Here is a 57671-nt window from a genome sequence, read left to right as displayed (position 1 = left end):
GACTCGTAGATCACCGTGTCGACGACGTCCATCTTCTTGAGATCGGCCAGGATCTCCTTCTTCTGCGGCTCGGTGACCGCACCCTTGGCGCACTGGACCACCGTCTCCGCGTCGCCCTTGCCGCAGAGGTAGATGGAGACGTTGACCTTGTCGTACCAGTAGTCCTTCATCGTGCTGACCTGCTCGCGCATGAGCAGCGCGCCACCGAACAGGGCGAGCGAGAGGGCGACGGAGACGACGACGGCGAAGGTCATCGTGAGGTTGCGACGGAGGCCGACGCCGATCTCCGACAGGACGAACTGGGCGCGCATGGCGTCCTTTCAGTGCTGGGTGCTCAGTGCTGGTAGCCGTAGACGCCGCGCGCCTGGTCGCGTACGAGACGGCCCTGCTCGAGCTCGATGACGCGTTTGCGCATCTGGTCGACGATGTTCTGGTCGTGGGTCGCCATGATCACGGTGGTCCCGGTCCGGTTGATCCGGTCCAGCAGCTTCATGATCCCGACCGAGGTCTGCGGGTCGAGGTTGCCGGTCGGCTCGTCCGCGATCAGCAGCATGGGCCGGTTGACGAAGGCCCGCGCGATCGCCACGCGCTGCTGCTCACCACCGGAGAGCTCGCCGGGCATCCGGTCCTCCTTGCCGCCGAGACCGACGAGGTCGAGGACCTGCGGGACCGCCTTGCGGATCTCGCCGCGAGGCTTGCCGATCACTTCCTGGGCGAACGCCACGTTCTCCGCGACGGTCTTGTTGGGAAGGAGGCGGAAGTCCTGGAACACCGTGCCCAGCTGGCGGCGCATGTGCGGCACCTTCCAGTTGGACATGCGCGCGAGGTCCTTGCCGAGGACGTGGACCATGCCCTGGCTGGCGCGCTCCTCGCGGAGGATGAGACGCATGAAGGTGGACTTGCCGGAGCCGGAGGAGCCCACCAGGAAGACGAACTCGCCCTTCTCGATATCGAGAGACACATCCCGTAGAGCGGGACGGCTCTGCTTCGGGTAGGTCTTGGAGACGTTGTCGAATCGGATCACGGATGCACCACGGTCGGCCGGGAGTAGGTGAGCGTGACCATACGCGAACCGGGCTCACGCGTGCAGGCGCGCGTGCCGGGATGGGTGTTTTACGGTGAAACGGCAGCGGCCCGGACGCTTGCGGAACGGTCACGGACCGGGACGTTTCCGGCGGGCCGAGCCGAAATCGGCGCGAGCTGGCACAGTGGTAGGGGGAACGGTTGCGTTTCCCTGAGCGTTGTGCGGAGAGACAGCTTGTGCGGCTCCGCCGCGCGGGAGGAGGAAAGCGCATGACCTATGACCGACTGGTGTGCGCGAACTGCGCGGCGCCCGTGAACGAGGGGCGATGCCCCGTCTGCCGGGCCAGCCGCGCGCGACTGGAACAGCAGGAACAGGAGCAGGGGCCCTTCGCGGGGCTCAGCCCGGCGATGCTGGTGGCCCTGATGGTGGTGCTGCTGGCCGCGCTGGCCCTGCTGGCGCACCAGACGGTGTAGCCGGCCCTCCTCGTACGCCGTACGCGCGCCTGCGCGCTCAGGGGCCCCGGATGCCGATCGGCGTCCGGGGCCCCTGTGTGCGTACGTGTACGTACCGCTGCTGCCCGTCAGGCGGCGGTGCGGCCGTTCACCAGGCGCGGGAGGATCCGGAAGCCGATGCCTCCGGCGATCATCGTCGCGGCGCCGACCAGCAGGAACGTGGTCTCGGCGGCACCGGTCTCGGCGAGCTCGTCCTTGCCCTTGCCCTGCTCGACCGGCTGGTTGCCGACCGAGTCGGTGTCGGTGTTGTCGGAGTCGACGCACTCGGCACCGTCGAGGGAGACGGTGCAGGTGCCGGTGTCGCCGTCGGTGGAACCGGCGGTCGAGCTACCCGCGGTGGAACCGGCGGTCGAGCTACCCGCGGTGGTGCCGGCATTGGCACCGGCGTTCGCGCCCGCGTCGGTTCCGGCGTCGGCACCAGCGTCGGTTCCGGCGTCGGCACCAGCGTCAGCGCCCGCGTCAGCCCCGGCGTCCGCACCAGCGTCAGCTCCGGCGTCGGCACCAGCGTCAGCTCCGGCGTCGGCGCCCGCGTCGGCGCCCGCGTCAGCTCCGGCGTCCGCACCAGCGTCAGCGCCCGCGTCAGCGCCCGCGTCAGCTCCGGCATCCGCACCAGCGTCGGCCCCGGCGTCCGCCCCGGCATCCGCGCCCGCGTCCGCACCCGCGTCAGCTCCGGCATCCGCACCAGCGTCGGCACCCGCGTCCGCACCAGCGTCGGCCCCGGCATCCGCGCCCGCGTCGGCTCCGGCATCCGCACCCGCGTCGGCTCCGGCATCCGCACCCGCGTCGGCTCCGGCGTCCGCGCCCGCGTCGACGCCGCCGGCCGGTCCGGCGTTGTCGCCTTCACCGGCCTGCACGCCGATCTGGACGCCGCTGCCGCCGGCCTCCACTCCGACACCGATCCCGATGGCCTGCGCCGCACCCGCGGCCGTGAGCGAGGCGCCGGCGGCAATGACCGCGCCCGCGGCTATCCGCGCGACGCGGACTCGCGTCTTCTTCGTCATATGCTGCTACCCCCAGTAGCTGTTCTCGTCAATGGAGCAGCCATATGCGGGGCATGGCTCAGCGGGGTTTGCTCCGAGCGTCGGCCCACGTTGTGCCGTGGCCATGCCGCCCGCCCCCGATCACACCCGTCCCAGACATACGCATGCTGCCCTAGCAGCCTGTCCAGAGTTAAGGACTACGTCAAGGTCGTTCTGCACAATGTGCCCCTGTTTGGACAGAGTTGAGCTTCATTCAGCACCACGACTGTGACGCACTCAGCACGCCGTCCACGCAACTCGCCACGCCAACTCCCCATCCACCGAGGCAAGTTTCGGGGCAGCTGTTCCCCCGGGTACGAGGAAGGGCGTGGGAGCCGCGGCTCCCACGCCCTTCCTGGTCTGCGTCCCGTACGGCGGGACTACTTCTCGCTCTGCTTGCGCCAGCGGATACCGGCCTCGATGAAGCCGTCGATCTCGCCGTTGAAGACCGCTTCGGGGTTGCCCATCTCGAAGTCCGTACGCAGGTCCTTGACCATCTGGTACGGGTGCAGGACGTACGAGCGCATCTGGTTGCCCCAGGAGTTGCCGCCGTCGCCCTTGAGCGCGTTCATCTTCGCCTGCTCCTCCTGGCGGCGGCGCTCGAGGAGCTTCGCCTGGAGGACGTTCATCGCGGACGCCTTGTTCTGGATCTGCGAACGCTCGTTCTGGCAGGACACGACGATGCCGGTCGCCAGGTGGGTCAGGCGCACCGCGGAGTCCGTGGTGTTGACGCCCTGGCCGCCGGGGCCCGAGGAGCGGTACACGTCGACGCGCAGCTCGGACTCGTCGATCTCGATGTGGTCGGTCTGCTCGACCACCGGCAGCACCTCGACGCCCGCGAAGGACGTCTGGCGGCGGCCCTGGTTGTCGAACGGCGAGATCCGGACGAGCCGGTGCGTGCCCTGCTCGACGGAGAGCGTGCCGTAGGCGTACGGCACCTCGACGGCGAAGGTGGTCGACTTGATGCCGGCCTCTTCGGCGTACGCCGTCTCGTAGACCTCGGTCTTGTAGTTGTGCCGCTCGGCCCAGCGGAGGTACATGCGCTGGAGCTTCTCGGCGAAGTCCGCGGCGTCGACGCCACCGGCCTCGGCCCGGATGGTGACGAGGGCCTCGCGCGCGTCGTACTCACCGGAGAGGAGCGTGCGGACCTCCATCTCGTCCAGCGCCTTGCGGACGGACACCAGCTCGGCCTCGGCCTCGGCGAGCGCGTCGGCGTCGGCCTCGTCCTCGGCGAGCTCGAACATGACCCCGAGGTCGTCGATCCGGCCGCGGAGGGCCTCGGTCTTGCGGACCTCGGCCTGGAGGTGCGAAAGCTTGCTGGTGATCTTCTGCGCCGCCTCCGGGTCGTCCCAGAGGGACGGCGCGGCCGCCTGCTCCTCGAGCACGGCGATGTCCCCCCTCAGCGCATCCAGGTCCAGGACGGCCTCGATCGACCCCATGGTCGAGGAGAGGGACTTCAGCTCTTCGGAAATATCGACGACTGCCACGGGTCCAGCGTAACGGCTGTCGGCGCGGGCGTTCCTCGGACGGCTTGATCACGATCGCGCCCGGGCCGGCCGCACCCCTCCCGGACCCCGTCGGACGGAGGCGGATCCGGAGCACTTGTGGCGTCCGACACAGGAAGTGCCGCCTTCCGGCGCTACGGCGACCCCGGTGCCGAGTTCTTCGTGTCCTGGGGGGACGCGGGCCCCGCGTCCCCGTCGCTCAGGGCGAACCAGCCGCCGACGCCGAGGGCCGCGACCAGGACCAGGGCAGCGGCGCCCAGGGTGAGGCGGCGTTTGCGGATGGCGGCGGACTTGTTGCGGGCCGAGCCGGGGCGGGGCCTGCCCGGGGCGCGGGGTGCGCGGGCGGTGCCGCGGGGGCCGCCGGAGAGTTCGTCGGGGGCCGGGACGCGCATGCTCGTGTGGGTGTCCCGGTTGGAGTCGGGCGACGAGCCGGGGACCAGCGGGACCGCGCCGCGGCGGCGGGGCTCCTCGGTGGCCGGGGTGTACTGCTGCTCGTCGTAGGCCTGCCCGTGGGGATCGGACTCGGACTCGTCGTCCGGTTCGTCCACGTCCAGCGGCGGTATGCCGGCCAGGTGCGGGAGCTGCTCGCGCAGCCGGGTCGCCAGCTCGGAGGCGCGCAGCCGGGAGGCCGGGGCCTTGGCCAGGCACTGGACCAGCAGCTGCCAGAGCTCCTCGGGGATGCCGGGCAGCGGGACGACGGTCTCGGTGACATGCCGGCGCAGCACGGCGCCGGGGTGGCCGCCGCCGAAGGGGGTGAAGCCCGCGAGGAGCTCGTACAGCACGGTCGCCAGCGCGTAGATGTCGACGGCGGCGCGCGGCGGGAGGCCCTCGACGATCTCGGGGGCCAGATAGTCCGGGGTACCGATGATCTTGGTGGCCTTGGTGCGGCGCGGGGTGTCGATCAGCTTGGCCACACCGAAGTCGGTGAGCAGCGCCGGGTGGGAGTTGCCGGGGCCGAGCGGGCCCTCCATGTCGAGCAGGATGTTCTCCGGCTTGACGTCGCGGTGGACCACCCCGGCGGCGTGCGCCGCGGCGAGGCCGTCGGCGACGTCCGTGACGATCGCGACGGCGGCCTCGGGGGCCAGCCGGCGCTCGCGGTCGAGCCGGGTGCGCAGATCCGTACCCCGGACCAGGTTCATCACCAGGGCCAGGTCGTTGCCGTCCACCACGAGGTCGCGGACGGCGACGACGTGCGGATGGTCGAGCCCGAGCAGAGCGGTGCGCTCCTGGACGAAGCGGCCCACCAGTTCCTGGTCGGACGCGAGGTCCTCGCGCAGCAGCTTGATGGCGACGGGCCCCTCGGGACCGTCACCGAGCCACACCGTGCCGGCGCTGCCGCGCCCCAGAATCTGGTGGGCGGTGTACCGGCTGCCGATATTCCGTGCCAAGACTGCTCCCTCAGCGGCTGGCGATGGACCGTCGCACAACAACCCCCGGTCGACAAAGCTACGCGGCGATCGGGGGGTCGCGTGCGCTGGATGGCGCCAACCTTCGCTTCTGCGGGCGAATTGCCGCGGAATTGGTCAGCAGAAGTCGATATAGCTACAGAGTCCGGTCGGTGTCCGCTACAGAGTCCGGTCGGTGTCCGGGTGTCGCATCAGCTTCCGCTGCCGCCGCTGTCGCCGCCGATCTTCGAGATCCAGCCGGTGACGGTGTCGAAGGCGTCGGTGATCGCGTGCCAGTAGCTCTGCCCCTGGCCGATCCAGTCCTTCAGCGGGGTCAGCTCCCAGATCAGCCAGCTCGCGACGAAGAGGAGCACCAGCGTGAACAGGCAGCCCTTCAGGCAGCCGAGGCCGGGGATCTTCATCGGGTTGGAGCTGCGCTGCCTCGGCTCCCTGGGCGGGCGCTGGGCCGGCTGCTGGGGCTGCTGGGGCTGTTGCGGCGGCGCGTACTGCTGGCGCTGCGGCTGAGGCTGGTACTGCTGCTGCTGAGGCTGGGGTTGGTACTGCTGGGGCTGCTGGCGGTACTGCGGCTGCTGTTGCTGCTGCTGATACTGCTGTTGGCGGCGCGGCTGCTGTTGCTGCGGCTGCTGGCGCTGGGGCCGGCGGCGCAGCGGGTCCTGGCTCGGGTCGAGGTACTGGACCTGCGTCTGCTCGTTGCGGTCGCGGGCGGCCTGGAGCTGGGACTGCCACGGGTGCGGTCCGTCGGGCTGCGGTTCCCCCTCGGGGCGCGGCGGGACGGGCGGCATGACCGCGGTCGGGTCGGCGTGAGGTCCGCCCGGCCCGGCGTTGTGCTGCAGCACGCTGGTGGCCGCGTTGGGGTCGTAGCCGTTCGGGTCGTACGAGCCGGCGTTGCTCGGGAGCACCTGCGTCGGGTCGGCCGCTCCCGGTGTCTCCGGTACGGCGGTGGGCGCCGGGTCGGGCGCGAGCAGGGCGCCCACTCCGTCGGCGGCCGCGATCTGCGCGGAGTTCGCGTGCACACCGATGCCGGCGGCGACCGTACGCAGCGCGCGGGCGAGGTTCTCGGCGCTGGGCCGGCGGTCCGGGTCCTTGCTCAGGCAGCGCTCTATCACTGTCCACAGCGGGGCGGGGACGGTGCTGGGGCGGCGGGGCTCCTCGCTGAGGTGCCGGTGCAGGACCTCCAGCGCGGTGCCGCCGGCGAACGGCGGACGGCCGGTGACCAGCTCGTACAGCAGGATTCCGGCGCCGTAGATGTCGACTGCGGAGGTCTGCGGGCGGCCCTCGGCCGACTCGGGCGCCACATAGGCCGGCGTCCCGACGAACTCGTGGGTGCGGGTCAGCCCCGGGGAGTCGGCGAGCCGGGCGATGCCGAAGTCGGTGAGCATGGGGTGCATCTGGCCGTTGCGCTCGTCGAGCAGCACGTTGGCGGGCTTCAGGTCGCGGTGGACGACGCCGTCGGCGTGGCTGGCGGCGAGCGCGTCCGCGATCTGCGCGGTGAGCAGCGAGGCGGCGACCGGGGTGAGCGGGCCGTTGTCGCGGAGGTAGCGGTGCAGGTCCGGGCCGTCGACCAGGTCCATGACGAGGGCGAGGAGATCGCCCTCCACGACCAGGTCACGGGTGCGCACGATGTTCTCGTGCCGCAGCCGCAGCAGGACGGAGCGCTCGCGCAGGAACCGCATCACGACGTCCGCGTCGTTGGCGAGCTCCTCCTTGAGGACCTTGATCGCCACGGTCTCGCCGGGCTGGCCGGCGACGGCCGCCTCGGCACCCGCGGTCTCACGCTGGCGGGCGCGCCAGACGGTGCCCGTGGCGCCGCGTCCCAGCGGCTCCTCGAGCAGGTACTTGCTGCCTACCGGCCGCACGTCATGCGCTCCCTGCTGGTCGTGGTGCTTGCTGTCCCCCGGGTCCGTCCGGAGTTTCCGGCCCACTCTAGTAGGGCGGAGGACATGGACGGCCGGGTCGGGCAGGTTACCTTTTTGTGCGCATTCCCCGTAATTTCCCGGAGGGGTACGGTCTGCCCGCCACGACTCCAGGGACTGTACGGTCCGCCCGCCGCGCGGCCGGGAGTACCGGTTGCGGAGGAAGACGCTCCGCCGGGCCGGATGGTTGCCGCGCGGGCCTCAGGCAGCCCGGTTCCGGAGCACGGCCGGCGCGGAACGGACCTCTCGCGGGCGCCCGGGAAACGGCCAAGCAGGCACTTTTGGGCGCACAGCAGACCTTTCAAGATCACTTACTGGTGACCCCCGGGCGTGTTGTCAGTGGCAGGTGCGAGGATGCCTCCAGCACGGAACTGTGGGGGCGGGAGCTCTGCGGTACGTGACGAACCTGTACCGGACGACGCGTCCGTGCCGGGTGGGGGGAATCACAGGGCGTTCCCCTGCCGGGCACCGCGCGCAGAAGGGACCGCTGACGGCGATGCAGATCCGGCTGACCGTCCTCGCGCCGCCCAGCGGCCAGACCCCGGCGCGCGCCTGCGACGTGCTGGTGACCGCCCCCGCGGGGACGGCGCTGGCCGCCGTGGCGTCCCATCTGGCCGCCTCCGTCTCGGGGCCCGACGGTTCCCTGGGCAGCGGTGCGGTGGTGCTGTTCGCCGGACGGGAACGGCTCGACGCGCAGCGGTGCGCGCTCGGTGAGCCGCCCCTGATCGACGGGGCGGTGCTCTCGCTCCAGGTGCCGGGCGAGGACGAGGCGCCGGACGACGCCGTCCCGGCCCAGCTGCACGTGATCGCGGGTCCGGACGCGGGCGGGGTCCACCTGCTGCACGGCGGGCAGATCCGGATCGGCCGCTCCGCCGACGCCGACGTCCCGCTCGACGACCCGGACGTGTCCCGACTGCACTGCGCGGTGACGGTCTCTCCGGAGGGCCGCGTCTCCGTCACCGACCTCGGCTCCACCAACGGCACATCGCTGGACGGCGCGGACGTCCGCGACCGCCCGGTCCGGCTGAACCCCGGCGCGCTCCTCCGGCTCGGCGAGTCCACCCTCCGGCTCACCTCCGGCGCCCGGACTCCGACGCTGGAGTCGGCGCCGGACGGCGAGGGCCATCTGCGGGTGGCCAGGGCACCGGCCACCGACCCGGTGACCCCGGACCACGGCTACGGACCCGCGTACGGCGAACCGGAGCAGTACGCCGGGCCGGACCCCGCCCATGAACACGAGCGCTCGACGGATCCCGACGGGCGGCACCCGGCACGGCCGCACTCCGGCTCCGGCTCCGGCTCCGGCTCCGGCTCCGGCTCCGGCTCCGGCTCCGGGCGTACCGGCCGGGCGGTGGACGACGGCTCGCCCCGGCGCGGCGGCATAGGCGCCTGGGCCCGGCGGCTCGCGGGCGGCAAGGGCGATCCGGTGCACGAGAGCGCGCCCGTCGAGGCCGGCCCCCCGGTCCCCGCCCCGACGTTCACCGCGCTGCCCACCGCCCCCGAGGGCACCTGGCCGGACCCGGCCTCCGTCCTGCTGACCGCGCTCGGTCCCGGCCCCCGGCTGTGGGAGCGCGACACCGCGCACCCGGAGGCGCTGGTGGTCCGGCTGGGTACGACCGAGCGGGCCGACCTGCCCGCCGTGCCGGTGACGGTGGGGCTGCGGGAAGCCGGTTCGCTCGGCCTCGCCGGCCCGCGGGAGCGACTGGTGGGACTCGCCCGCTCCGCCGTGGCCCAGCTGGCCGCGCTGCACTCCCCCGCCGATCTGGAGATCGTGCTGATCAGCACGGACCGGGCGCGCGGGACGGACGAGCGGCGCCGCGCGTGGTCCTGGCTCGGCTGGCTGCCGCATCTGCGGCCGATGCACGGCCAGGACTGCCGGCTCCTCCTGGCGTACGACCGCGAGCAGGCGGTCGCCCGGACCACGGAGCTGGTGCGCCGCCTGGACGAGGGCCCGCTCGGCCCCGGCTGGGCGAGCCTCGATCCCGGTACGGTCGCCGAGGCCGCCCGTCAGTACGAGGGTCCGTTCACCGTGGTGGTCGTCGACGGCGACCCCGGTTCCGCGGTCCTGCGCGAGAACACCGCCCGGCTGGCCGCGGCCGGTGCGGCGGCGGGCATCCATCTGATCTGTCTGGCGGAGACCCCGGCCGCCACGCCCACCTCGCCGGTCGCCGCGACGTACGAGGCGGCCTGCCATGCCTCGATCGCGTTCCGTGAGTGCGGGGCCGTGGCCATGCTCAGCGGTGATGTGGCGACGGCCCTGCGGCTGCTGCGGACCGCGGGCGGCCGGGCGGCCGGGCACGGAACGGTGGCCACGGTGGACGCGGTGTCGGCGCACTGGGCGGAGCGGTTCGCCCGGGCCCTGGCCCCGCTGCGCGCCGAGGGGTCGGCCGCGCTGCCGGGCCACCGCGCGGTGGTGGCGCTCCCGCCGTCCGCCCGCCTCCTGGACGAGCTGGGCCTGGCCCGGGCCACTCCGGCCTCACTGATGGCCCGCTGGGCCTCGGCCGCGGACGCCCAGCCGGGGGCGACGGTCCGTGGCTCGGGCAGCTGGGCGGCCGGTTCGGGAGCGACGGCCGACGATGCCCGCGGTTCGGCCCGCACCGCCCACCCCGGCCCCCGCGTCGGCGCCCAGCGCACCCCCGCCGACCCGCCGCCCCACACCGGCGGAACCCTGGGCACGGACGACGACCGCACCCAGACCTCCGGCCGCACGCCGTACCCCGACACCACCGGGTCCGGCCGCACGCCGTACCCCCGCAGCAGCAGCAACGACACCCACGCGGGTGTGCCGCACCGGGCCTCCGGCCGCACCCCGTACCCCGACACCACCGCGACCGGATCCGGCCGCACCCCCTACCCCCGCGCAGGAACGCAGCGTCACGACGGAGCGCCCGGGGACACACCCAGTTCCCGCACCCTCCCGGGTTCCGACACCCGTTCCTGGGACGGGGCAGGGGCAGGGGCAGGGGCCGGAGACGTCCAGGGCGCCGACAGCCTGCGTAGCGCCGGATCGGGGCGCTCATCGAACCGGGTCAGCGGTCCGCGCCAGAGTGACGCCCCCCAGGTCGCCGCGCGCGGTGCCGAGTCGACGGCAAGCGCGCCGGCGGCAACGGCCACGCCCGCCGGCGCCGCCGGGCGGCCCGTCATCGTGCTCGGGGCCGGGCCCCGGGGCCCCGTGAGCGTGGATCTCGCCGAGGAGGGGCCGCACCTGCTCATCGAGGGCCCCGCCGGCAGTGGCCGTACGGAACTGCTGCGGGCGGTCGCCGCGTCGCTGGCCGCCGCCGACCGGCCGGACCGGCTCGGCATCCTGCTGGTCGACGGGGCGGGCGGCGAGCGCGGCGAGAGTCTGCGCCCCTGCACCGAACTCCCGCACACGTTCACGCACCTGGTGGCATCCGACCCGGTCCGGATGCGGGAGTTCGCGCAGGCGCTGGGCGGTGAGGTGAAGCGGCGGGCCGAGCTCCTCGGCGGGCTGGACTTCGCCGACTGGCACAGCCGGTACGCGGTGGCGCAGCGGATGGTCGGGCAGCGTTCCCCCGGCCCGTCCGAGCAGCGCGGTGACATCGACTCCACGATGAGCGGCACCCTGCGGCTGCGGCCCGCCGCCGCGCGGGCGGCGGACCCCGGCCCCTCGCCGCTGCCCCGGCTCGTCGTGCTCGTGGACGATTTCGACGCCCTGATCGCCCCGGCGCTGGGCAGTCCGGGCCGGCCGGCCGCCGGTTCGGTCGTACGGGCACTGGAGGCCGTGGCCCGGGACGGCGGGCGGCTCGGCATCCACCTCGTCGCGGCATCCGCCCGCCCGGACCGCACGGAGGACACCGAACTGGCCCGCGGGGCGCGGCTGCGCGTCGTGCTGGACCCGCCCGTCGTGCCGCCCTCGCCGGACGAGCCGGCGCCGGGCCGTGGGCGGCTGGGCCATCCCGACGGGCGGGTGACGCCGTTCCAGGGCGGCCGGGTGACCGGCCGCATCCCGCGTACGGCGACGCTGCGGCCCACGGTCGTCCCGCTGGAGTGGGAGCGGATGGGCGATCCGCCCACCCGTCGGCCGGTCCGCGAGCTGGGCAACGGGCCGACGGACCTCGCGCTGCTGGCCAGCGCGCTGGAGCGGGCGGCCCGTTCGGTCAACGCCGAACGGCTGCCTCCGCTGGCGCCCGCGCACCACTGAGGGACGGTGGGCCCCTCACACGGCCCACCGCCTCTCCTCCCCTCATACCCACCATGACCTCACGTCACGAGCCCATCACGATCAATGAGTTGGGCCCGATGTTGGTATTGCGGCACCCGGACGCCGGGCGTAGGACTGTGCGCACAGGACGACGTGACAAGGGAGCGGCACCGTCGGAACTCCGGCCGGTGCCGGTCCGTGCACGCGCACAGGAGAACGGGGCAGGGATGCGCACAACTCTTCCGATTCGCAGGGCCGCCTTGGTGTTCACCGCCATCGGCGCGCTGGCCCTCACGGGCTGCGGCAACGACGGTGACGGCGGAAAGGAGTCGAAGGACGGGGGCGGCCCGTCCAAGGGGACGGACACCGCGCCGAGCGTCGTATTACCGAAACTGGACGGCGAGAAGATCTCGGTCGCCGCGGTGTGGACCGGGCCCGAGCAGGCCAACTTCGTCAAGGTCCTCAAGGAGTTCGAGAAGCGCACGGGCGCGACGGTGACGTTCGTGCCGGCACAGGACCCGATCGTCAACTTCCTCGGTACGAAGATCGCGGGCGGCCAGCCGCCGGACGTCGCGATGATCCCGCAGGTCGGCGCGATCAAGCAGGCCGTCGAGAAGAAGTGGGCCAAGCCGGTCGGAGCCGAGGCGAAGGCCCAGCTCGCCAAAAACTACTCCCAGGTCTGGCAGGACCTCGGAGCAGTGGACGGCGCGCAGTACGGCGTGTACTTCAAGGCCGCCAACAAGTCCCTGATCTGGTACAACGCCGAGGCGTTCGAGAACGCCGGCGCGAGTGAGCCGAAGACCTGGAAGGACTTCCTGGCGACGGCGGAGACCGTGTCCGCGTCCGGCGTCACCCCGGTCTCGGTCGGCGGCGCGGACGGCTGGACGCTCACCGACTGGTTCGAGAACGTCTACCTCTCGCAGGCGGGCCCGGAGAAGTACGACCAGCTGGCCCAGCACAAGATCAAGTGGACGGACCCGTCCGTCAAGGACGCCCTGACCACGCTGGCGCAGCTGTTCGGCAAGCCGTCCCTGATCGCCGGCGGCGCCGACGGCGCGCTGCAGACGGAGTTCCCCGCCTCGGTCACCCAGACCTTCACCGGCGGTGCCCAGCCCAAGGGCGCCATGGTCTTCGAGGGCGACTTCGTCGGCGTCAACATCGCGCAGACGAAGGCCAAGATCGGTACGGACGCCAAGGTGTTCCCGTTCCCCGCGGTCGGCGCGGAGTCGCCGGTGGTGACCGGCGGAGACGCGGCGGTGGCGCTGAAGGACGGCAAGGGAGCCCAGGCCCTGCTGACCTGGCTGGCCTCCACGGACGCCGCGAAGATCTGGGCGGAGCAGGGCGGGTTCATCTCGCCGAACAAGGCCCTGGACGCTGCCGCGTACCCCAACGAGGTCCAGCGCACCATGGCGAAGGCGCTGGTCGCGGCCGGTGACGCCGTGCGGTTCGACATGTCCGACCAGGCTCCGCAGTCGTTCGGCGGGACGCCCGGAAAGGGCGAGTGGAAGACCCTCCAGGACTTCCTGAAGAACCCGAAGGACATCGCGGGGACCCAGGCGAAACTGGAGTCCGACGCGGCCAAGGCGTACAAGAGCTGACGCGATGACGACAGCCGCAGCGGGGGGCGCCGACGAGGCGCTCCCCGCCGACACGCAACGGTCCGGCGGGCCCTCGGTGCCCGCCCCCAGGAGGCCGGTCTCCGGGCAGCCTCCCAGCGACAAGGGACGCAGGAGCGTGACCGGCACCCGCAGGGTCATCGCGGCGCTGTTCCTGCTGCCCGCGCTGGTCCTGCTCGGCGCGCTCGTGGTGTATCCGATCGTGTACTCCGTATACCGGTCGTTCTTCGACCAGGCGGGCACCGGATTCGCCGGCTTCGACAACTACAAGGCGCTGTTCACGGACGACACGATCCGTACGGCGGTCAAGAACAACGCGGTCTGGGTGGTCTTCGCGCCGACCATCTCGACCGCGCTCGGGCTGATCTTCGCGGTGCTGACGGAACGGATCCGCTGGGGCACGGCGTTCAAGCTGATCGTCTTCATGCCCATGGCGATCTCGATGCTCGCCGCCGGCATCATCTTCCGGCTGGTGTACGACGCGGCCCCCGAGCGCGGGGTCGCCAACGCCGTGTGGGTGGGCGTGCACGACACGTTCGCCGAGTCGGCGGGCTTCCCCAGGGCGCATCCGCTGCCCGTCCATCCGCTCGAGGCGGCGGGCGGTGGTTCCTTCGTGACGAAGGCGCCGGTACGGGCCGGGGAGCCGGTCCAGCTGCCGCTGGTCGGGGTACTGCCCGCGAAGATGCCCGCCGACGCGAAGCCGGCCCGCTCTGCCGCACCGGCCGGCGACGGGAAGATCACCGGCACCGCGTGGCTGGACTTCACCAAGGGCGGCGGGGGAAAGCCCAACGTCATCGACGCCAAGGAGCTCGGGCTCAAGGGCATCAAGGTGGAGGCCGTCAAGGACGGAAAGGTGGTGGCATCCGCCACGGCGGGCGCCGACGGGGTGTTCACCCTTCCCGCCTCGGCGGACGGCGCCCAACTCCGGCTTCCGGCGTCGAACTTCAAGGAGCCGTACAACGGGGTGGACTGGCTCGGTCCGTCGTTCGTGACACCCGGCATCATCGGGAGTTACGTCTGGATGTGGGCGGGCTTCGCCATGGTGCTGATCGCGGCCGGCCTGGCGGGCCTGCCGCGCGAACTCCTGGAGGCGGCCCGGGTGGACGGGGCGAACGAGTGGCAGGTGTTCCGCCGGATCACCGTGCCGCTGCTCGCCCCGGTCCTCGCGGTGGTGCTGGTGACGCTGATGATCAACGTACTGAAGATCTTCGACCTGGTGTTCATCATCGCGCCGGGCTCCTCGCAGGACGACGCGAACGTGCTGGCGCTCCAGCTCTACCGGTCCTCGTTCGGCACGGACGCGGATCTGGGGATCGGCAGCGCCATCGCCGTACTCCTCCTGCTGCTGGTGATCCCGGTGATGCTCTTCAACATCAGGCGGATACGGAAGGAGGGGCGCCGATGACGACGCCCTCGGCCACGGCCGCCCCCGCCGGACGGGGCGACGCCCCGGGCACCGGTGCGGTGAAGGCGCGGCGTTCGCTCGGCGCACGGCTCGCGGCCGCGGCCGGCGGCGGCGCGATGCGGGTCTTCCTCGTCCTGGTGGCCCTGTTCTGGCTGATGCCGACCATCGGGCTGATGCTGTCCTCGCTGCGCAGCGCGGACCGGATCGCGGCCACCGGCTGGTGGAAGGTCTTCACCGTGCCCTCGGAGCTGACCTTCGACAACTACTCCCGGCTGCTGGACAATTCGACGATCACCGATTCGCTGTTCAGCACGGTCATGATCACCGTTCCCTCGACGGTCCTGGTCGTGGTGATCGGCTCGCTCGCCGGATACGCCTTCGCCTGGATGGAGTTCCCGGGCCGCGACTGGTGGTTCCTGCTGGTCGTGGGGCTGCTGGTGGTCCCGGTGCAGGTCGCCCTGATCCCGGTCTCCAAGCTCTTCGGCGCGGTCGGGATCTTCGAGACGACGTTCGGCGTGATCATCTTCCACACGGCGTTCGGGCTCCCGTTCGCGATCTTCCTGCTGCGCAACTTCTTCGCGGAGATCCCGCGGGAGCTGCTGGAAGCGGCGCGGCTCGACGGGGCGGGCGAGATCCGGCTCTTCACCCGGGTCGTGATGCCGCTGGGCGGACCGGCGATCGCCTCGCTCGGAATCTTCCAGTTCCTCTGGGTGTGGAACGACATGCTGGTCGCGCTGATCTTCGCGGACTCCGGGTCGCCGCCGATCACCGTGGCGCTCCAGCAGCAGGTACGGCAGTTCGGCAACAACATCGACGTACTGGCGCCCGGCGCCTTCGTGTCGATGGTGATCCCGCTCGCGGTGTTCTTCGCCTTCCAGCGCCAGTTCGTCTCCGGCGTGATGGCGGGCGCGGTCAAGTAGCGGGCGGCCGGCGCGGTCGAGTAACCACCTGTATCGCGCGCTGGCGATCGCACACCCGCCCGTCAAGCAGGGGCAGTTCTGTTCACTCGAACAGGACTGCCCCTGCCCGGCGTTTCGCTTGGTCGAGGCGGTCAGGCGTAACTCTGTCACTCCATCGGACGTTTACGCAGGTACCCGCCCTCACCCCGGCGCGTGCGTCCCGTCGCGCGGTGCCCGGTACTGCCGTTCCGCCCGCCTGTGTCCGAGAAAGAGTCCGTATGCCCCGCCTGAGTGTCATCATCCCCGTCCGCCGCGCCCGGGGAAGTCTGCGCGCATGCCTGGAATCGGTGCTCTCCCAGTCGTTCGCCGACATCGAGGTGATCGGCGTCGACGACGGGGCGCCGGACGGTTCGGGGCTGCTGCTCGACGAGTTCGCCGCCCGGGACGACCGGATGCAGGCCATCCACCTCCCGGAGGGCGCGGGTCCGGACGGGTGCCGCAACGCCGGGGCCGAGCGGGCCGTCGGGGACTATCTGCTGTTCCTGGAGGCGCACTTCGTCCTCCTGCCGGACGCCCTGGAAGCCGTGACGGACCGGCTCGGGGCCGCAGGCGACCCCGAACTGCTGCTGTTCGGCCACCACAAGCGGCCGTTCCGCGGGCGCACCCGGCCCAGCAGGTCGCTGGAGCGGCTGGGCGAGCTCTCCGACGGCCCGCTGGCGGCTCCGGGACAGTCCGCGCTTCTCGACATCGCCCCGGTGTCCTGGAACCGTGCCGTACGCCGCACCCTGCACGAGGGCGAGAAGCTGGCCTTCGGACCGGGGCGGCACGGGGAGCGGATCTACGCCCTCCAGACCGTCGCCGCCGCCGAGTCCGTGGCCGTCCTGCCCGTCGCCTGCGTCGAGCACCGCCAGCAGCGCTATCTGCCGGGACTCGACGACGAGGCGGCGCCGGACGCGTCACCCGCCGGACTCGTCGAGGCCTACGCCGGGCTGATGGAGTTCCTCCGCGAGCGCCCCCGGCTGCTCCCGGTCCAGCCGATGCTGTTCGAACGGGCCGTCCAGGAGTTGCTGTCCGGCTATCCGGCGGTGACGCGCCGGCGTCGGCGGTACGTACGCTCCGTCGCCGCCTTCCACCGTACGTACCGGCCCGTCGGCCACCGCTTCCCCGGCGGCGCACGCGGCCTGCGCCCCCGGCTCATCGGCGGCGGCCGGTACGCCGCGCTCGGCGCCCTGGACACGGCGCTGGCCCTGCGCCGCGGGCTGAAGGCTGCGCCGGACGCGGTGCGGGACCGGGCCAAGCGCAGCCTGAGCAAGCGCTACTACTGGTGGCAGCGCAAGCTCCCGCTGGACCGCGGGCTCGCCGTCTACGCCGCGTACTGGAACCGTGGGGTCAGCTGCAATCCGGAGGCCGTCTACCGCAAGGCGCGGGAGCTGGCGCCGGGGGTGCGCGGGGTGTGGGTGGTCTCGAGGAACCAGGTCGACTCGGTGCCGGAGGGCATCGACCACGTGGTGCCCGGAACCCGCCGCTACTGGGCGACGATGGCCCGGGCCACGTACTTCTTCAACAACGTCAACTTCCCCGACCACGTGGTCAAGCGCCCCGGCCAGGTCCATGTGATGACGCACCACGGCACCCCGCTGAAGATCATGGGCATGGATCAGCAGGACTATCCGGCGGCGGCCCAGGGGCTGAACTTCGACCGGCTGCTCAAGCGGGTCGACCGGTGGGACTGGAGCGTCTCCGCCAATCCGCACTCCACGGAGGTCTGGGCCCGCGCCTACCCGGGCGCCGCCCGGAGCCTGGAGACGGGATACCCGCGCAACGACGTCCTCGCGACGGCCACCGCCGAGCAGGTCCGGGTGGTCCGCGAGGGCCTCGGTATCCGGCCCGGGCAGCGCGCCCTGCTGTACGCGCCCACCCACCGCGACTACGAGGCGGCCTACACCAGCCGCGTGGACCTGGAACGGTTCTGCGAGGCGGTCGGCCCGGACACCGTCGTACTGGTGCGGGCGCACTACTTCTACGGCGGCGCCGGGCTGCCCGCGAGCCCGTCGGTCATCGACGTCAGCGACCATCCGCGGATCGAGGACCTCTGCCTGGCGGCCGACGCGCTGATCACGGACTACTCGTCGGTGATGTTCGACTACGCGCACCTGAACCGCCCCATCGTGGTGCACGCCCCGGACTGGGAGACGTACCGCACGGTCCGCGGTGTCGTCTTCGACCTGCTGTCCGGCAGGCCCGGCGAGACCCCGGGGGCCGTGGCGACGACCACGGACGAGCTGGCCCGGATCTTCACCGACGGCGGCTGGGACAGCCCGGCGAGCAGGGAGCTCCTGACGGCGTTCCGGGCCCGCTTCTGCCCGTACGGCGACGGCCGGGCCGCCGAGCGCGTGGTGCGGCGGGTGCTGCTGGGCGAGGAGCCGGAGACGGTCTGACGCGCATGTGCTGAGGGGCCCGCCGCGGCGGGCCCCTCAGCACGTGCGGGCTCAGCGTTGCTGGCCCGCCATGACCGTGGCGAGCCCGATCACCACGAGCAGCGAGCCGCCCCAGGTCCACATCGAGGTCCGCTCGTGCAGCACCGTCGCCCCGGCGCCCACGATCAGCAGATAGCCGAGGGCGTTGAACGGATAGGCGATGGAGAGCGGCACCTTGGCCAGCGTCGACATCCAGGCGAGTGCCGACACCGCGAAGACCACCAGGCCGAGCACGACCCAGGGGCTGGTGGCGGCGCGCATCGCGACGGAACCGCCGTCCCGGCCCGCGGTGGCAGCGGCGCCCTTCATCCCGTGTTTGAGCATGATCTGGCCGCCCGCCGACGAGAAGACGGCGAACAGCAGCAGGATCAGACTGGGGAGGGTCAAGGCCTTGCTCCTGACTGCGGCGGCCCGGGACTCGGACGCCGGGGCGGGGGTGGGTTCGGGGATCGTCGCCTCAGACGCCGACGTTGTCGGCGGGTGCGTACGGTCGGTTGAGGATGTCCTGTACATCGACGTGCTCTCCAGCGATGATCGTCTCGGCCGCATGCGGGGTGAGCAGTGCGACGTGCTGATAGCCGAACAGGGTCGGCCGGATACGGGTCAGCAGCCTCGACATCCCGCCGAGTACGGCGGCGAGCGGCCCGCGGCCCAGGAGCGACCAGAACGGCGCCCCGGTCGAGGCGATGTCCAGGACGTCGTAGCCGGCGGCGCGCACGGTGCGGCGCAGGCTGGCCCGGGTGAAGAAGCGCAGATGGGTTTCGTCGAGGATGCCGCGGCGGTCGTAGTCGAAGGCCCCGAGCGCGACCCGCAGCCGTGAGTACCAGTGGCTGAAGTTCGGCACGGAGAGCAGCACTTCGCCGCCCGGCCGCAGCACGGTGGCGACCTCGGCGAGCACCCGTTCGGGGCGGGAGAGGTGCTCGATGACGTCTCCGGCCACGACGTAGTCGAAGCCGGTGCCGATCCCGGCCGGCAGCCCCTCCTCCAGGTTGGCGAGATGGAAGTGGGTGCACCTGTCCCGCACACCGGGCACCTCGACGTAGTCCACGCCGGTCACCTCGTGGCCGAGGGCTTCGAGGCGCTGCGCGAACAGCCCGCCGGAACAGCCCAGGTCCAGGACCCGGCCGGGCGGCATCTTCCGCATCTTCTCCAGGATGACGGCGTGCGAGGAGCCGTCGCCCTCCTTGAAGGCGTACTCCACGGGCTTGGGGATCCAGGCGCAGGTGCCGAACCCCTTCACCGCCAGCCGGTATTCGAGGACGTCCTTGACGACGTCCTTCGCGTACTTCATGCCGTTGACGTAGCAGATCTCGTCGCCGTAGTACGTGGGGACCGGGATCTCCTTGATCCGCATTCCCGCGTTCAGCAGCTGGACGATGATCTGGGTGTCGAAGTCGAAGGCGTCCGTGTTCCGGTCGATGGGCAGCTTCTTCAGCGCCTCGACGCTGTAGGCGCGGTAGCCGGAGTGGAATTCGGTGAGCTCCGATCCGAGCAGCCCGTTCTCCAGCCGGGTGAGAATGCGGTTGCCCAGCCACTTGTACATCGGCATTCCGCCCTTGAGGGCGCTGCCGGATTTCATCATCCGCGATCCGAACACGGCTTCGCATTCGCCGCGTTCGATCGGTGCGACCATCTCGGGGAGGAATTCGGGGGCGTACTGTCCGTCGCCGTGCAGCAGCACGATGATGTCGAGTCCGTGGGCGGCGGCCAGCGCGTATCCGGCTTTCTGGTTGCCGCCGTATCCGAGGTTCTTGGTGTGCCGCATCACCACGGTCCGCGGCATTCCCTCGGCCTGCGACCAGCGGCAGCCCGCGGTGAAGGTCGCGTCGTGGCTCGCGTCGTCGAGGATGAGGATCTCGTCGACCCGGGGCCGGAAGTCCTCCGGAATGCGGTCGAGGGTGTTCTCCAGCGTGGTCTCGGCGTTGTACGCGACCACCAGGATGCCGATCCTGGGGCTCGGGCTTTCCTTCACGGGGCGTTCTCCAGTTGCGGTCGGTGCTGGGGTCGGGGAGGGGGACGGTGGCGGGCCCGCGGTCAGGTGACGGCGGACTCGGAGGGCTGGGAGGGCTGGGAGGCGGGGGGAGCGGAGAGCCGCGACCGCCCGGTGCGGCCGGCCGGGTCGCCGTCCGGCCGCGTGGCGAGGAGGCGGCGGACGCCGGTGGCCAGTCCGGCCGCGAGGACGATCCAGCCGGCGGCGCCCACGTACAGCAACGGCTCGCTCCAGCGCACGGAGGAGCGTCCGCTGTAGCCGAGGACGGCGGTCAGCCCGAGCACAGCGCTGAACGCGAGCCCCTCCGGGAGCCCGAGGACGAACATTCCGGCCGCCGCCCAGGTCAGGTACTGCAGTCCGGAGGCGGTCGACAGGAGCAGCAGCAGGCCGAGCGTGAAGGCGACGACGCCCGGAAGCTGCGCGGGCCGCAGCCGGGCGAGCCAGGCTCCGGCGGCCACGCACGGCAGGACGAAGAGGAAGTGGCCGCCGCCCTGCATGAAGGAGATGGCGGAATCCGGCAGGCCGAAGACGTCGGCGAAGCGGATCAGCCCCCAGAAGCGATAGCCGCCGCCCGCGTACTCCAGCACGTTTCGCTGGAGGTCCTGCGGCACGGTCACCAGGACCGGCCCCCACACGAGCGCGAACACGGCGGCGAACCCGGCGGCGAAGCGGACCAGGACCGGCCGGCCGCCCCGCAGCGCGGCGACGAGCAGGGCCGGGACCGCCACGACGGGGATGAACTTGACGCTGATCGAGAGCGCCGCGGCGGCTCCCGCGGCGAGCGGGGCCTTGCGGTCGGCCAGCAGGTGGGCGGCGGCCAGGGCGAACATGACGGCGACCGCGTCGGTGTTGCCGTGGTAGCCGGACGTGGCGATCAGTACCGGGCTGACGGCCACGCCGACCGCGCACAGCACCGCGGTGCGCAGCGCGGCACGCCTGCGGACGATTTCGAACACCAGCAGGACGCAGAGGAAATCGGCGATCGACGCAGGCCATCTGATCAGCGTGGCGAACGAAATCCCCCATTCCGAAATACCGTTCAGCCCCAGCAGCATCCAGCCGGCCAGCGGCGGGTGATTGTAAACGGGCAGATGGGGCAGCTGCTGCTCATAGATGCGAATGGGGCCGTGTACGGCGATGGCCTCGGCGAATCCCTGGAAGAAGCGCACATCGGCGGGTCCCGGCACGTTCGCCGCGATGAGCGTGCGCGCGAGGAGGCCGATCGCCGCGGCAACGAGTACAGCGGCTCGGGCCCGTCGCACATCCCAGGTTTCGCACCACATTCGGATACCCATGAAAACAGAACGTAGCAACCTCACGACGCCGGACAGCGCACCGATGAACACACTTATCCGGCCCACGGCTCGGATTCCCTGCGCATCCGTGCGAATGCCACATTCTCCGAATCACTCGAACGGTTCACGCAGTGCGGACCGTTCGTGCGTCAATCCGCGTCCACCACCGCGTCACCCCGCGGTGGTGCGGCAGCGGCCGCGGCCTCCAGCATCCGGTCGGCAACCCGTACGGCCGCCCGGCCGTCGTCGAGATCGCAGAAGTCCCGCTGGAACGCCTCGTACGCCTGCGCGTGTCCCGCGGTCGCCAGGACCGGGTCGCGCAGTGCCTCGATGAGCTCCCCGGAGTCCGAGATCAAGGGGCCGGGGGCCCGGGACTCGAAGTCGAAGGCGAATCCGCGGAGCGTGTCGCGGTAGTACGCGAGGTCGTAGGTGTGGAAGAGCATCGGGCGGCCGGTCTGCGCGAAGTCGAACATCATCGAGGAGTAGTCCGTCACCAGCGCGTCGCTGATCAGCATCAGCTCACCGGCCTCCGGGTAGCGCGAGACGTCGCGGACGAATCCCGTGCCGCTGTCCGGGAGCCGGTCGCTGACCAGGTAGTGACGGCGTACCAGCAGGACGGTGCCCGGGCCCAGTTGCCGCTCGGCGGCCGCGAGGTCGAGCCGCAGGTCCATGGCGTAGCGGCCACGGTTGGCCGGCCGGTCCTCGCGCCAGGTCGGCGCGTACAGCACGACCTTTTTGCCGTCCGGGATCCCGAGGGTCTCCCGTACCGCCGCGGCGACCTTGGTCCGGTCGGGGGCGTGGAAGAGGTCGTTGCGGGGATAGCCGCACTCCAGGACCTCGCCCTCGAAGCCGAAGGAGCGGCGCAGCACGGGGGTCGCGTATGTGCTCGGGGAGACCAGGAAGCTCCACTGGCGGGCGCGCTGTACGAGGGTGGCGATGTAGGCGCGGTTGGCCTGGGCGGTGCCGGCGAGGTCGAGGCCGATGCGCTTGAGCGGGGTGCCGTGCCAGGTCTGGACGACACTCTGGCCCTCGCGCCGCTCGAACCATTCGGGCAGCTGGGTGTTGGTGACGATGTGCCGGCTGCGGGCCAGCGCCTCGTGCCAGGCGGCCGAACCGTGCTCGACGGCGGTGGCTCCGGCCGGGATACGGGCCTGCCGGTCGCGCACGACCCACAGGTGCTCCAGGCCGGTCCCCCGCCGGGTCAGCTCCTCGTGGACCGCGCGCGGCGAGTCCGAGTACTGGCGGCCGTCGAAGCTGCTGAACAGCACGGTCTCGCGCAGTGCGGCGGTGCGCTGTGCCGCGTAGGCGTCGCTGAGCAGCCGCCGGGCGCGCGGGCCGCGCTCCCTGGCCGGGAGCGGGGGTGCGCAGCTCAGCAGCAGCTGGTCGTGGAAGCGCCGCTCGATGACGTACGCACGGCCTGCCAGGGTGCGGGCCGCGGGCAGGGTGTGGTGGACGGCGGCCGGAAGGCGCAGGGCCGCGTCACGGGTCTCGTCGGTGGCGCCCTTCTCGCGGAGGAAGAAGTACCAGTTGCCCTCCCCCAGCGGCAGTTCGCCGCCCCCGCCCATCTCGACGGCTTCCGGCCGCAGTTCGGCCCTGAACCGCCGCTCGTCCCGCGGCCCGGTGAACGCGACGGGAAGGACGGCCTCCTCGTGATGCCCGCTGTGCCGGGCCACCAGTTCGACCGTGCGTCCCGGGTCGCCCGGAAACGTGCCCTCCAGGAGCAGCTTTCCGTCCTGCGTCCAGGCGGCCAGTTCGACGGCGGGCTGGACGGGGCGGTCGCTGATCAGCAGATTGCCGCGCGCGCTCACGGTGAGACCCAGCTCGCGGGGCTCGTCACCGGCCGGTGCGAGCGGGTATCGGCCCGGCGGGACGGGCCCGGGCACATCGATGGGGGTCCGGCGGCCGCCGGGGCCCAGGAGATGGACGCTGTACGGGATGCCCGACCGCCCCTCGGTGGAATCCGGCCGGGCGTCCAGGAGGGCGGCGAGCGGGACCGTGGCCGTGAAGCGCCGCCAGCCCGTCGCCGAGGACGTGGCGTCCTCCTGCAGCGTCACCGGGCACTCGAGGGCCGTGCCGGAGGGGCGGTGGGTGAGGCCTAGCCGAAGGTCGTGGCCTGCGAGCCGGTTGCGGAGCATGCCGTCGACGACGACGGCGGGCGACCCGTCGGCACTCTCGCCCGCGCGGTGCGTCTCGAAGCGTGCGTCGATCCGCTCGGCGTGCACGACCAGCCGGTCGGCGTCGAAGACCGGCACGATCCGGTGGTCACCGTCCGGCCGGTGCACGGGCGGCGCGACGGGGGCCTCGGCGGTGCTGGGAGCGGAGCGGCGCAGCAGGCCGTTCCTCGCGACGCCGAGCTCCAGGCGCCAGGTGACGTGACCCGCCGGGCCGTCCGGGGTGATGCGGAGCCTCGCCGGGTCGAGAACCGTCTCGAAGCCCGAGCGGTCGTAGTCGTGCAGGCTCTGCCGGGAGCGTGCGGTGGCCTCCGGCTCAGTGGTCCTGCGCAGGCGGAGCGGGACCACTTGGCGCCGGCCCGCCCGCAGCCAGCCGGCCCGGAATTCGGAGGTGCCCGAGGAAGTGGGGAGGTTGCGGATGTACGCGTACCCCTTCAGATGCAGCTTGCCGTCCTGCCAGCTGACGTCCCGCAGCCGGGCGACCAGAGGCAGATCGCGGCCGTCGGCCCGCAGCACCCGTCCCGGCACCGGCCGGGTCAGCGGTGGGTAGGCGGCCCGCCGGCGGCGCACACCGCGTACGGCGAACGCGCCGGGCTCCCGCTTGTCGAAGGCCAGCAGGGCCAGCAGTTCCTCCGTCCGGCGTTCGCGCACGAGGTGCCACATCAGCCGCAGCCGCAGCGGGAGCCCGTCCAGCACCGCCGTGCCGACCTGGTCGAGGAACGCGTTGGTGTGCGTCAGGAAGGCGGCGCGGTACGCGTCGTCGCCGTCGGGCAGGACCTCCATGAAGTACCAGAGGTCGTTGGCGAGGGCATGGGCCTGGTAGTGGTGCTTGTCGGCGGCCGTCCGGTTCTCCGCCAGGAAGGCGCAGACGCCCTGGACGTGCGCGACCCGGTCGCGGATGCCGCGGGCGACGGCCCGGCCGGCCGTGATCGAGCCGGGGCGGTCCCGCCAGTGGTAGACGGGGTCCTTGACGATGTCGACGGAGCCGGCCAGGAAGTGGGCGGGCAGCACGACCGGGATGTCCTCGTAGAGCACGCCGACGGGGAAGGCGAAGGCGTGCTCGTCCCAGAAGGAACGGCGGAAGACCTTGTTGCAGGCGATCCGGTCGGCGGTGAGTTCCCGGTCGCGGGAGATGTGGGTGCGCAGCCGCGTGGTCGCCATCGGCGCCCGGAACATGGGCGACTGCTGGAGCCTGCCGTCGGCCCGCAGTCGCAGCACGTTGCCCGAGGCGAGGTCCGAGCCGGTCTCCTCCAGGGCGCCGACCAGCAGTTCGTACGCCCGCGGCGGGACGACGTCGTCACTGTCGACGAAGGCGAGGTAGCGGCTCTCCGGGTCACAGTTGCGGACACCGGTGTTGCGGGCGTGCCCCAGTCCGCCGTTCTGCTGGCTGATCAGCCGGAACCGCTCGTCCTCGGCGGCGAACCCGGCGGCCAGGGCCGCGCTGTCGTCGGTGGACCCGTCGTCGACCATCACCACTTCGAGGTCGGTGAGGGTCTGCTCCGCGAGGGACTTCAGGCAGTCCGTCAGGAAGAGTTCCATGTTGTGGACGGGGACAACGACACTGAGCCGTGGCGGCATGGTGAGCACGTCCGTTCATCGGGGGCCTGGCTATCCGTATGGCTCAACCCCGTGAACGGCCGGGGGTCACCGGTTACGGTCCCCAACGAGTGATGTCGCGGTCATGCGTGCTGACGCGGATGGCCGCCGCCGCACGGCCGCCCCGCCTACGGTCGGCGGGTGAGGGCCGCCACGGCCGAGGCCGCCAGGTCGTCCAGATAGCCCGCGGGCAGCTCGCCCCTGACGACCGCGAGCCGCCAGTACAGGGGCCCCACGATCAGGTCGAGGGCGCGGTCCGGGTCGCTGTCCTGCGGCAGTTCCCCGCGGGCGACGGCGTCCCGTACGACCACGGCGGCGATGCCCTGCTGCGGGTCGAGCAGGGCGGCCTTGATGGTGTCGGAGATCTCCGGGCTGCGGGCGGCCTCGACCAGCAGGTCCGGGATGACCTGGGAGGCGAGCGGGTGGCGCAGGGCGTACGCGGCCAGTTCGAGTACGGCGCGGACGTCCCCGTACAGCGAACCGGTGGCGGGGGCCGGCATGCCCTGGGCCGCGACGGCGGAGACCAGGTCCAGGACCAGGTGCAGTTTGGACTTCCAGCGGCGGTAGACCGCGGTCTTGCCGACGCCGGCCCGCCGGGCGATGCCCTCGATGGACATCCGGGCGAAACCGACCGCGGCCAGCTCCTCGAAGACCGCGCTGCGGATCGCATCGGTCACGTCCTCGCGCAGCACGGCGGCTCCGGCGGGGACACGGCGGCGGCTTCCCGGGTCGGTGGTCATGGCCGAATCATAGTGGGCGACGACGAAACGGTTGCGTAGCGACGCCCTGGCGTCCTACCCTCGGCGTTACGACGATACGGACCCGTCCCGTCGCCTGGATGTGTTTCCGCCTTCCCGCCTTCCCTCGAAAGCGATCGTGGTGAGCCAGACAACAGCACCGGCCCCGGCGGACGCCCCGCCGCCCGTTTCCCCGCCCGCCCTCCTCCCGCCCGTCCACGCCCCGGGCGAGCTCGCCGCCCTCGCCGCCCGCCACGGGCTGACCGTGAGCGGCGCGCGCCCCGCACTGCCTGCGTACGTACGGCAGCTGTGGGGGCGGCGGCACTTCATCACCGCGTTCGCCACCGCCAAGCTCACCGCCCAGTACAGCCAGGCGAAGCTCGGCCAGATCTGGCAGATCATGACCCCGCTACTCAACGCGACGGTCTACTACTTCATCTTCGGCGTCCTGATGAGGACCAAGCAGGGCGTCAGCGACTTCGTCCCGTTCCTGGTCACCGGCGTCTTCATCTGGACCTTCACCAGCAACTCGATCACCGCGGGCACCCGTGCGATCAGCGGCAACATCGGCCTCGTGCGGGCACTGCACTTCCCGAGGGCCTCGCTGCCGATCGCACTGGCGCTGCAACAGCTCCAGCAGCTGCTCTTCTCCCTGGGCGCCCTGGTGCTGATCATGCTGGCGTTCGGCCAGTTCCCGCACCCCTCCTGGCTGCTTGCGGTGCCGGCCCTGGCCTTGCAGGCGGTCTTCAACACCGGCGTCTCGATGGTCTTCGCCCGGCTGGCGGCCCGGACTCCGGACATCGCCCAGCTGATGCCGTTCATCCTGCGCACCTGGATGTACGCCTCCGGTGTCATGTGGAGCCTCGACGCGAGCCTGGCCGGCGACCGGGTGCCGTACCTGGCGAAGCTGGCGCTGGAGATCAATCCGGCCGCCGTCTACATCGACCTGATGCGCTTCGCCCTCATCGACAGCTTCCACAGTGCGCAGCTCCCGCCGCACGTGTGGGCCGTCGCCACCGGCTGGGCGCTGGTGTGCGGAGTGGGCGGGTTCCTCTATTTCTGGCAGGCAGAGGAGAGTTACGGACGTGGCTGAGCGCACGGATTCCGCGGTGCCGACGGTCGTCGTCGACGACGTCCACATCACGTACAAGGTCAACGGCGCCCGCACCGGCAAGGGCAGCGCCACCTCGGCCCTGAGCCGGATCGTCTCGCGCCGCCGGACCCCCGGGGTGCGCGAGGTGCACGCCGTGAAGGGGGTCAGCTTCGCCGCGTACAAGGGGGAGGCGATCGGGCTGATCGGCTCCAACGGTTCGGGGAAGTCGACCCTCCTCAAGGCGATCGCCGGACTGCTCCCCGCCACGAAGGGCCGCGTCCACACCCAGGGCCAGCCGTCGCTGCTCGGCGTGAACGCGGCGCTGATGAGCGATCTCACCGGCGAGCGCAACGTCGTGCTCGGCGGGCTCGCGATGGGCATGAGCCGCGAGGAGATCCGCGCACGCTACGACGGCATCGTCGACTTCTCCGGCATCAACGAGAAGGGCGACTTCATCACCCTCCCCATGCGCACGTACTCCTCCGGCATGGGCGCCCGGCTCCGCTTCTCCATCGCCGCCGCCAAGGACCATGACGTCCTGCTGATCGACGAGGCGCTCTCCACGGGCGACGCCCGCTTCCAGCGGCGCAGCAAGGAACGGATCATCGAACTCCGCGAGCAGGCCGGCACGGTTTTCCTGGTCAGCCACCACAACAAGTCGATCACCGAAACCTGCGACCGAGCACTGTGGCTGGAGGCGGGAACCTTGCGCATGGACGGCCCGGCGAAGGAAGTCGTAGCGGCGTACGAGCGCTTCACGGGCAAGAAATAGCGTCATCCCAGGCCCGCCCGGCACTCCAGCCCACCTTGGCACTCCAGCCCACCCCGGCAACCCGAGCCCGCCCCCGCAAACCAAGCCCGTCCGGCGATTGAGGGCAAAGGCAAGGCGGCCACCGATCCGCACCGGCAGCCACCTCGCCCCCACACCTACACGTGCGTCCGCAACAACGTCCGCATCGTCCGCATAGCCACCGACAGATTCGCCAGATCGAACGCGTCCGACCCCTGGATCTCCTCCAGCGTGGAGCGCGACCGCGACAGGATCGCCGCGTTCTTCTCCTCCCACGCCTCGAACCGCTCCTGCGGCGACGACGACCCGTTGCCCACGCTCAGCACATCGGCCGTGAGCGCCGCGTGCGCCGCGTACAGGTCCTCGCGGATGGAGGCACGGGCCATCGACTGCCAGCGGTCGGCCCGCGGCAGCTCGATGATCCGGTCCATCAGCTGGGTGATGCCCAGCCGGTCCCCGAGGTCGTAGTACACCTCGGCGACGGACAGCGGGTCCTTCCCCGTACGGTCGGCGATCGCCACGATGTCCAACGCCGGGAAGGCCGACGAGAACCCGGCGACGCGCTGCGCGAGCGCGTCCGGGACACCCGCTTCGGTGAGCTCGTCCAGGATCGACTGGTACCACTCCTGGTCGGCGCCCCGCAGCATCTTGGGCAGGTCGGCCCAGACCTGCTCGACGCGGTCGCGGAAGAAGTCGATCGTCTCCGCGATCTCCAGCGGCTGCGGCCGGTTGCCGAGCAGCCAACGCGAGCCGCGCTCGACGAGCCGGCGCGAGTGCAGCCGGATCCGGGTCTGCACATCGGCGGCGACCTTGTTGTCGAGTGCCTCGACGGCGTCCCACACCTCACCGAGGCCGAAGATCTCCCGGGCCGCGAACTGGGCCCGCACGATCTCGGCGATCGAGGCGCCGGTCTCTTCCCGCAGCCGGTGCAGGAAGGTCGAACCACCGGTGTTGACCGTGTCGTTCACCAGCACCGTGGTGATGATCTCGCGCCGCAGCGCGTGCCCGTCGACCGCGTCCGGGTACCGCTCGCGCAGCTGCGTCGGGAAGTAGGCGTGCAGCAGCTTCTGCAGGTGCGGGTCGTCCGGCAGGCTCGTCCCGATCAGCTCCTGCGCCGCCGTGATCTTCGTGTAGGCGAGCAGCACGGCCAGCTCGGGCTGGCTGAGCCCCTTGCCGGCGTTCAGCAGCTCGCGGATCTGGCGGTCGGTGGGCAGGAACTCCAGCGCCCGGTCGAGGTGCCCGTCGCGGCCCAGCCGGCGCATGAAGCGCTGGTGGGCGTGGAGCAGCGAGGGCGCCTGGGCGCAGGCGTTGGCGAGCGCGGTGTTCTGCGCGTAGTTGTTGCGCAGCACCAGGTGGCCGATCTCGTCGGTCATCTCGGCGAGCAGCTTGTTGCGCTGCTTGACCGTCATGTCGCCGTCGCGCACCAGGCCGTTGAGCAGGATCTTGATGTTCACCTCGTGGTCGGAGGTGTCCACGCCGGCGCTGTTGTCGATCGCGTCGGTGTTGATCCGGCCACCGTTACGGGCGAACTCGATGCGGCCGAGCTGGGTGGCGCCGAGGTTGCCGCCCTCGCCGACGACCTTCCCGCGCAGATCCTCGCCGTTGACGCGGATGGCGTCGTTGGCCTTGTCGCCGACGTCCGCGTTCGACTCGACTGAGGACTTGATGTACGTGCCGATGCCGCCGTTCCACACCAGGTCGACGGGGGCCTTGAGGATGGCCTGCATCAGGTCGGCGGGCGTCATCTTCGTGACCCCGGCCTCGATGCCGAGCGCCTCGCGCATGTGCGCGTTGACCGGAATCGACTTGGCGGTGCGCGGGTGGACGCCGCCGCCCGCGGAGATCAGCGCCCTGTCGTAGTCGGCCCAGGAGCTGCGCGGCAGGTCGTAGAGACGGCGCCGTTCGGCGTACGAGGTCGCGGCGTCCGGCTTCGGGTCGATGAAGATGTGCCGGTGGTCGAAGGCCGCGACGAGCCGGATGTGCTCGGAGAGCAGCATGCCGTTTCCGAACACGTCGCCCGACATGTCGCCGACGCCGACGACGGTGAAGTCCTCGGTCTGCGTGTCGTGGCCGAGCTCCCGGAAGTGCCGCTTGACGGACTCCCAGGCACCGCGGGCCGTGATGCCCATGCCCTTGTGGTCGTAGCCGGCCGAGCCGCCGGAGGCGAACGCGTCACCGAGCCAGAAGCCGTAGGCGACGGCGACCTCGTTGGCGATGTCGGAGAACTTCGCGGTGCCCTTGTCGGCGGCGACGACCAGGTAGGTGTCGTCCTCGTCGTGCCGTACGACGTCCTTGGGCGGCACGACCTCGCCGGCCACCATGTTGTCGGTGATGTCGAGCAGCGCCGAGATGAAGGTGCGGTACGCGGCGATGCCCTCGGCCATCCAGGCGTCACGGTCCGCGGCCGGGTCGGGGAGCTGCTTGGCGACGAAGCCGCCCTTCGCGCCGACCGGCACGATGACGGTGTTCTTCACCATCTGCGCCTTGACCAGGCCGAGGATCTCCGTACGGAAGTCCTCGCGCCGGTCCGACCAGCGCAGGCCACCGCGGGCGACCTTGCCGAAGCGCAGGTGGACGCCCTCGACGCGCGGCGAGTAGACCCAGATCTCGAACGCCGGACGGGGCGCCGGAAGGTCCGGGATGGACTGCGGGTCGAACTTCATCGACACGTAACCGTGCGGCTCGCCGCTCTCCGCACGCTGGAAGAAGTTGGTGCGCAGCGTGGCCTTGATGACGGTGAGGAAGGACCGCAGGATCCGGTCCTCGTCGAGCGAGGCGACCTGGTCCAGGGCTCCGTCGAGTTCTTCGAGGAGGCCGTCGGTCAGCTCCGTACCGGCGCTCTGACGCTCCGGCGCCATCCGGGCCTCGAAGAGCGAGACCAGCAGCCGGGTGGTGTGGACGTTGTTCTGGAGGGTGCTCTCCATGTAGTCCTGGCTGAACGTGGATCCGGCCTGGCGCAGGTACTTGGCGTAGGCGCGCAGCACCATGGCCTGCCGCCAGTTCAGTCCGGCGCTCAGCACCAGCGCGTTGAAGCCGTCGTTCTCCGCCGCGCCGGTCCACACGGCGGCGAAGGCCTCCTGGAACCGTTCGCGGGCATCGTCGGCCAGGTATCCGCCGTTGGCCAGGGCCTGCGGAATGCGGAGCCCGAAGTCGTAGATCCAGGCCTGGGTGCGGTCCGCGCAGCGCAGCTCGTACGGGCGCTCGTCGACGACCTCGACGCCGAGCCGCTGGAGCGCCGGGAGGACGGCGGACAGGGAGACCTGCTCGCCGCTGCGGTAGATCTTGAACCGGCGCTCGCCGGGGGCGGCGCCGACCGGCTCGTACAGGCTGAGGGCGAAGTCCTTCCCGTCGTGCTTGAGGGCTTCGAGGTGGACCAGGTCGGCCACGGCGGAGCGCGGCGAGTGGTCGGCCTTGTAGCCCTCGGGGAACGAGTGACCGTACTGGCGCAGCAGTTCGGCGGCGCGCTCCTCCCCGCACTCGGCGCCCAGCGCCTCCTGGAAGCCGTCGGCCCAGGAGCGGGCGGCCTCGACCAGCCGGGCCTCGATCCGGTCCGCCTCGGCGTCGGTGAGGGTGGTCAGCTCGCTGCCGGGAGCGACCCGGACGACGAAGTGCAGCCGGGAGAGGATCGACTCGGTGTTCCAGGCGGTGAAGTCGACGCTGGTGCCGTTCAGCTCCTCCTTGAGGATGTCGATCAGCCGCAGGCGCACGCCGGTGGTGTAGCGGTCGCGCGGCAGGTAGACGATCGCGGAGTAGTAGCGCCCGTACTCGTCCTGGCGCAGGTAGAGCCGGAGCCGGCGCCGCTCCTGGAGGTAGAGCACCGACGTGACGACCGAGCGGAGCTGGTCGGGCGGCGTCTGGAAGAGCTCGTCGCGGGGGTACGTCTCCAGGATCTGCAGCAGGTCGCGGCCGTCATGGCTGTTGTACGAGAAGCCCGCGCCCTCCAGCACCTCGGCGACCTTGCGGCGGATGACGGGCACCCGGCGCACGGACTCGGTGTAGGCGGCGGACGAGAACAGGCCGAGGAAGCGGCGCTCGCCGATCACGTTGCCCTCGGCGTCGAACTTCTTCACGCCGACGTAGTCGAGGTAGCTGGGGCGGTGCACGGTCGCCCGGCTGTTGGCCTTGGTCAGGATGAGGAGCTTGTGCTCACGGGCCTTGGCCCGGGCGTCGGCGGGCAGCCGGTCGAAGGAGGGGCTGACCGGGTGCGCCTCGTCCTCGCTGTGGTGCGGGTCGGAGCGCAGGATGCCGAGGCCGGTGCCGGGCACGGCGGCCAGCGCGTCGGTGTCCGTCAGTTCGTACTCGCGGTAGCCGAGGAAGGTGAAGTGGTCGGCGGCCAGCCAGCGCAGCAGCTCCCGGGCCTCGTTCACCTCGTCGTCGGCGAGCTCGTCGAGCGGCTCGCCGGGCAGGTCGTCGGCGATGCGCAGCGCGGCGTCCCGCATCTTCTCCCAGTCCTCGACGGTCTCCCGTACGTCGGACAGGACCCGCAGGAGGTCGGCCTGGATCTGCTTGAGGTCGGCGCGGTCGGTCTCGCGGTCGATCTCGACGTGGATCCAGGACTCGACGAGCGCGTCGTGCGGCAGCTCCGCCTTGGCGTCCTTCGCCCCCTTGGCGTTCTTGCGGCCGGTCTGCGGCCCCGTCGAGATGCCGACGCCTTCGGTGAGGACCTCGATCAGCCTGCCGGTCACATCACGGCGGACGATGACCTGCGGGTGGATCACGACGTGGATGCCGCGGCCCTGACGGGACAGCTCGTTGGTGACAGAGTCCACCAGGAACGGCATGTCGTCGGTGACGACCTCCACGACCGTGTGGCTGCAGGTCCAGCCGTTCTCCTCGACGGTCGGGGTGTGCACCCGGACGTTGGCCGTGCCCTGCGGGCGCATCTCCGCGAGCCGGTAGTGGGAGGAGGCGGCGCCGAAGACGTCGACCGGGTCCCGGCCTGCGATGTCCTCCGGAGCGGTGTGGAGGTAATAGCGCTGGAGATAGGCGAGCAGTGCTTCCTGACGCGGACGCTCCTGCACGGCCCCGGTGCCGTCGTCGGCCCCGGTGGCCGCGACGTGCACCCGGGGGGCACCGCCCGGGCCACCGACACCACCGCCCGGGCTGATGTCAGCTACCTGGGCAGCCCGTGCGAGCAGCTCGGCCTTGGCTTCGTCCAGCTTGGTCTGCATGTCCTCTGGCTCCTGTCGCGCGCCGTTGCGTGACGTAGGTGAAAAAGGCGACGTACCGCCGCGACACGGGGTTTCCGGTCTGAGTCGACGCTATGCCGCTATGAGAGAAGCCCGGGGCCTTATCGGCCATTTTTGGCAGTCGGCCCGGGCTGAGGGGATCAGTCATGGCCCGGGTGCTGTGGCACTCCGGGCGCAGGCCGGGGGCTTCGCTGCCCCCGAGGCTTATCGCGCTGATCACGGGGTCCAGGCTATCTCGCCCGCCCCCGTCATCGTCACGAGCCGCATGTGTACAAAAGAAGGCCATGAACTTTGACACTCTGGACAGCGCACGGGCCCTGTCTGCCGCACTCTGGTACCGGCAGTCGGAACCGTCCTACGCACCGTGGGGAGCCCCGTCATGGCACCGAAGATCCTGATCGTCACCGGCGACGCCGCCGAGTCCCTCGAGGTCCTCTACCCGTACCAGCGGTTGCGCGAGGAGGGGTACGAGGTCCACATCGCCGCCCCCTCGCGCAAGACGCTGCGTTTCGTGGTCCACGACTTCGAGCCCGGCTTCGACACCTACACCGAGAAGCCCGGCTACACCTGGCCCGCCGACCTGGCCTTCTCCGAGGTCGATCCGGACGACTACGTGGCCCTGGTCGTTCCGGGCGGCCGCGCCCCCGAATACCTGCGCAACGATGCCGACCTGCGGACGATCCTCTCGGCGTTCTTCGACACGGACCGCCCGGTGGCCCAGATCTGCCACGGTCCGCTGATGACGGCTGCGACCGGCGCGCTGAAGAACCGCCGGGTCACCGCCTATCCCGCACTGGAACCGGACATGGAGACGGCCGGGGCCACCTTCCAGGACACCGAGGTCGTCGTGGACGGCACACTGGTCTCGTCCCGCGCCTGGCCGGACCACTCGGCCTGGATGCGCGAATTCCTGACCGTGCTCCGCACCAAGGCCCCGGTCACCTGAGTCGTCCGGCCGGCTAGCCCGGGCCCGCCCCACGGGCCGTCGGCTACTCACTCAGCTGCTGGGCAAGGGCCGCGGCCTCGGCCAGGGTGTCCACGACGGGCACCCCGGCCGCCTCCAGACTGGTCCGGCTGTGCGAACCACCGGTGAAGAGAACCGCTCTGGCTCCGACGTGGGCGGCGGCCACCGCGTCGTCCACGGCGTCACCGATGACCACCGTGTACTGCGGGGATATCCCGTCCAGCGCCGCGAAGTGCCGTTCCATGTGCTGCGCCTTGCTGCCGCCGGAGGGCCCGGTGCGCCCGTCGACGCGTATGAAGTGGCGTTCGATGCCGTATCCCCGCACGACGGGGACCAGGTGCTCGTGCCCGTACATGCTCAGCAGTGACTGGCTCCGGCCGGCCTGCTGCCACTGCGCGAGCAGCTCGGCGGCCCCCTCGGTCAGCCCGCAGCCCTCTCGCTGCTCGGTGTAGTGGCGGTGGAAGACCCCGTCCATCCGCTCCCACTCGGCCTCCGTGGGCAGCCGGCCCATCAGAAGCTCGTAGAACCGGGGTATCGGGACGCAGTACATCTCGCGGTACTGCTCCAGGGTGACCGGCGCCACGCCGACCTCGACGAACGCGGCGTTCGTCGCGCCGAGCACCGCGGTGATGTCGTCGAGCAGAGTGCCGTTCCAGTCCCAGACCAGATGTGTGCGGTGCTTCCCGTGCGTCCCCATGCGAGAAAAGTACCCGCTGCCACTGACAACGGGACGGACAGCCCGGCGCTCAGGCCGCCGGGGCCCCGCTGAACGGCCCCGGGCCACGGGCGCTCACCCGATCAGATTCGGGATCTCCTGAATACCGAACCACAACAGCTCGTGGTCCTCCGCGCCGTCGACGGTGAACTGCGCGTCGTCGTCACCGAGGTCCGCCGCCCCCAGCGCGGCCGCGGCGGCCGTGACGTCCTTGTCGGCCTCGTCGGAGTCGACGTGCACGGCGGCGGCCTCGGCCAGCGCGACGGCGGAGGCGATGGTGACCTCACCGAGCGAGGAGGCGTCCAGGATGTGGTCCGGGTCGGCGACCGCGGCGCCGTCCGGCACGTCGACGGCCACGACGACCCGCCGGCGGGCGGCTCCGGGGTCCCCCGCGATCATCCGCAGCGACGCGGACGCGGCCCGGTTGAGCGCCGCGTACTCCAGCTCCTCGATGTCGTCGGAGACGTACCACTCCCGCAGCGCGGGGGTCACCGCGTAGGCGGTCAGCGGGCCGGGGCCGACTTCGCCGGCCCGGTGCGCCGCTGCGAGCCCGGAGAGGGTCAGGGGGACGTACACGCGCATGGCTCAGGTCGCTTTCGTAGTCGGAACGCCCTCAGGATACGTGCGGCGTCCCCCTTTGGAGTTACGTGTACGGCCCCCGCCCCGTCCACCCGGCAACCGGCCCTCACCCTGCCCGGCCCGCCCCCGGCCCCCGCACCGGGCCGGGCCCGTCACCCGGATAGGTGAATCCGGGGCCGTTCACTCCCGGCCTACCGACGCTTGCGGCCGCCTCCGCCGTCACCGTAGAAGGTCCACAACAGAAGTTACCGCCCGGTATTCAGCCGGGCTCTGAGCACGGGGGCAGACAGCGATGAGCACGGACAGGACCCGGCCCGCCGGCCGGCGCGACGCACGCAGGCCCGAAGCCGTACCCGTACAACGCCGCCGGACCGCCCAGGGCGTCCGGCCCCACCAGTGGTTCGCGGAACGCCTCCTGGCGGTACTCAGCGGCCAGCGCCCCGTCCACTGGATGCTCGGCCACACGATCGGCGACGCCTACGACCAGCTCGCCGAACTGGCCCCCACCACCCCGCTCAGGAGCCGCGGCGCCCGCCCGGTCATCCGCATGTGCCGGGGCGCCCAGCCGGCCCCCGGCGTCGTGGAGGCCTGCGCGAGCATCGCGGCCGGCGAACAGGTCCGCGCCATGGCCTTCCGCCTGGAACAAGGCCCCGACCTCCGCTGGCGCTGCGCCGCGGTGGAACTGGGCAACACCCCGGTCCGCCGCCGCTGACCCCGCGCCTCCCCAGCCCACCCCTCCAGCCGCTCCGGCGTTTGAGGCGCGGGGGCCCGGGGGCGGAACCCCAGCCCCGCAATCCCAGCCCCGCCGGCGATTGAGGCGGGGGCCCGGGAGCGGAGCCCGCACCCCCCAGCCCCGCCGGCGATTGAGGCGCGGGGGCCCGGGAGCGGAGCCCGCACCCCCCAGCCCCACCGGCGATTGAGGCGCGGGAGCCCGGGGGCGGAACCCCAGCCCCGCAATCCCAGCCCCGCCGGCGATTGAGGCGCGGGGGCCCGGGGGCGGAACCCCCGGTTACGGGAAGGGGCGGGGAGGGGACAAGGCCCGCCGCAGGCGCCACCACCCACCGCACCGCCGCACACCGCACAGCGCACAACGGCCGGGCCGGACACCACACGGTGTCCGGCCCGGCCGCAGGCAACGATCAGCGCACGCTACTTCTTGCGGCGCCGCCCACCACCGCCCGAACTCTTCTGCGCCTTGCGCCGCTCCGCCCGAGTGAGCCCGTCCGACTCCGCGGACCCCGCACCGTCACCGTTGGCGAAGTCGCCCTCGACGACACCGCCCTCCCCGTCCACCGTGGGAGCGGAGAAATGCAGCCGGTCCGGACGCTGCGGAGCGTCGAGCCCCTTGGCCCGGATCTCCGGACGCGCCGCCGGAACGGCGTCCTCCTTGGTCAGCGACGTCGCCACGTCCTGGACGGGGACCTCCTCGACCTGCTGCTCGACCTGGACCTCCAGGTTGAACAGATAGCCGACGGACTCCTCCTTGATGCCCTCCATCATGGCGTTGAACATGTCGAAGCCCTCGCGCTGGTACTCGACCAGCGGGTCCTTCTGCGCCATGGCCCGCAGGCCGATGCCCTCCTGGAGATAGTCCATCTCGTAGAGGTGCTCACGCCACTTGCGGTCCAGGACCGACAGCACGACGCGCCGCTCCAGCTCACGCATGATGTCGGAGCCGAGCGTCTTCTCACGCTCCTCGTACTGCTCGTGGATGTCGTCCTTGACGGACTCGGCGATGAACTCGGCGGTGACTCCGGCGAGATCCCCGGCGGCCTCCTCCAGCTCGGCGACCGTGACCTTCACCGGGTAGAGCTGCTTGAACGCACCCCACAGCCGGTCCAGGTCCCACTCCTCGGCGAACCCCTCCGCCGTCTCCTGGCGGATGTAGTCGTCGATCGTGTCGTCCATGAAGTGGCGGATCTGGTCCTGCAGGTCCTCACCCTCAAGGACCCGGCGCCGCTCGCCGTAGATGACCTCGCGCTGGCGGTTGAGGACCTCGTCGTACTTCAGGACGTTCTTGCGCGTCTCGAAGTTCTGCTGCTCGACCTGCGACTGCGCGGACGCGATCGCCCGCGTCACCATCTTGTTCTCGATCGGAACGTCGTCGGGCACATTGGCCATCGACATGACGCGCTCGACCATCTGCGCCTTGAACAGACGCATCAGATCGTCGCCGAGCGAGAGGTAGAAACGGGACTCGCCCGGGTCGCCCTGACGGCCGGAACGGCCACGCAGCTGGTTGTCGATACGGCGCGACTCATGCCGCTCGGTACCGAGGACGTAGAGCCCGCCGAGGCTCTTGACCTCCTCGAACTCCGCCTTCACGGCCAGCTCGGCCTTCTCCAGCGCGGCAGGCAGCGCGGCCGCCCACTCCTCGACGTGCTCCACCGGGTCGAGACCGCGCTGGCGCAGCTCGGCCTCCGCGAGATCGTCCGGGTTGCCGCCCAGCTTGATGTCCGTACCGCGGCCGGCCATGTTCGTCGCCACCGTGACCGCGCCCTTGCGGCCGGCCTGGGCGACGATCGTCGCCTCACGGTCGTGCTGCTTGGCGTTGAGGACCTCGTGCTGGACACCGCGCTTGGAGAGCTGCTGCGAGAGGTACTCGGACTTCTCGACCGAGGTGGTGCCCACCAGGATCGGCTGGCCCTTCTCGTGCTTCTCCGCGATGTCGTCGACGACGGCGGCGAACTTCGCGACCTCGGTGCGGTAGATCAGGTCCGACTGGTCCGCCCGGACCATCGGCCGGTTGGTCGGGATCGGCACCACGCCGAGCTTGTAGATCTGGTGGAATTCGGCGGCCTCGGTCATCGCCGTACCGGTCATGCCCGAGAGCTTGCCGTAGAGGCGGAAGAAGTTCTGCAGGGTGATCGTGGCGAGCGTCTGGTTCTCGTCCTTGATGTCCACCCCTTCCTTCGCCTCGATCGCCTGGTGCATGCCCTCGTTGTAGCGGCGGCCGGCGAGGATACGGCCGGTGTGCTCGTCGACGATCATGACTTCGCCGTCGATGACGACGTAGTCCTTGTCCTTCTTGAAGAGTTCCTTGGCCTTGATGGCGTTGTTGAGGTACCCGACGAGGGGTGTGTTCACCGACTCGTAGAGGTTCTCGATACCGAGCCAGTCCTCGACCTTCGCCACTCCGGGCTCATGGATCGCGACGGTCCGCTTCTTCTCGTCGACCTCGTAGTCGCCGGTCTCCTCGATGCCCTTGAGCGGGTTGCCCGCCTCGCCCTTGGCCAGGCGCGTGACCAGCTTGGCGAAGTCGCCGTACCACTTGGTGGCCTGGTCGGCGGGGCCGGAGATGATCAGCGGCGTACGGGCCTCGTCGACCAGGATCGAGTCGACCTCGTCGACGATCGCGAAGTTGTGGCCGCGCTGGACGAGCTCTTCCTGCGCCCAGGCCATGTTGTCCCGGAGGTAGTCGAAACCGAACTCGTTGTTCGTTCCGTACGTGATGTCGCAGGCGTACTGCTCGCGGCGCTGGGCCGGAGTCATGTTGGCGATGATGCAGCCGACGCTCAGTCCGAGGAACTTGTGGACCCGGCCCATCATCTCCGAGTCACGCTCGGCCAGATAGTCGTTGACTGTGATCAGGTGCACGCCCTTGCCGGAGAGCGCGTTGAGATACGCGGGCAGGGTGCCGACGAGGGTCTTGCCCTCGCCGGTCTTCATCTCGGCCACATAACCGAGGTGCAGGGCGGCGCCGCCCATCATCTGGACGTCGTAGTGGCGCTGTCCGAGGACCCGCTTGGCGGCCTCACGGACGGTCGCGAATGCCTCGGGGAGCAGGTCGTCCAGGCTCTCGCCGTCCGCGTACCGTTCCTTGTACTCGTCGGTGAGCGCCCGCAGCTCGGCGTCGGAGAGGTTGACGAAGTCCTCTTCGATGGAGCTGACCTGGTCCGCGATGCGGTGCAGTTTGCGCAGGATCTTGCCTTCGCCTGCACGCATGAGCTTGTTGAAGACGGACACTGAGGCTGGTCTCCTTGCCGGTCGGGCCTGGCACTGGGTCGTGTTATGGACTCTGGCGCGGGCACGGCAGGTGGGCCCCACCGCAACGGCCATCGTAAGCGAGGACCCCGCCGCGCCGGGAGGGCTGCCACCGCGTTGAACCCGCAGCGCCCTTCCGAGTCAACGGCCGAAGGGCGCCGAAGGTGCCGGGAAGCCCGAAAAGTACTGGCCCCGCTGCCGCCCGCTCACCAGAATCCGTACATGGAGCCGATCACTCTCACCACTGACCGCCTGCTGCTGCGCCCCTTCGTCCCGGGCGACGCCGACGCCGTGCACGCGGCCTGCCAGGACCCCGACATCCAGCGCTGGACGGTCGTCCCCTCGCCGTACGGCCGCGCCGACGCGGAGCTCTTCGCCGGTCAGCTCTCACCCGGCGGCTGGCAGGACGACTCCATGTACAACTTCGCCGTGGTGCTGCGTGACGGCGGCACCCTGGCCGGTGCGCTCGGCATCAACCCGCGCACCCAGCCGGGGACGTACGAGGTCGGCTTCTGGACCGCCAGGGAGCACCGCGGTCTCGGCTACACGACGGAGGCGGTCCTGCGCGCCGCCCGCTGGACCTTCGGCTCGCTCGGCGGCGACCGGCTGGAGTGGCGGGCCGAGATCGGCAACCTTCCCTCGCGGGCCGTCGCGCTGCGGGCGGGCTTCCACATGGAGGGTGACCAGCGCTCCGGGCTGTTCAACAAGGGCGTGCGCCGCGATACGTGGACCGGGGCCCTGCTCCCCTGCGACCTCGGCCTGCCCGGCACCCATGCGTATCTTCCGGCTCCCGCCCGCCCAGGGGACGGCGGTCCCGGCCGGGATGTCAGTGCAGCCCTCTAGGGTGCGGGGCATGACGTCTGTGCAGCCTCCCGCAGCCGAACTCTCCGCCGACCAGGCCCGCAGGATCGCGCTGCGCGCCCAGGGCTTCCTCGGTGCCCCGAACCGCCGGGCCGGCGTGCCCGGGGTCCTGCGGCACCTGGGCGCCGTACAGCTCGACACGATCTCGGTGCTCGCGCGGTCGCACGAACTGATTCCGTACGCACGCCTGGGCATGATCGGCCGGCAACGGGTCGAGGAGGCGTACTGGTCGGGCGGCCGCGCCTTCGAGTACTGGTCGCACGCGGCCTGCATCCTGCCGGTCGAGGAGTGGCCGCACTTCGCGTTCCGCCGCCGCGCCTACCGCGCGCGCCCGCAGTGGCATCACGATCTGCCGGACGGCGCCTACGACACCGTCATCAAGCAGCTGCGCGCCGAGGGCCCGCTGACCGCGACGGAACTGGGCGGCGCGAAGAACGGCGGCGAGTGGTGGGACTGGTCCGCCTCGAAGGTGGCCGTCGAACGGGCGCTGATGTACGGCGAGGTGGTGTGCACCGAGCGGCGCGGCTGGAAGCGGGTCTACGACCTCGCGGAGCGCGCCCTGCCCGACGCCGTGCTGCACGACGATCTGGACGACGCGGAGTGCCTGCGCCGGCTGGTGGCCCTCGCGGGACAGTCACTGGGAGTCGGCACCCGCGCGGACATCGCCGACTACCACCGCCTCAAGGGCGAGCAGTTCGACGCCGTGGTGGCGGACTCCGGGCTGGTGCCGGTGACCGTGGAGGGCTGGGCGAAGCCGGCCTGGGCCGACCCGGAGGCCCTGGCCACCGAGCCGCGCGGACGCCACCGCACGACGCTGCTGTCGCCGTTCGACTCGCTGGTCTGGGAGCGGGCGCGAACGGAGCGGATCTTCGACTTCACCCACCGCCTGGAGGCCTATGTGCCCAAGCCCAAGCGGATCCACGGCTACTTCGCCATGCCGCTCCTGGCGGGCGGCAGGCTGCAGGGCCGTGTCGATCCCGCCCGCGAAGGCACCACGCTGGTCGCCCGGCAGGTGTCCCTGGCGGGCACGAAGGCCGTGGCTCCGATGGCGCAGGCGCTGGTGGAAGCCGCGTCCTGGGTCGGCTGCACGGACGTCCGGCTGGAGAGGGTGGACGCACCGGAGCTGCGCGGGCCGCTCACCCGGGAGATCGCGCACGCCCTGGCGTGAGCGCCCATGCGGCGGGGCTTCGCCCCGGACCGGTCAGCCGATCTCGAGGATCTTCTCCCGCATGGCGTAGACCACGGCTTCCATCCGGGAGTGCAGCTGGAGCTTCTCCAGAATGTTGCGGACGTGGTTCTTCACGGTATTCTCGGAAATGAAGAGTTCCTTCGCGATATCCCGGTTGTTCATGCCGGTGGCAACGAGTTTCAGGACTTCGAGCTCGCGTTCCGTGAGCCGGGGCGCCGGAATCAGCCGGCGCTCGTCGGTCCGCTGGATCATCGACTTGAACTCGGTGAGCAGCTTGGACGCCATGGACGGGCTGATCTGGGACTGCCCGTCGGCGACGGCCCGAATCGCGGTGGCGACCTCGTCCGTGGAAATCTCCTTGAGGAGATAGCCGGTGGCGCCCGCCTTGATGGCCTCGTAGAGGTCCGCTTCCTCATCGCTGATCGTCAGCATGATGATCTTCGCGCTGGGAACCACCTCCTTGATGGAGGTGCAGGCCTCGATGCCGCCCCGTTTGGGCATGCGTACATCCATCAGGACGATGTCGGGCAGCAGGTCGGCCGCCTTGTCGACCGCCTCCGCCCCGTCGCCCGCCTCGCCGACGACCTGGATGTCCTCCTCCTGGGCGAGGACGATCTCCAGCCCTCTGCGAAACAGGGCATGGTCATCGACCACGAGGACTCGGATCGGTTCCTTGCGGGAACTGCTGTCATCGTCCGCGCCACTACGGTCACCGCCGACGTCGTCGGCATCATTCGCATCGCGCACGGGCCCGAAGGTGTCCGCCATCGTTCCTCCCCCTGAAGGCCACGGCCTGATTCACAAGCTGTCCGCCAACGGCAGTTCGCAGCGCACCGATTGGCTTGGGCCGCCATGATTTCATGCCTGGACGTCGGAACGGTGATCCCGTGGTCGCACGCGGGTGCCCCTGGGGGCGCACAGGCGCTCCAGGGGCACCGCGAACCGGTGGCGTCAGCCGCCGAGCGCGCCGCCCGCGCCGCCCGCCTCATCAGCGGCCAGCGGGTCGGTCCTCAGGTGGATGACACCGTAGTCGTAGGCATGCCGCCGGTAGACGACACTTGGTTCCTTCGTCTCGGAGTCGACGAACAGATAGAAGTCGTGACCGACCAGCTCCATCTCGTAGAGCGCCTGATCGAGCGACATGGGCGCCGCGACGTGCGTCTTCTCCCGCATCACCAGCGGTCCTTCGCCCTGTACCTCGAGCGAGCCGATCCTGGTGGTGGGTACGGGCTGTGCCGTTTCGTCGGCCACCAGCTCGCCGTCGCCGTTGAACGACGCCGCGTCCGGCACCATTTCACCGACCTCCGCAGCGGGGGTCCGACCCGTGCCGCGGCGGCTGTAGCGCTTGTCGTGCTGCTTGCGCAGCCGCGCCTCCAGCTTGCCTGTGGCCAGGTCCAGCGCTGCGTACGGGTCGCCTGCGGCCGCTTCCGCCCTGATGACCGGTCCACGCGAGCGGAGCGTGATCTCCACCCGGTCGGAACGGTCTGCCTGACGGGGATTCGGCTCCTTGGACACCTCCACGTCGAGGCTGATCACCTTGCCGTCAAACTTCTGGATCTTGTCCAGCTTCAGCTTCTCGGCCACGTGCTTGCGGAACCGCTCGGGCACCTCGGTCTTGCGGCCCTTGACGACGATGTCCACGCAGAACTCCGTTCCCGGATCGCTCCGCTCGGCGGCGGAGCATCTCCCTTTTGCACCAGGCCCCGGCGTTGGCCGGAGCCGCGGACTCGGTGACTTCCACCTCCTCCTCCCCCGCCGGCGAGGTCTCCACCCCACCGAATTCGCGGATTCCGAACTTCAGTGGGTTGCCTGCCCGAAACCTGGTGGTGCATTCGTCGAGGCCTGGCATTCACCATTCCTCACAACCGAACATAGCCTGCCGGGACGGTTGTCGGCACCCGCTACTCGCACGTACCTCCGTTCAGGTCTTTTTACCCACTCACTACCTGCAACGATGCAAGTTCAGTTCCGGTTCCGGTTTATTTCGAAGGCGGACGGAGAGGCTGCGACGACGGCCGCGTGACGCGTACCCGGACAGGCGCTTCCCCACCCGCCGGCCGCTTCGACCGCCCGTGCCGCTTCGGCCAGAGAGGCGCCCGTCGTCAACAGGTCGTCCACCAGCACCACCCGTCCGGCGGCAAGCAGCCGCCCACCCCCGGCCACGACGCCCAGGGCCCCCGCCAGATTTGACCGGCGCTCCCGGGCTCCGAGCCCCGACTGATCGGCCACCGGACGCCGCTGGCGCAGCACACCGGCCACCTGGGCGGGCGTGCCCGTGCGCCGCAGTTCCGCCGCGGCCGCCAAGGCGATGCGGCGGGCCGGGTCGTGCCCGCGCGAGGCGACAGCCCGTCGCGCCGACGGGACGGGCACGAGCAGCAGGGGTCCCTCCTCGGGCGACGCCCCCGCCCCGGCCCTCACAGCACCCGCCAGCGCCCTTCCGGCGGCCCCGGCCAGGCCGAGTACGCCCCGCTCCTTGTGGGCCAGCAGCACCGCGCGTACCGCGTTCGCGTAGCCGGCGGCCGCGTGCACGACCGGCAGCCCGGCGGGCTCCGGGTCGGGTCTCACCCTGCGCGGCGCCCCACCGTGCAGTTGGGCGGCGCACTCCTCGCACAGCTCGGTGCGCGGCCTGCCACAGCCTCCACAGTCCACCGGCAGAACCAGTCCGGCGATCTCCCGCCACCACCCGCGCATGGCTCCACTGTGCCCGTGTCAGGGCAGCCCGGCCAGCCCTGTGGACAACCCGCCCGGACACCACCCGCCGACCGGTGTCAGCCCGGGTAGACCAGCGCGGAGCCTTCCTTCAGCACGGTCTGCCAGTTGTCACCAGGCAGCAGTTTCACTATCCCGTAGCCGACCGCGTCCGCCATGAGCGGCAGCTGTTCGTCGTCCGCCGCCGCGATGGCCCGCACCTGGTTGACGCCGGGCAGTACGCCCGAGGAGGGCGTCGAACCGTCCGCCTGCACATAGCGGACCTGCTGCACGCCTCCCTCCTCCTTGCCGACCACCACGAGGCGGCTGCCGCCCGACCACGACATGGCGGTCACATCGGCGAGCTGCGGCGCGGCCTGCCGCAGGTCCACCACGGAGACCTGCTCCTCGCCCTGCGGGCCCTGCCGCTCGATCCGGCCGATCTTCAGCGTCGTCCGGCCGTCCCGGGTCAGCAGCAGCGCAATGCGCACGCCGTCCGAGGAAAGGCGCAGTGCCGTGATCCGGCTGCCGTCCAGGATCGCCACGGAGACCTCCTGGGGTTCGCCGGTGCCGTCGGCCAGTCGCAGCAGCCGCGAGTGGTCCGGGTCGCGGTCGGCGACCCAGAGGTCGCCCCGGCTGTCCCAGCTGGGCGCCGTCAGGCGGTCCGCGAGCTTCGCGGCCTTGCTGGTCACCGCGGGGGCCTGGAGTTCCCCGCCGGTGGCGATGGAGGCCACGTACAGCGCGTCCCTGCGCTGCGAGAGCGCTGCCGCCGACTGCTCGTCCCTGGCCACGCCGACCGCGCTCACCCGCAGCGGGCCGCTGCCGAAGGGACCGGCCACCGGCGCCGGCTCGCCGCTGCCCCGGGTACTGCCCGGAATGCGTTCGACGTGCCCCTTGGCATCGACGAAGTACTGGCTGTCGGGGCCGCCGGACGAGCCGTCGGGGGCGTACTCCTCGGCCTGGTCCGCACCCAGCACGCACAGCGCCGAACCGTCGGAACGCTGGAGCTCCACCTGCTCGACGCGGGCGGACGTCAGGTCCCGAAGCGTGAAGAGCACCTGTGAGGCCATCATCCGGCAGACGCGCTGCCCGGCCCCGTCGGCCTTCTTGTTGAGCGGGACCTTCAGCACGTTGCGGTCGTCGGGGGTCAGCGACGTGACGCCCTTCCGCAGTCCGGTACCCGCGGGGAAGCGGGACGCGACCACCGGTCGCAGCCAGTCGGTCGGCCCCCTCAGAAGGCTGCGGACGGCCTGGGTCACGGTGTCCGTGCCGGTGGCCGGATCGGTGCGGTTACGGATGTAGACGGGGTCGGCGACCAGCGTGGACTGTGCCTCGGTCCGCCCGGTGGCGAAGTAGAACTTGTTGACGGAACGGTAGAGGCGCTTGAAATCGGACTGCCCGAGCACCAGGCCGTCCGGCACGATGTCGATGCGCCACTGCTTGCCGTCCGGACCGCTCTGGCGCACCAGATGAAGTGTGCGGGAGTAGTCCGCCGGGGCGAGCGGCTGGTAGGCGTTCTGGTCGTCGACCGTCGCCACCTTCTCGCCGGTCAGGGTGAAGCTGACCTCGTTGGTGCTGCGGTCGCTCTCGTGGACGGGCCGGTCGCTGCGGCTCGGAGCCTTGGCCAGAACCGTGGTGAGCGCGCCGGGCCTCCAGCTCTTCGACGCCTCCTTCGTGAGGTATTCGCGGGTCGTCCGGAAATCGGAGTCGTCGCTGGTCATCGACTCCAGGAAGCCGTCCACCACCTCGTCGGGAGTGGCGCCGTCACGCGGAGCGACCGCGTACACCTGAACCTGGGAGTCACCGGGCTGCGAGGCGTCCACGGCCTTGACGTCCCCCGTGACGGGCATCGAGCCGCACGCGGACAGCAGCACGGCGCCGCATCCGAGCAGCACGGTCGCCCCCACCGCACGTCCACGGCCGCCCTGACGACGGTCAGTGCCCACGAGTCGTGTCCTCCCGCCCGGAATCCTGCCCCGGAGAGTCGTTGTGACGGTCCGGCCGGTCCCCGGGGGGACGCGGCACCACGCGTGCGCCGTTGCCAGGGAAGGCCGCCGGATGCACCGAGGCCGGCGCGGTCCGGGCCGGCATGGGGGCGCGGGCCGGTACGGGCAGTGCTGCCCGGTCGGTGCCGGCCTGCGAAGGCACCGCCATCAGCCTGTGCTCACTGCCCTGGGCGGAAACGGGCACGGCCCGTTCCCGGTTCTCACGGTTGCGCCGCGAGTCCTCCGGCTCCAGCGGTATCGGCGAACCGCGCAGCGGTTCGTCCGCCGTACGCGGCAGCGTCAGCCGGAACTGCGAGCCCCCGCCGGGCTCGCCCCAGGCCTGGAGCCAGCCGCCGTGCAGCCGCGCGTCCTCGACGGCGATGGAGAGTCCCAGGCCGGTGCCTCCGGTCGTCCTGGCCCGGGCCGGGTCGGCCCGCCAGAAGCGGTTGAACACCCGGGTCGCCTCGCCGGGCTTCAGCCCCACGCCGTAGTCCCGGACAGCCACGGCAACCGCTCCGCCGGCCACCCCGAGCCGCACCACGACATCGCGTCCCTCGCCGTGCTCGACCGCGTTGACGACCAGATTGCGCAGGACCCTCTCGACGCGTCGCCCGTCGGCCTCGGCGATCACCGGCTGCTCGTCGCCGACCACCCGGATCCGGGTGCCCTTGCGCTCGGCCAGCGGCTCGGCGCCACCGATCACCCGCCGCACGACCTGCCGCAGGTCTATCGGCTCCGCCTCCAGCGCCGCGGCGCCGGCGTCGAACCGGCTGATCTCCAGCAGATCGGACAGCAGCGACTCGAAGCGGTCGAGCTGGTCCCCGAGGAGCTCCGCGGAACGCGCCGTGACCGGGTCGAAGTCGACGCGTGCCTCGTGGATGACATCGGCGGCCATCCGCACGGTCGTCAGTGGCGTCCGCAGTTCGTGCGAGACGTCCGAGACGAACCGCCTCTGCATCCGGGAGAGCTCCTCCAGCTGCTGGATCTTCAGCTGCAGGTTCTGCGCCATCTTGTTGAAGGCCTCACCGAGCCGGGCGATGTCGTCCTCGCCGGTGACCTTCATCCGCTCCTGGAGCCGGCCGGCCGAGAGCCGTTCGGCGATCCCCGCCGCCATGCGTACGGGGGTGACGACCTGGCGTACCACGAACCAGGCGATGGCCCCGAGCAGCACGACCACGAACAGACCCGCGGTCGCCAGCGTGCCCTTGACCAGCGTCAGGGACTTCTCCTCCTGAGTCAGAGGGAAGACGTAGTACAGCTGATACGGATTGCGGTCGATGTCGTAGAGCCGCTTGCCCACGATGAGACCGGGCTGCGGTTCCGCTCCGTTCGCGTACTTGATCCGGGAGTACGTCTGAAACGCTCCCGGCCCCTTGTTCACCGACTCGCGCAGCTTCTGCGGAATGCTCGCGGCCTCGACGCTGCCTGAGCCGCGTGGCGCGCGGGAGCCCTCGTCGGCACTGAGCGCCACGACGTTGAAGGCGTTCTTCCCGCCACTGGCGAGCTGGTCGACAAGCTCGGTCCGCCAGGAGTTGTTGGCCGTCGCGCCGTCCGCGGAGTCACCGCCCTGGCTTCCCGCGCTGAGCGGCGCGTTCGCCTTCTCCTGGGCGGCCGCGAAGCCTCCGGCGGCCTGTGTCTGGGCGGCCTTGCCCTTCGCGTCGAGCAGACCGTTGCGCACCTGCCCGATCACGACGAGGCCGAGCAGCAGCACCACGCCGAGCGACATCAGCAGCGTGCCGGCGACGACCCGAAGCTGAAGGTTGCGCCGCCACAGCCGCACGGCAGGCAGCAGCGGACGCCGCACCCAGCGCATCAGCAGTCGCGGCACCGGCCCGCCGGGCGCCCGGTCCTGGAACAACCGGCCGCCCTGCAGGAAACGCCCTACCGGCGATGACGTGTGCCCTGAACCGGCAGCCCGCTCCGCACGGACTCCCGGCTCCCCGGGCTTCGGAGCAGTGCTACCCAGGGCCATGTCAGCTCGGTCCGGCCTTGTAACCGACGCCTCGGACGGTCACGACGATCTCCGGCCGCTCCGGGTCCTTCTCGACCTTGGAGCGAAGCCGCTGCACATGCACGTTCACCAGCCGCGTGTCAGCGGCATGGCGGTATCCCCAGACCTGCTCGAGGAGCACCTCACGGGTGAAGACCTGCCACGGCTTGCGGGCGAGCGCGACCAGCAGGTCGAACTCCAGCGGGGTCAGGGCAATGGACTGCCCGTCCCGCTTCACCGAGTGCCCGGCCACATCTATGACCAGGTCGCCGATGGTCAGCTGTTCCGGTGCCGGTTCCTCGGACCTGCGCAAACGTGCCCTGATCCGGGCAACCAACTCCTTAGGTTTGAACGGCTTGACGATGTAGTCGTCGGCCCCGGACTCCAGGCCCACCACCACGTCAACCGTGTCGCTCTTGGCAGTGAGCATGACGATCGGCACGCCGGACTCGGCCCTGATCAACCTGCAGACCTCGATGCCGTCCCTACCGGGCAGCATGAGATCCAGCAGAACCAGGTCCGGCTTCGCCTCACGAAATGCAGCAAGTGCCTTGTCGCCGTCCGCTACGAACGACGGCTCGAACCCCTCACCACGCAGCACAATCCCGAGCATCTCGGCCAGTGCGGTGTCGTCGTCGACGACAAGGACGCGTCCCTTCATAAACGACATCATCCCATTAGCTAATCGTTATCTGCGATGACCTGGCACACAGCTCCGCCAGTCCGGCCCCTGTGACCGGGGAGATTACGCCCTCCTCCGTGACGATCGCCGTGACCAGCTCCGGGGGCGTGATGTCGAACGCGGGGTTGTACGCCGGGGTTCCCACCGGCGCCACGGGCACTCCGCCCGCACCCCTGCCCTCAGCCCCCAGCTGCGGCGATGTGACCTCAGTCACCTCCCGCGCCGGACGCTGCTCGACGGTGATGGCCGCGCCGTCCGCGGTGTGCAGATCCACGGTCGTCGTCGGTGCCACCACGATGAAGGGTACGTGGTGGTACTTCGCGAGGACCGCGAGCGGATAGCTCCCCACCTTGTTGGCCACCGAGCCGTCCGCAGCGATGCGGTCGGCCCCTATGAGCACGGCGTCCACCTCCCCCGCGGCGAACAGCGACCCGGCGGCGTTGTCCGTGAGCAGGCTGTACGGCATGCCGTTACGCGCCGCCTCGTACGCCGTCAGCCGGGAACCCTGCAGCAGCGGGCGGGTCTCGTCCACCCACAGACGCCTGAGCCGGCCCTCCCTGTGCGCACCCAGCGCCACCGCGAACGCCGTCCCCTCGCCCCCGGAGACGAGTGACCCGGTATTGCAGTGGGTCAGCAGCCGGTGGGTGCCCCCGGGCACCAGCTCGTCCAGAAGGGCGAGCCCGAACCGGGCCATGCCCGCGCTGGCCGCGGCATCCTCCCGGTGCAGCGCCCGGGCCTCGTCCAGTGCCACCGCCGCCGCGCGGTCCGGATCCGCCCCCCTGTCGACGGCCGCCCAGTACGCCCCGGCGGCGCGTCGCACCCCGTATCCGAGATTCACCGCGGTGGGCCGCGCCCGTTCCAGCAGGCCCGCGGCCTCGGCCACATCAAAGCCTCGTGCGGCGGCCAGGGCCACCCCGTAGGCCCCTGCGATGCCCAGCAGCGGCGCCCCGCGTACCGCCAGCGTCCGGATCGCCTCCACCAGCGCGGGAACGTCGGTACATGCCAGCTCCGCCTCCTCTCCCGGCAGCCTCGTCTGGTCGAGAAGCACCAGCACGGGACCTTCCGGAGGCTCGTCCCAGCGAAGTACGGGAAGCGCGGCGGGCTCGCTGCCCACCGGCGATTGCGCGTCCTGATCAGCCATCCGTCCAGTCTGCCCCGTGAGGCGCGCGCGCACGAAGGAACGAAGGAGATACAGCGCCAGGCCCGGACCGCTGCGACGCGTGGCACGATGGCTGCCAACCTGACGCCCCGATGAGCGGACAGGACCGTGAAGGAGCGACAATGAACGACACTCCGGGCTGGGCCTCGCCCGGATCTGCCCCCTCCGACGACAAGGAGGCAGGCGTCCCCCGGCCTTCCGAGCCCGTCGACGGCAGCGGACCTGCGCGGAACTGGTCTTCCAGCCAGCCGCCCGCAGGGCAGTGGTCCCCACCGAGCAGTTCCGCAACCGGCCCCGGCACGCCGCCTCCCTACCCCGGCTGGGGCGTTCCTCCGCAGGGCCACGGCTGGGGGCACCCGCCGACGGCCGCCAAGCCCGGCATCATCCCCCTGCGGCCACTGGGTGTCGGCGAGATCCTGGATGGTGCCGTATCCACCATGCGCGCGCACTGGCGCACGGTCCTCGGCATCACTCTCACCGTCTCCGTGATCGCCCAGGCCGCCATCCTGCTGGTGCAGCGGTACCTCCTGCCGGATCCTCCGTCGATCGACCGGAACGCCACCGGCTCGGAGGCACTGCGTCAGGCCACCGAATCGTTCCGCTCCAGCCTGCTCAACGCCGCCCCGCCCTTGCTCGTCTCGATGCTCGCCACGATATTCACCACCGCGGTGCTGACCGTGGTGATCAGCCGCTCGGTGCTGGGCCGCCCTGTCACGCTCTCCGACGCCTGGGCCGAGGCCCGGCCCCGGCTGTTGCCGCTCCTGGGCCTGACCTTTCTGCTGGCTCTCATGGCCGCGGCCATCATGACCGCGGGAATCCTCCCGGGCTTCCTGATCGGCGACACGGCAGGTGTCGGTCTCGCCTTCATCGGACTGCTGGCCTCCGGCGTCGTGTTCCTCTGGCTCCTGGTCCGTTTCTGCCTCGCCTCCCCGGCGTTGATGCTGGAACGACAGTCGATCACCGCTTCGATGCGGCGCTCCGCCAAACTGGTTCGCGGCGCCTGGTGGCGAACCTTCGGCATCCTCGCGCTCACCTGGCTGCTGACGCTCATCGTGATGTTCGTGATCGGCGTGCCGTTCGGCCTCATCGCGATGGCTGTGGACGACGGAGGCCTGAGCTCGTTCCTCACCGACGGAGCCACCAGCTTCGGCTGGCCGTTCCTGATCGTCTCCGCCATCGGCGACGTGGTCATCGCGACGATCACCTATCCTCTGTCCGCCGGCGTCATGGCTCTCCTCTACGTGGACCAGCGCATCCGACGCGAAGCACTCGACCTCGACCTCGCCAGGGCAGCCGGTCTCCCCGGCTACGACAACAACAGGAGCTGACACCGTGTCGGGGGCGGGTGGCGCAGCAGCAGGGCTACTGATCCGGGCAAGCGGCGAAATACCGGTGGACACCCCGCGGGTGCCCGCCCGCGAAGCCGCACGGCACGAACTGTCCAAACCGATGTACCACGAGAACGATCCGAACCCGCTCCAGCGTGCCCTGGACCATCTGTGGAACTGGATCGGCGACATCCTCGCGAGCGCCTCGGGTGCCGCCCCGGGCGGACCCGTGGGACTGGCCCTGCTGGTCGTGGTCGTCATCGCTCTGATCGCCGCGCTCCTGTGGCGCCTGGGCACGCCACAACGCCCCCTGCGAGCGGCGGACGCCCTCTTCGCGAGCGGTCCCCTCGGCGCAACCGAACACCGTGCCGCGGCGGAGGCCCACGCCGCGGCCGGCCGCTGGAGCCAAGCGGTCCAGGAGCGGATGCGCGCCATCGTCCGCTCCTTGGAGCAACGCGCTCTGCTCGACACCCGCCCCGGACGCACCGCCGATGAAGCCGCCGCGGAAGCGGGCCGCACGCTTCCCGACCACGCCACCCGGCTCCGGGCGGCAGCCCGGGCATTCGATGACGTCACATACGGCGGCCGCTCAGCCGACCAGCAGACGTATCTGACCATGGCCACCCTGGACCTCGACCTCGAGTCCGCAACACCGCAACTGTCCGGCGCCCTCGCGGGAGCTGCCGAATGACCGCGACCGCCAAGTCCGCCACAGCCGCATCCCGCACTCCGACGGCGGACCCCACCCCCTCCACCTCCGAGTCCCTCACCCCGCGTCAGTTCTGGACCCGCACGCGCGGACTGCTGCTCGCCCTCCTCCTGCTCGTCACCGCGGCCGTCGCTCTCGCGGCCACCCGCTCCGGAGACCAGCACGGCCGCCTCGACCCCCGTTCCGCAGACCGTTACGGCAGCAGGGCCGTCGCCGAACTCCTCAAGGACCGAGGGGTCTCCCTCCGCGTCGTCACCACCCTCCGGGCCGCCACGTCCGAAGCCGGCTCCGACACCACACTCCTCGTCACCGCCCCCAATCTGCTGACGCCCGCTCAGCAGAGGGCCTTTCACGCGGCGACCACCGACACGGGCGGCCGGACCGTGCTCCTCGCTGCGGGCCCGCACTCTGTGGGCGCACTGGCCCCCGGTGTCAGCGTCCGATCCTCCGGCCCCGTCTCCACGCGTGCCCCCCAGTGCTCCCTTGCCGCCGCACGCCAGGCCGGCGAGGCCGAGACAGGCGGCTTCCGCTACACGTCGGAGCGCCTCCCCACCCTCGGCTGCTACCCCGCCGACGGACTTCCCTCCATGCTGATGCTGACGCAGTCGGCATCCGGCGACACCGTCCTGCTCGGATCCCCCGGCCTCCTCTACAACGACCGTCTGGATCACGAGGGCAATGCAGCCCTCGCCCTTCAACTCCTCGGCTCCCGCCCGCATCTGGTCTGGTACCTCCCCTCGCTCAGTGACCCCTCCGCCGCGGGCAGCAGCGGAGGCCAGGACGACAGCACCGACGGCGACAGCGCGGAGGGCCACAGCAGCTTCACCGACCTGATCCCTTCGGGCTGGCTCTGGGGAACCGTGCAGCTCGCCCTCGCCGCCGTCCTCGCTGCCATCTGGCGGGCACGCCGCCTGGGCCCCGTGGTTGCCGAACGGCTGCCCGTGGCCATCCGCGCCTCGGAATCCACCGAGGGCCGTGCTCGCCTCCAGCGCAAGGCCAACGCCCGCGACCGTGCCGCCGCCTCGCTGCGCCACGCCACGCGTACCCGCATCGCCCCCCTCGTCGGCGTCTCCCCACGCGACGCCCACTCCCCCGCGAGCCTCCTCCCGGCCGTATCCGTGCGCCGCAGTACTGACGACGCGGACCTCCACGAACTGCTCTTCGGCTCGGTCCCCTCCGACGACGCCGCTCTCGTCCTGCTGGCAGACCAACTCGACACCTTCGAAAGAGAGGTCCGTACCTCATGAGCGCCCCGCCCCCCGTCCCCACCGGGACAACCGGGACCGTCACCGGCGACGCCGCGGCCCGCGCCTCCCTGGAAGCACTGCGCTCCGAGATCGCGAAGGCCGTGGTCGGCCAGGACCCGGCCGTCACCGGCCTCGTGGTCGCGCTGCTCTGCCGAGGGCATGTCCTGCTCGAAGGCGTCCCCGGCGTAGCCAAGACCCTCTTGGTCAGGGCCCTCGCCGCGTCCCTCGAACTCGACACCAAACGTGTCCAGTTCACCCCCGACCTGATGCCGAGCGATGTCACCGGGTCACTCGTCTACGACGCCCGCACCGCCGAGTTCTCCTTCCAGCCGGGGCCGGTGTTCACCAACCTCCTGCTCGCCGACGAGATCAACCGGACTCCCCCCAAGACGCAGTCCTCCCTTCTGGAAGCGATGGAGGAACGCCAGGTCACCGTCGACGGAATCCCTCGCCCCCTGCCCGACCCCTTCCTTGTGGCAGCCACACAGAACCCCGTGGAATACGAAGGCACCTACCCCCTCCCTGAAGCCCAGTTGGACCGGTTTCTCCTCAAGCTGACGGTCCCGCTGCCGTCCCGCGACGACGAGATCAACGTCCTGACCCGCCATGCCGACGGCTTCAACCCCCGCAACCTGCAGGCTGCGGGCATACGCCCGGTCGCCGGGCCGGCTGACCTGGAGGCCGCGCGAGCCGCTGTCGCCAGGACCACCGTCTCTCCCGAGATCGCCGGCTACGTGGTGGATATCTGTCGTGCCACGCGTGAATCCCCCTCGCTCTCCCTGGGTGTCTCACCCCGAGGCGCCACTGCTCTGCTCTCCACGGCCCGAGCCTGGGCCTGGCTGACCGGCCGCGACTACGTCACTCCCGACGACGTGAAAGCCCTCGCACTCCCCACGCTCCGGCACCGCATACAACTGCGGCCCGAGGCAGAGATGGAGGGCGTCACCCCGGACTCCGTCATCACCGCTGTTCTCGCCCACGTCCCCGTACCCCGTTGAGGCGGTGAATGGTGGCCCTTACCGGACGCTCCGCGCTGCTCGCCGCCCTTGGGTCACTCCCTGTAGGCATCCTGGCCCCGAGCTGGACGGGTATGCTCGCCGTCAATGCCCCGCTCTCTCTAGCAATTCTGTGGGACTACGCCCTGGCAGCGCCAGTGCGACCGCTCCGTTTCACCCGATCCGGTGATACAACCGTTCGACTCGGCGACATCGCCGAAGTGCAACTCACCGTAGTCAATCCTTCCCGCCGCCGTCTGCGGGCACACCTCCGCGACGCATGGCCTCCCAGCAGCTGGTTCCCGGGCACGGATCAGGCGGCGTCCCGCCACACACTGAATGTCCCGCCCGGCGAGCGCCGCCGTGTCACCACGGTTCTGCGCCCCACCCGCCGGGGGGACCGTCAAGCCGAGCAGATCACTGTCCGCTCCTACGGTCCGCTGGGCCTCGCAGCCCGCCAGGGAAGTCACCGGGTCCCTTGGAAAGTACGTGTCCTGCCGCCCTTCACGAGCCGCAAACACCTGCCCTCCCGCCTTGCCCGGCTGCGCGAACTCGACGGCCGCACGAGCGTCCTCACCCGGGGAGAGGGCACGGAATTCGACAGTCTGCGCGCCTACGTCCCAGGCGACGACACCCGCTCCATCGACTGGCGGGCCACCGCGCGCCAGTCCGCGGTCGCCGTACGCACCTGGCGCCCCGAGCGGGACCGTCACGTCCTCATCGTCCTCGACACCGGCCGCACGTCGGCGGGCCGGGTCGGTGATGTGCCCCGCCTCGACGCGTCGATGGACGCGGCCCTGCTCCTCACCGCCCTCGCAACGCGCGCCGGCGACCGTGTGGACCTCCTCGCCTACGACCGTCGCGTACGTGCCCAGGTGCGGGGCCGGGCGGCGGGCGAAGTCCTGTCGGCCGTGGTCGACGCTCTCGCGCCGCTGGAGCCGGAACTCGTGGAAACCGATGCCCGCGGTCTGAGCGCCGCCGCGTTGACGAACGCTCCTCGGCGTTCCTTGATCGTGCTGCTGACCAGCCTGGACGTGGCCCCCGTCGAAGAGGGCCTGCTGCCTGTGCTTCCACGTCTCACCCAGCGCCATACCGTGCTCCTGGCGGCCGTGCGTGACCCGCACATCGAGGCCATGGCGAGCGCGAGGGGCACAGTGGACGCGGTCTACGAGGCTGCTGCGGGGGCCCGCGCCAAGGCAGGACGGGATCGCACTGCGGACCAGCTCCAACGCCATGGCGTGGTCGTCGTGGACGCCACCCCGAACAGCCTCGCGCCGGCCCTCGCCGACGCCTATCTGGCCCTCAAGGCAAGCGGCCGGCTGTAGTAGCGTCCCCGGACCACCGATCACGTGCGACTCGGCGTCGGATCCTGCTCATTCTGCGACGTGCGATCGTGTCGAGGGAGCAGGAACGGGGTGACCAGCATGAGAAGACCGGCGACGGCGATCGCGGCGCGGGTGCTGGTGACGCCGGCCAGCAGTCCCCAAAGTCCGGTCATGGCCGCGACAGTCACCTTGCTGGTGACCGACCACGCCGACAGAGTCCGGACGATCCGGTCGGCCGGGACTTGCTCCAGCCGGTAGGTGGCGAAGACCGGGTTGAACACGCCCATGCAGGTGATCAGCCCGGACTCGACCACGACGACGAGCACGAGCCCGAACACACCGGGCCGGATGAATGCCAGCCCGAGCGACCAGCAAGCGCGCAGCGATCCGACTGCGATCAGGACCTTGTGTCGTCCGAATCGTGCAACGAGTCGGCGGGCCAGCTGTGAACCGATGATGCCGCCGACGCAGGGCACGCCGAAAGCGAGGCCGTACTGCCAGGGGGCAAAACCGAGATCGCCGAGCATGAGAACAGCCAGCAGCGGCGAGGTTGCCATGATCAGGCCGCTGACCAGAACAGTGTTGAAGAACAGGGGACGCAGGGCCGGGTGGGTCAGGATGTACCGCCATCCTTCGAGCAGGTCGCGGGGCCGGAGCCGCGACGTGTGCGCTCGGGTACGCATGGGGCGCGGCTCGGCGCCGCCGATCGCAAGGATCCCTGCGGCCGAGAGCAGATAGCTGACCGCATCGGCCAGCACCGTTGTCACCGGCCCGAAGAACCCGATGGCGGCAGTTCCGGCCGGCGGTCCGAGTACGGTGGCGGTCCAGGCCGTGGACTCGAACCGCCCGTTCGCGGCGAGCAGGTCCTCCGGCCGCACGAGCGCTTTCAGGTACGCGCCACTGGCCGCGCTGAAGGCGATGTCGGCCGCACCGACGACAATGGACACGGCCAGGAGCTGCGCGAAGCCGAGCAGGCCGCATGCGTACGCGGCGGGAACGCTCATCAGCGCTGCGAACCGGGTCAGATCCATCGCGACCATCACCGGTCGCTTGCGACGGAACTCCACCCACGGCCCCAGCGGCACCGCTATCGCGGCCCCCACCGCAAGCCCCGTGGCCGCCAGCACCGACACCTGGGCCGGCCCCGCGTGCAGCGCCAGGATCGCGATCAGAGCAAACGCGTCGAAGGCCAGCCGCGTGCCGAACGTACTGACCGCATACGCCCCCCACAGCCACCCGAAAGACCGGCCCAGAGATCTCCCCGCCATGCCCAGCCCGCCCTTGATGTCTCACCGAACAAACAGACATTGATCCGGGAGAGCTAATCGAGAGAGGCAACAGCAGGTCAAACAACGAATCCGGCCGCGCGCCACAACAAACTGTTGTGGACTAGCGTGGTCCAGCATGGATCTCGAAGCCGTACGCACCTTCGTCGCTGTCGCTGACACGGGCCGGTTCCAGGAAGCCGCAGCCGACCTCGCGATCACCCAGCAGGCCGTCTCCAGACGCATCTCCGTATGGGAGAAGAGCCTCGGTGTTCGGCTGTTCACCCGTACGCCGCGGGGCGCCGAGCTCACCATTGACGGGCAGGCGCTCCTGCCCCACGCGCGCGAGCTGCTACGTGTCGCCGAGCGCGCGGTCGCGTCCGTCCGCGCCGGCCATCGCCCGTTGCGCGTCGACGTGATCGCCTCGCGGGGCGCGCAGTCGGGCCTGATGCGCGGCTTCCATCGTGCACACCCCGAGGTCGAGTTGGACGTGCTGATGCTGTTCGAGATCGAGGCCGCTGTCGCGGCCATCCGTTCCGGTGCGATCGACGCGTCCTTCCGCGCCGTCGCCGCGCCCGGCCAGCCTCTTCCTGAGGACATCGTGTCCGTCCCGGTGCTCGATGAGCCGCTGCAGCTCCTCGTGGGCCCGGCCCACGCGCTGGCGGGCGCCAGGTCGGTGACCGTAGCTCAGCTCGTCGGCCATCGGATCTGGATGCCCGGCATTGTGCCGGGCACAGAGTGGGGCGCGTATTACGACGCACTCGTCGCCGAATTCGGTCTCAGCATCGAGGCCACGGGCCCCAACTTCGGCTCCGACGCGCTCCTCGACACCATCGCGGACACTCCGGCTCTTGCCACCTTCATGGGTGGGCACACCCGCCTCATCTGGCCGACTGGCCATGGACTGCGGCGCATCCCGGTGACGGACCCCACGCCCGTCTACCCGCATTCATTGATCTGGCGCCGGGACAACCCACACCCCGCACTCCCTGCTCTCCGCGAATATCTCGGCTCCGCACAGTCCAGCCCGCCGGAGCGCGAGACTTGGAAGCCCGGATGGGCAGCCCGGGAGCCAAACGGCAGGTGACGGATGTAGCCGTTCGTTCGGGTCCGAAACGCAGAAAAGCCCCGTGCCACAAGGGCACGGGGCTTAACTATCAAAAGGAGTTCGGCGGCGTCCTACTCTCCCACAGGGTCCCCCCTGCAG

At 71.0% G+C, this 57671-nt stretch carries 41 protein-coding genes (1 of these 41 running past the window's edge); 18 read left to right on the top strand and 23 right to left on the bottom strand.

Going from position 1 to position 57671, the window contains the following annotated elements:
- Together ftsX and ftsE are read right to left on the bottom strand one after the other, a co-directional pair.
- Positions 1–311: the 5' portion of a permease-like cell division protein FtsX gene (ftsX, locus tag ABTX18_RS34745; RefSeq protein ID WP_352126789.1), read on the bottom strand. The gene continues 607 nt to the left of window position 1, outside the view; only the first 311 of its 918 coding nucleotides appear in the window; its start codon is at positions 309–311; its stop codon lies off the left edge, out of view.
- Between the two features lie 23 nt (positions 312–334).
- On the bottom strand, positions 335–1024 hold the full coding sequence (ftsE, locus tag ABTX18_RS34740; protein WP_024489199.1) for a cell division ATP-binding protein FtsE: 690 nt from the start codon (positions 1022–1024) through the stop codon (positions 335–337).
- A gap of 269 nt (positions 1025–1293) precedes the next feature.
- Here ftsE and ABTX18_RS34735 point away from each other — a divergent pair, with 269 nt between their 5' ends.
- On the top strand, positions 1294–1497 hold the full coding sequence (locus ABTX18_RS34735) for a hypothetical protein (protein WP_136330037.1): 204 nt from the start codon (positions 1294–1296) through the stop codon (positions 1495–1497).
- A 107-nt stretch (positions 1498–1604) separates the two neighbouring features.
- On the opposite strand, the gene ABTX18_RS34730 is transcribed toward ABTX18_RS34735, so the two are convergent.
- The 4 genes from ABTX18_RS34730 to ABTX18_RS34715 all read right to left on the bottom strand — a co-directional run bounded on the left by ABTX18_RS34730 (position 1605) and on the right by ABTX18_RS34715 (position 7322).
- A complete protein-coding gene (locus ABTX18_RS34730) occupies positions 1605–2537 on the bottom strand; it encodes a hypothetical protein (RefSeq protein ID WP_352126788.1) in 933 nt (310 codons plus the stop codon).
- Between the two features lie 398 nt (positions 2538–2935).
- The gene (prfB, locus tag ABTX18_RS34725) at positions 2936–4042 is read right to left on the bottom strand and encodes a peptide chain release factor 2 (protein ID WP_352126787.1); all 1107 of its coding nucleotides are present in this window, start codon (positions 4040–4042) and stop codon (positions 2936–2938) included.
- Between the two features lie 152 nt (positions 4043–4194).
- Complete coding sequence (locus tag ABTX18_RS34720; RefSeq protein WP_352126786.1) at positions 4195–5448, bottom strand: serine/threonine-protein kinase; 1254 nt, start codon at positions 5446–5448, stop codon at positions 4195–4197.
- 209 nt (positions 5449–5657) lie between these two features.
- On the bottom strand, positions 5658–7322 hold the full coding sequence (locus tag ABTX18_RS34715) for a serine/threonine-protein kinase (protein ID WP_352126785.1): 1665 nt from the start codon (positions 7320–7322) through the stop codon (positions 5658–5660).
- A 553-nt stretch (positions 7323–7875) separates the two neighbouring features.
- Between ABTX18_RS34715 and ABTX18_RS34710 the strand changes: the two genes are divergently transcribed.
- The 5 genes from ABTX18_RS34710 to ABTX18_RS34690 all read left to right on the top strand — a co-directional run bounded on the left by ABTX18_RS34710 (position 7876) and on the right by ABTX18_RS34690 (position 17899).
- A complete protein-coding gene (locus ABTX18_RS34710; protein WP_352126784.1) occupies positions 7876–11541 on the top strand; it encodes an FtsK/SpoIIIE domain-containing protein in 3666 nt (1221 codons plus the stop codon).
- A 227-nt stretch (positions 11542–11768) separates the two neighbouring features.
- On the top strand, positions 11769–13139 hold the full coding sequence (locus ABTX18_RS34705) for an ABC transporter substrate-binding protein (protein ID WP_352126783.1): 1371 nt from the start codon (positions 11769–11771) through the stop codon (positions 13137–13139).
- 4 nt (positions 13140–13143) lie between these two features.
- On the top strand, positions 13144–14562 hold the full coding sequence (locus tag ABTX18_RS34700; protein WP_352126782.1) for a carbohydrate ABC transporter permease: 1419 nt from the start codon (positions 13144–13146) through the stop codon (positions 14560–14562).
- Complete coding sequence (locus ABTX18_RS34695; protein ID WP_206309562.1) at positions 14559–15482, top strand: carbohydrate ABC transporter permease; 924 nt, start codon at positions 14559–14561, stop codon at positions 15480–15482. Before ABTX18_RS34700 ends, ABTX18_RS34695 begins: the two co-directional genes overlap by 4 nt.
- Before the next feature lie 257 nt (positions 15483–15739).
- Positions 15740–17899: a bifunctional glycosyltransferase/CDP-glycerol:glycerophosphate glycerophosphotransferase gene (locus ABTX18_RS34690; protein ID WP_352126781.1), complete on the top strand. Its 2160-nt coding sequence runs from the start codon at positions 15740–15742 to the stop codon at positions 17897–17899.
- 51 nt (positions 17900–17950) lie between these two features.
- Here ABTX18_RS34690 and ABTX18_RS34685 read toward each other — a convergent pair whose 3' ends face one another.
- From ABTX18_RS34685 to ABTX18_RS34665, 5 genes are all read right to left on the bottom strand, one after another.
- Positions 17951–18325, bottom strand: a complete 375-nt coding sequence (locus ABTX18_RS34685) for a DMT family transporter (protein ID WP_240802753.1) — start codon at positions 18323–18325, stop codon at positions 17951–17953.
- A 70-nt stretch (positions 18326–18395) separates the two neighbouring features.
- On the bottom strand, positions 18396–19910 hold the full coding sequence (locus ABTX18_RS34680; RefSeq protein WP_352126780.1) for a methyltransferase domain-containing protein: 1515 nt from the start codon (positions 19908–19910) through the stop codon (positions 18396–18398).
- Between the two features lie 62 nt (positions 19911–19972).
- Positions 19973–21211, bottom strand: coding sequence for a glycosyltransferase family 39 protein (locus tag ABTX18_RS34675; protein ID WP_503061263.1), 1239 nt, complete (start codon positions 21209–21211; stop codon positions 19973–19975).
- Between the two features lie 161 nt (positions 21212–21372).
- Positions 21373–24981: a bifunctional glycosyltransferase/CDP-glycerol:glycerophosphate glycerophosphotransferase gene (locus ABTX18_RS34670; protein WP_503061262.1), complete on the bottom strand. Its 3609-nt coding sequence runs from the start codon at positions 24979–24981 to the stop codon at positions 21373–21375.
- 137 nt (positions 24982–25118) lie between these two features.
- Positions 25119–25730 carry a TetR/AcrR family transcriptional regulator gene (locus tag ABTX18_RS34665; protein ID WP_352126777.1) on the bottom strand — a complete coding sequence of 204 codons (612 nt, stop codon included), beginning with the start codon at positions 25728–25730 and terminating at the stop codon, positions 25119–25121.
- Positions 25731–25866: 136 nt separating this feature from the next.
- Here ABTX18_RS34665 and ABTX18_RS34660 point away from each other — a divergent pair, with 136 nt between their 5' ends.
- Positions 25867–26820: an ABC transporter permease gene (locus tag ABTX18_RS34660; RefSeq protein WP_352126776.1), complete on the top strand. Its 954-nt coding sequence runs from the start codon at positions 25867–25869 to the stop codon at positions 26818–26820.
- Positions 26813–27592 (top strand): ABC transporter ATP-binding protein, encoded by a 780-nt coding sequence (locus ABTX18_RS34655; RefSeq protein ID WP_352126775.1) that lies wholly within the window; start codon positions 26813–26815, stop codon positions 27590–27592. Before ABTX18_RS34660 ends, ABTX18_RS34655 begins: the two co-directional genes overlap by 8 nt.
- Before the next feature lie 155 nt (positions 27593–27747).
- Here the strand turns inward: ABTX18_RS34655 and ABTX18_RS34650 are convergent, their stop codons facing one another.
- Complete coding sequence (locus ABTX18_RS34650; protein WP_352126774.1) at positions 27748–32781, bottom strand: NAD-glutamate dehydrogenase; 5034 nt, start codon at positions 32779–32781, stop codon at positions 27748–27750.
- A 397-nt stretch (positions 32782–33178) separates the two neighbouring features.
- Here ABTX18_RS34650 and ABTX18_RS34645 point away from each other — a divergent pair, with 397 nt between their 5' ends.
- On the top strand, positions 33179–33745 hold the full coding sequence (locus ABTX18_RS34645; RefSeq protein WP_352126773.1) for a DJ-1/PfpI family protein: 567 nt from the start codon (positions 33179–33181) through the stop codon (positions 33743–33745).
- A 43-nt stretch (positions 33746–33788) separates the two neighbouring features.
- Here ABTX18_RS34645 and ABTX18_RS34640 read toward each other — a convergent pair whose 3' ends face one another.
- Positions 33789–34460: an HAD family hydrolase gene (locus ABTX18_RS34640; RefSeq protein WP_352126772.1), complete on the bottom strand. Its 672-nt coding sequence runs from the start codon at positions 34458–34460 to the stop codon at positions 33789–33791.
- 93 nt (positions 34461–34553) lie between these two features.
- Positions 34554–35060, bottom strand: a complete 507-nt coding sequence (locus ABTX18_RS34635) for a DUF6912 family protein (protein WP_136330054.1) — start codon at positions 35058–35060, stop codon at positions 34554–34556.
- 289 nt (positions 35061–35349) lie between these two features.
- On the opposite strand from ABTX18_RS34635, the gene ABTX18_RS34630 reads away from it, so the two are divergent.
- Positions 35350–35769 carry an Rv3235 family protein gene (locus tag ABTX18_RS34630; protein ID WP_352126771.1) on the top strand — a complete coding sequence of 140 codons (420 nt, stop codon included), beginning with the start codon at positions 35350–35352 and terminating at the stop codon, positions 35767–35769.
- A 437-nt stretch (positions 35770–36206) separates the two neighbouring features.
- On the opposite strand, the gene secA is transcribed toward ABTX18_RS34630, so the two are convergent.
- Positions 36207–39023 (bottom strand): preprotein translocase subunit SecA, encoded by a 2817-nt coding sequence (secA, locus tag ABTX18_RS34625; RefSeq protein WP_352126770.1) that lies wholly within the window; start codon positions 39021–39023, stop codon positions 36207–36209.
- 240 nt (positions 39024–39263) lie between these two features.
- On the opposite strand from secA, the gene ABTX18_RS34620 reads away from it, so the two are divergent.
- Both ABTX18_RS34620 and ABTX18_RS34615 read left to right on the top strand, forming a co-directional pair.
- The gene (locus ABTX18_RS34620; RefSeq protein WP_352126769.1) at positions 39264–39884 is read left to right on the top strand and encodes a GNAT family N-acetyltransferase; all 621 of its coding nucleotides are present in this window, start codon (positions 39264–39266) and stop codon (positions 39882–39884) included.
- A gap of 10 nt (positions 39885–39894) precedes the next feature.
- Positions 39895–41070, top strand: a complete 1176-nt coding sequence (locus tag ABTX18_RS34615; protein WP_352126768.1) for a winged helix-turn-helix domain-containing protein — start codon at positions 39895–39897, stop codon at positions 41068–41070.
- A gap of 33 nt (positions 41071–41103) precedes the next feature.
- Here the strand turns inward: ABTX18_RS34615 and ABTX18_RS34610 are convergent, their stop codons facing one another.
- From ABTX18_RS34610 to mtnA, 7 genes are all read right to left on the bottom strand, one after another.
- Positions 41104–41859: a response regulator gene (locus ABTX18_RS34610; protein WP_352126767.1), complete on the bottom strand. Its 756-nt coding sequence runs from the start codon at positions 41857–41859 to the stop codon at positions 41104–41106.
- Between the two features lie 183 nt (positions 41860–42042).
- A complete protein-coding gene (hpf, locus tag ABTX18_RS34605; protein ID WP_352126766.1) occupies positions 42043–42732 on the bottom strand; it encodes a ribosome hibernation-promoting factor, HPF/YfiA family in 690 nt (229 codons plus the stop codon).
- 321 nt (positions 42733–43053) lie between these two features.
- On the bottom strand, positions 43054–43782 hold the full coding sequence (locus tag ABTX18_RS34600) for a ComF family protein (RefSeq protein WP_352126765.1): 729 nt from the start codon (positions 43780–43782) through the stop codon (positions 43054–43056).
- A gap of 77 nt (positions 43783–43859) precedes the next feature.
- Complete coding sequence (locus ABTX18_RS34595; protein ID WP_503061260.1) at positions 43860–45725, bottom strand: LpqB family beta-propeller domain-containing protein; 1866 nt, start codon at positions 45723–45725, stop codon at positions 43860–43862.
- Positions 45715–47736, bottom strand: a complete 2022-nt coding sequence (gene mtrB, locus ABTX18_RS34590) for an MtrAB system histidine kinase MtrB (protein ID WP_352126764.1) — start codon at positions 47734–47736, stop codon at positions 45715–45717. Before mtrB ends, ABTX18_RS34595 begins: the two co-directional genes overlap by 11 nt.
- Before the next feature lies 1 nt (position 47737).
- A complete protein-coding gene (gene mtrA / locus ABTX18_RS34585) occupies positions 47738–48427 on the bottom strand; it encodes a two-component system response regulator MtrA (protein ID WP_005316841.1) in 690 nt (229 codons plus the stop codon).
- 4 nt (positions 48428–48431) lie between these two features.
- Entirely contained in the window at positions 48432–49577 is a 1146-nt protein-coding gene (mtnA, locus tag ABTX18_RS34580; protein WP_352126763.1) for an S-methyl-5-thioribose-1-phosphate isomerase, read from the bottom strand.
- 140 nt (positions 49578–49717) lie between these two features.
- On the opposite strand from mtnA, the gene ABTX18_RS34575 reads away from it, so the two are divergent.
- The 5 genes from ABTX18_RS34575 to ABTX18_RS34555 are packed head-to-tail and all read left to right on the top strand — an operon-like array spanning position 49718 to position 55199.
- Positions 49718–50923 carry a DUF7847 domain-containing protein gene (locus ABTX18_RS34575; protein WP_352126762.1) on the top strand — a complete coding sequence of 402 codons (1206 nt, stop codon included), beginning with the start codon at positions 49718–49720 and terminating at the stop codon, positions 50921–50923.
- A gap of 4 nt (positions 50924–50927) precedes the next feature.
- Complete coding sequence (locus ABTX18_RS34570) at positions 50928–51614, top strand: DUF4129 domain-containing protein (RefSeq protein WP_503061259.1); 687 nt, start codon at positions 50928–50930, stop codon at positions 51612–51614.
- Complete coding sequence (locus tag ABTX18_RS34565) at positions 51611–52879, top strand: DUF4350 domain-containing protein (RefSeq protein ID WP_352126760.1); 1269 nt, start codon at positions 51611–51613, stop codon at positions 52877–52879. Before ABTX18_RS34570 ends, ABTX18_RS34565 begins: the two co-directional genes overlap by 4 nt.
- Positions 52876–53877, top strand: a complete 1002-nt coding sequence (locus ABTX18_RS34560; protein ID WP_352126759.1) for an AAA family ATPase — start codon at positions 52876–52878, stop codon at positions 53875–53877. The genes ABTX18_RS34565 and ABTX18_RS34560 overlap by 4 nt, the downstream gene beginning before the upstream one ends.
- 11 nt (positions 53878–53888) lie before the next feature.
- Positions 53889–55199 carry a DUF58 domain-containing protein gene (locus tag ABTX18_RS34555; RefSeq protein WP_352126818.1) on the top strand — a complete coding sequence of 437 codons (1311 nt, stop codon included), beginning with the start codon at positions 53889–53891 and terminating at the stop codon, positions 55197–55199.
- 20 nt (positions 55200–55219) lie between these two features.
- Here the strand turns inward: ABTX18_RS34555 and ABTX18_RS34550 are convergent, their stop codons facing one another.
- Positions 55220–56467: an MFS transporter gene (locus ABTX18_RS34550; RefSeq protein WP_352126758.1), complete on the bottom strand. Its 1248-nt coding sequence runs from the start codon at positions 56465–56467 to the stop codon at positions 55220–55222.
- A 136-nt stretch (positions 56468–56603) separates the two neighbouring features.
- Between ABTX18_RS34550 and ABTX18_RS34545 the strand changes: the two genes are divergently transcribed.
- Complete coding sequence (locus tag ABTX18_RS34545) at positions 56604–57551, top strand: LysR family transcriptional regulator (RefSeq protein WP_352126757.1); 948 nt, start codon at positions 56604–56606, stop codon at positions 57549–57551.
- Positions 57552–57671: the final 120 nt, after the last annotated feature.

Origin of the sequence: Streptomyces sp. NPDC096323 (assembly GCF_040302845.1) — a bacterium.
Lineage (GTDB): Bacteria > Actinomycetota > Actinomycetes > Streptomycetales > Streptomycetaceae > Streptomyces.
This window is presented reverse-complemented; position numbering and strand designations above follow the sequence as displayed.

Bases quoted from the DNA above. Each gene is read 5' to 3' on its own strand.
- ABTX18_RS34665 (WP_352126777.1), bottom strand. From the start codon at position 25,730: ATGACCACCGACCCGGGAAGCCGCCGCCGTGTCCCCGCCGGAGCCGCC.
- ABTX18_RS34575 (WP_352126762.1), top strand. From the start codon at position 49,718: ATGAACGACACTCCGGGCTGGGCCTCGCCCGGATCTGCCCCCTCCGAC.
- ABTX18_RS34700 (WP_352126782.1), top strand. From the start codon at position 13,144: ATGACGACAGCCGCAGCGGGGGGCGCCGACGAGGCGCTCCCCGCCGAC.
- ABTX18_RS34645 (WP_352126773.1), top strand. From the start codon at position 33,179: ATGGCACCGAAGATCCTGATCGTCACCGGCGACGCCGCCGAGTCCCTC.
- ABTX18_RS34640 (WP_352126772.1), bottom strand. From the start codon at position 34,460: ATGGGGACGCACGGGAAGCACCGCACACATCTGGTCTGGGACTGGAAC.
- ABTX18_RS34675 (WP_503061263.1), bottom strand. From the start codon at position 21,211: ATGTGGTGCGAAACCTGGGATGTGCGACGGGCCCGAGCCGCTGTACTC.
- ABTX18_RS34635 (WP_136330054.1), bottom strand. From the start codon at position 35,060: ATGCGCGTGTACGTCCCCCTGACCCTCTCCGGGCTCGCAGCGGCGCAC.
- ABTX18_RS34615 (WP_352126768.1), top strand. From the start codon at position 39,895: ATGACGTCTGTGCAGCCTCCCGCAGCCGAACTCTCCGCCGACCAGGCC.
- ABTX18_RS34560 (WP_352126759.1), top strand. From the start codon at position 52,876: ATGAGCGCCCCGCCCCCCGTCCCCACCGGGACAACCGGGACCGTCACC.
- ABTX18_RS34610 (WP_352126767.1), bottom strand. From the start codon at position 41,859: ATGGCGGACACCTTCGGGCCCGTGCGCGATGCGAATGATGCCGACGAC.
- ABTX18_RS34705 (WP_352126783.1), top strand. From the start codon at position 11,769: ATGCGCACAACTCTTCCGATTCGCAGGGCCGCCTTGGTGTTCACCGCC.
- ABTX18_RS34695 (WP_206309562.1), top strand. From the start codon at position 14,559: ATGACGACGCCCTCGGCCACGGCCGCCCCCGCCGGACGGGGCGACGCC.
- ABTX18_RS34650 (WP_352126774.1), bottom strand. From the start codon at position 32,781: ATGCAGACCAAGCTGGACGAAGCCAAGGCCGAGCTGCTCGCACGGGCT.
- ABTX18_RS34730 (WP_352126788.1), bottom strand. From the start codon at position 2,537: ATGACGAAGAAGACGCGAGTCCGCGTCGCGCGGATAGCCGCGGGCGCG.
- mtrB (WP_352126764.1), bottom strand. From the start codon at position 47,736: ATGGCCCTGGGTAGCACTGCTCCGAAGCCCGGGGAGCCGGGAGTCCGT.
- ABTX18_RS34545 (WP_352126757.1), top strand. From the start codon at position 56,604: ATGGATCTCGAAGCCGTACGCACCTTCGTCGCTGTCGCTGACACGGGC.
- ABTX18_RS34620 (WP_352126769.1), top strand. From the start codon at position 39,264: ATGGAGCCGATCACTCTCACCACTGACCGCCTGCTGCTGCGCCCCTTC.
- ABTX18_RS34630 (WP_352126771.1), top strand. From the start codon at position 35,350: ATGAGCACGGACAGGACCCGGCCCGCCGGCCGGCGCGACGCACGCAGG.
- mtrA (WP_005316841.1), bottom strand. From the start codon at position 48,427: ATGATGTCGTTTATGAAGGGACGCGTCCTTGTCGTCGACGACGACACC.
- ABTX18_RS34600 (WP_352126765.1), bottom strand. From the start codon at position 43,782: ATGCGCGGGTGGTGGCGGGAGATCGCCGGACTGGTTCTGCCGGTGGAC.
- mtnA (WP_352126763.1), bottom strand. From the start codon at position 49,577: ATGGCTGATCAGGACGCGCAATCGCCGGTGGGCAGCGAGCCCGCCGCG.
- ABTX18_RS34550 (WP_352126758.1), bottom strand. From the start codon at position 56,467: ATGGCGGGGAGATCTCTGGGCCGGTCTTTCGGGTGGCTGTGGGGGGCG.
- ABTX18_RS34690 (WP_352126781.1), top strand. From the start codon at position 15,740: ATGCCCCGCCTGAGTGTCATCATCCCCGTCCGCCGCGCCCGGGGAAGT.
- ABTX18_RS34565 (WP_352126760.1), top strand. From the start codon at position 51,611: ATGACCGCGACCGCCAAGTCCGCCACAGCCGCATCCCGCACTCCGACG.
- ABTX18_RS34710 (WP_352126784.1), top strand. From the start codon at position 7,876: ATGCAGATCCGGCTGACCGTCCTCGCGCCGCCCAGCGGCCAGACCCCG.
- ABTX18_RS34735 (WP_136330037.1), top strand. From the start codon at position 1,294: ATGACCTATGACCGACTGGTGTGCGCGAACTGCGCGGCGCCCGTGAAC.